Below are 42,686 nucleotides of genomic sequence, written 5' to 3'. Positions count from 1 at the left end.
ATGCGCAAGTTGCTGCATCTTGCCTACGGCGTCCTCAAATCAAACACGCCCTTCGATCCTCAAAAGGCCATTGCCTGTTAGACGGGAAGACGGTATCTACAGTAGCCTTCGGATAGCGCACCGGCCTTGTGGGAGGGACTTCAGTCCCGACGCGCTGGGCGTCGGGAGGTGCTGCTCAATGCGCGTCGTCGCGGATCGCCCGTGCGCGGCGGCGCCTACTCGCCGCGCAGATGTCCCATCGAGCGCGGGGCGGTGCGGCCCAGCGGCAGCTTGAGCTTGCCGATCGCGTGCATGCGCGCTTCGGCGATGCGGTCGGCGGCCTGTTGCGGCGGGATGTTGTCGCGCTCGGACAGGTCGAAGATCTTGCCGAGGTTGTGGTACAGGCTGCGGATCAGGCGCATCGCGCGTTCGCGGTTGTAGCCGTCGATCTCCAGCGACACGTTCATCACGCCGCCGGCGTTGACCGCGTAGTCGGGCGCGTAGAGGATGCCGCGCCGATGCAGTTCCTCGCCGACCGCGGCGTTGGCCAACTGGTTGTTGGCGGTGCCGCAAATGATCTTCGCCTTCAGCCGCGGCAGCGTCGCTTCGTCGATCGCGCTTTCCAGCGCGCACGGCGCCAGCACGTCGGCGGCCACGTCGTAGATCTCGTCCGGCTTGACCGCCTCGGCCCCGTACTCGGCGACCGCGCGCTCGACCAGCGCCTGGTCCAGGTCGGTGACGTACAGCTTGGCGCCGCGTTCCTTCAGCAGCTTCACCAGTTCCATGCCGATGTGGCCCAGGCCCTGCACGGCGATGCTGGCCTTGCCGATCTCCTCGTGGCCGAGCTTGCGCTGCAGCGAGGCCATCAGCGCCTGCAGTGCGCCATAGGCGGTGAACGGCGCCGGGTCGCCGGACCCGCCGTGTACCTGGTGCACGCCGGTGACGTACTCGGTCTCCAGGTAGATCTGCTCCATGTCGTTGACGTCGGTGCCCACGTCCTCGGCGGTGATGTAGCGCCCGCCCAGCGAATCCACGTAGCGGCCGAACGCGCGGAACAGCGCTTCGGACTTGTCGGCCTTCGGGTCGCCGATGATCACCGCCTTGCCGCCGCCGATGTTGAGCCCGGCCAGCGCGTTCTTGTAGGTCATCGTACGGCTGAGCCGCAGCGCGTCGTGCAGCGCGGCCTCGGTGTTGGGGTAGGGGCGCATGCGCACGCCGCCCAATGCGGGGCCGAGCACGGTGTTGTGGATGGCGATGATCGCCTGCAGGCCCACGTCGCGGTTGTGGCAGAAGACGACCTGTTCGTGGCCGGTGGTGGCTAGCGTTTCGAAAAGCATGGGGGGCTCCGCTGGCGTTGCAGGTGTAGGACACCTTGGTTCCAGGAACGTCCTAGTGAGGTGCGTAAAACGAAAAACGCGACGGGTTCCGGAACGGGTCCTGATCGTCGCGATGGGCGCATTTTAAAGCAATTGCCCGTATGCCGTGCAGCGCTCCAGGGGTCGGCGCCGGCCCTTGCCGCACAAGCATCTCGGCGCGATCTGCGACGCTGACGGCGCCACGAACTGACGGCGGCTGCACCGGCTCAGCCGGTGCCGGCCTGCGCCGGGGGCGCGCCCGGTCCGGCGCCGAGCGCGGCAGCGATGCGCCCGCCGTCGGGCACGCCCAGGCCGGTGCAGGCATCCCAGCCGGGGCTTGCGCGGAAGCCGCCGTTGCCGCCGTCGACGATGTCGCGGCAGCTGTCGGCCACCGCGTACAGCCGTGGCGGCAGGAACACGCGGCGGCCACCGTTCAGGCCATAGACGCGCGCCAGCAGCGCCGCCCACAGCGGCGCGGCGGCGCTGGTGCCGCCCATGACCGCCGGGCGTCCGTCGATGTGCACGTAGTAGCCGGTTTCGGCGTCGGCGTTGGCGGCCACGTCCGGCACGCCGCGCATGCTCAGCGGTTGCGCCGCGGTGCGTACGCCGTGCAGCGCCAGGCCGCGCTGCCAGCGCGGCCGCGCGAACACCCGGCTCTGGCCGCCGCCGGTGCCGGACCAGGCCTGCTCGTGCGCCGCCTGCGCGTCGACCTGCAGACGGGTGCCGCCGCAGGCCAGCACGAACGGGCTGGACGCCGGGAAGCACACATTCAGACCGGGCTGGCCGTCGCTGGCGCCGTCGTCGCCGGAGGCGATGCACACGGTGATGCCCATCAGCGCGGCCGCCTGCAGCGCGCGGTTGTAGGCTTCGCGCGACTGCGCCGTCCACAGCGTCTCGGTGAAGCCCCAGCTGATCGCGATCACGTCCGGCGCGTGTTCGCGATCGTGGATGGCGCTGACGATGGCTTCGAGGAAGCCGTTGTCGGTATTGGGCGCGAAGTACACCACCAGCTTGGCGCCCGGCGCGATGGCGCCGGCGATCTGCACGTCCATCTGCACTTCGATGTCGGCCTTGTGCGCCTGCCCGCTGGGCCGGTTGCGCGCGCCGGCCAGCAGCACATCGACGATCTGCGGCATCGGCAGCCCCAGCTCGGCGAAATAGGCAGCCAGCTGGTCGCGCGCATAGCCGCCGCCCAGCGCGATGATGCCGATGCACTGGCCGGCGCCGTCGTGCTCGGGAAAGCCGTACAGCTCGGCCAGCTGCGGCGGCGTGTACTGCGCTACCGGCGCCGCGGCGCCGGGTGGCGCGGCGACGTCCTGCGCCTGTGCGTGCGGCAGCGTGCGCGCCTGCGGCCGATCGTCCAGGCCGAGCACCGCGTTCACCACGTCGTGCAGGGCGGCGGGAACCGACACTGCGCCGGTGCGCCCGCGGTAGCGCAGGTCGTCGTTGCGGTAGTCGCGCAGGTCCACCTGGAACGCGCGGTCGAACTGTTGCACGCTGCCTTCCAGGATCACCACGCCGGCATGCGCCAGGGTCTGCTCCACGCACAGGCCGTGCTGCGCGGCGAAGGCCTCGACCGCGCGCAGGTCGTTGGCGTCGGCGGCGAAGCGCGTGGCGAAGGTGTCGCGCGACAGTGGCGCGGGCAGGTCGTCGCCGGCCGTGTCGAGCAAGCGGGCCGCGGCCGTGTCCAGTGCCGGCTGGCGCAGCGCCAGCAACACGCGCAGGCGCTGCGCGGCCGGGAACTTGCCGGCGTCGACGCAGCCGGGCAAGGGGCTGCGCTCGCTGCCGCAGAGGATCTGGTAGTCCATCGTGCGTTCCTTGCAGGGGGAGGTCGCTGCGAGTATAGGCAGCGCGGTTCTCTGCAGCTGCGACCGGCCGTGAGAGGCCTGCGGCGCTTCAGGTCGGCGCGCACTGCGGGTTCATGCGCGTGATGCGGTATCCGGCGCGGCGCCGGGCGATCTTGTGGCGCTGGCGCCGAGGCGTCGGTCGATGCGGCGTTCAGTGCGCGGCGTGCTCGTCGGCGAACAGCGACTTGGCCGCTTGCGGGCCGAGCAGGCGCTCGCGCAACTGCGCTTGCCGTTGCGGATCGGCGCGGTGCGCAGAGTCCGCGGCCTCGGCCTCGGCCTGCAGATAGGCGGCGTAGCGGTCGAACCAGGCGAGCACCTGCTGCGTCTGTGCGGCGGGCATGGCGGCCGCAAGGTCGCGTTGCAGCTGCTGGCGCTGCATCGCCAGCGGCTGGGCCTCCTGTGCGGTCAGGTAGCGGTCCAGGTGGCGCCGCAAGGCCAGGTCCGGCACCACCTGGCCCTGCTTGTCGAAGCGGAGCGCGGCTTCGGCATGGGCAGCGTCGGGCGCGGTCGGCTTGGCGGGCGCAACGGGCACCGCGGACCTGTCTGCCGCAACCGCACTGGCGGTGTGGCCGATGGCTTCGCCGAGCCCGCGGCGCGACGCCGCGTCGGTGGGCCGTTCGTGCCAGGCAGCGACGCTGGCGATCGCCACCGCGATCACGGTAATGGCGATCACGTAGGTTCCCGGCGGTACCTTCGGCATCGCTACGGCCTCCCGGATGACGGGAGCTGAAGCAGGCCGTGGGCACGCATGCGCGGAATGCACGACGGGCCGCGCGTCCCGGCAGCGGTGCCGCAACGCGGCGGCGCGCTGGCGCCGGTCGCAGAGACCGGCGGCAAGGACGCACGCGCCAGCGAATGCCTGGACATGCGTGCTCTCGAGGACCGGCCGGATGCCGCGGTTCGCGCACTATCGCAAAGCGCGACGCACCCGGTCACGTCGCCGCGCAACATCGTGGCGGCGCCGCCGCTGCCGCACGGTCGTGCGCCGCCATGCCGCGGCCTAGCGATGCATCCAATAGCCATCGCGGAAGCGGTAGCCGGGGCCGCGATGCTCCCAGCGCGGGCCGACGTAGACGTAGCTCGGACGTGCGACCACGTAGCGGCCGGCGACCCAGACGTGGCGGCGGCCGTTCCAGTGCCAGTAGCCGGGCGCCCAGACGTAGCCCGGCCGCACCACCACGCGTTCGAACCGCGGCGGTGGCGGTGCGGTTCGTACCGACAGTTCCACCACCGAACGCGCCTGCGCAGGCGCAGCCAGCAGGCCGCCGACGAGCGCGCTGCCGAGCAGGGAAGCCAACAACAAAGGACGAACCGACATGGGAGTCTCCAGCGATATCGGCGGGATGCCGACGCCAGCGGAAACGCGGCAAGCGCCGCCGCTGTTGACGCATCGCGCGGTCGCATTCATGTGGCGGATAGCTATCGGCCGATGTGGCGCCTGCACGTCGGTCGGCCGCAGGTGCAATCGCATGTTGCAGCGCAACCTGCCCGCGCCGCGCCGCACGCCTAGAATCACCGCATTCTCTTGCCGATTCCCTTTCACGATGAGCATTCCCGCATCCCGCGTCCCGCTGCCGCAAGCGGACACCAGCCCGTTGCGCTTCGTCACCGCCGCCAGCCTGTTCGACGGTCACGACGCGGCGATCAACATCATGCGCCGGCTGATCCAGGCGCAGGGCGCCGAGGTGATCCATCTCGGCCACAACCGCAGCGTCGAGGACGTGGTGCGCGCGGCGTTGCAGGAAGACGCCGATGCGATCGCGCTGTCGTCCTACCAGGGCGGCCACGTCGAATACTTCAAGTACATGGTGGACATGCTGCGCGAACGCGGCGCCGGCCACGTGCGCGTGTTCGGCGGCGGTGGCGGCACCATCACGCCCGAAGAAATCGCCGAGTTGCAGGCCTACGGCGTGGAGCGCATCTACCACCCCAACGACGGCATGAAGATGGGCCTGGTGGAGATGATCGAGGACGTGGTGCAGCGCGCTACGCGCGCGCGGGAAGCGGGACTGGGGACGCGGGACCCGGAACAGGCCGGTGCGTCGTTGCCGAGCATCGACGACGAGATCGGCATCGGCAAAGTGCTCTCGGCGCTCGAGGACGGCGCGTTCTCCGAAGCGGAACTGGCCCTGCTGCGCAAGCAATGGCAATCCGGCCTAGCAGGCACTTCCGAGTCACGGGTCTCGAGTCCCGAGTCCCGCACCAGGCGCCCGGCGCCGGTGCTAGGCCTGACCGGCACTGGTGGCGCCGGCAAGTCCTCGGTCACCGACGAACTGCTCAACCGCTTCCTGGCCGGCTTCCCGCAGATGCGTATCGCGGTGGTGTCGGTGGACCCGAGCCGGCGCCGCACCGGCGGCGCGCTGCTCGGCGACCGCATCCGCATGAACGCCTTGCGTAGCCCGCGCGTGTACATGCGCTCGATGGCCACGAGGCGCCAGCACGCGGCCACCAACCGCGTGCTGAAGGACTGCATCGCGTTCCTGAAAGGCATCGGCTACGACCTGGTGATCGTGGAGACCGCCGGTATCGGCCAGAGCGATTCGGAAATCGTCGACCTGGTCGATTTCCCGGTGTACGTGATGACCAGCGACTACGGCGCGCCGAGCCAGCTGGAGAAGATCGACATGCTCGACTTCGCCGAACTGGTGGTGCTGAACAAGTACGACCGGCGCGGCGCGGAGGATGCGTTGCGCGACGTGCGCAAGCAGTGGCGGCGCAATCGCGTGGCGTTCCAGCTGGAGGACGAGGCGGTGCCGGTGTATCCGACCATCGCCAGCCAGTTCAACGATCCCGGCATCAGCTGGATGTTCGTCAACCTGTGCCGGTTGCTGCGCGACAAGCTGGGCCTGGACGCGGCGGCACAGGCGTCCGCGACGACGGCGGGCGCCGATGCGCTGCGCTGCGACTTCCGGCCGGAGCTGGACACCTCGCTCAAGGAACCGCGCGCCACCGTGCTGATTCCCGGCGCGCGCGTGCGCTACCTGGCCGAGATCGCCGAGCAGGGCCGCGCGCTCAACGCCGGCATCGAGCGCCAGGCCGAGGCCGCCGACCGCGCGCAGTCGTTCTGGCAGTCGCTGCACGAACTGCAGGACCCGCAGCTGCCGAAGCAACTGGAGCTGTACGCGGCGGAGGCGCTGCAGCCGGCTGCCAAGTCTGCCGACAGTGCCGTGATCGCGGCGCACGCGCCGCCGCCGGACAGCGACATTGTGCCTCGCGTGGCCGCAGTCGACGCCACCTTGCTGCTGTTGCGCCAGCGCTACAACGACGCGGTGCAGGCGCTGTCCAGCGAGTCGCTGAAATTGCTGCGCGAGTGGCCGCAGCGGCTGAAGTCGATCACCGACCCGGTCACCGAATACGCAGTGCGCGGCAAGGCCATCCGCGTGGAGAACTACCGGCAGTCGCTGAGCCACCAGCCGATCCCGAAGATCGCCGCGCCGCGCTACAAGAGCTGGGGCGAGCTGCTGACTTTCCTCGGCAAGGAGAACCTGCCCGGCAGCTATCCGTACACCGGCGGCGTGTATCCGTACCGCCGTGCCGGCGAGGACCCGATCCGCATGTTCGCCGGCGAAGGCACGCCGGAGCGCACCAACCGCCGCTTCCACTACCTCAGCGTGGGCCAGCCGGCCGCGCGCCTGTCCACCGCCTTCGACAGCGTCACCCTGTACGGCGAGGACCCGGCGCCGCGCCCGGACATCTACGGCAAGGTCGGCAATTCCGGGGTCAACATTCCGACCCTGGACGACATGAAGAAGCTGTACTCCGGCTTCGACCTGTGCGCGCCGACCACCAGCGTGTCGATGACCATCAACGGCCCGGCGCCGATGATCCTGGCGATGTTCATGAACACCGCCATCGACCAGCAGGTGGAGAAGTACCTCAAGGCCGACGCGCAGCGCTGGGCGCAGGCGCAGCAGACCCTGGACAAATTGTTCGAGGGCAGGGAACGCCCGCGCTATCACGGCGAACTGCCGCCGACCAACGACGGCCTGGGCCTGGCCTTGCTCGGCGTCAGTGGCGACCAGGTGGTCGACGCGCAGACCTATGCGCAGATCAAGGCGGCCACGCTGTCCAGCGTGCGCGGCACGGTGCAGGCCGACATCCTCAAGGAGGACCAGGCGCAGAACACCTGCATCTTCAGCACCGAGTTCGCGCTGCGCATGATGGGCGACATCCAGCAGTACTTCGTCGAGCACAAGGTGCGCAACTTCTACTCGGTCTCGATCTCCGGCTACCACATCGCCGAGGCCGGGGCGAACCCGATCAGCCAGCTCGCCTTCACCCTGAGCAACGGCTTCACCATCGTCGAGTACTACCTGGCGCGCGGCATGCGCATCGACGATTTCGCGCCGAACCTGAGCTTCTTCTTCAGCAACGGCATGGACCCGGAATACACCGTGATCGGCCGCGTGGCGCGGCGCATCTGGGCGCGGGCGATGCGCGAGCGTTACGGCGGCAACGAGCGCAGCCAGATGATGAAGTACCACATCCAGACCTCGGGCCGTTCGCTGCACGCGCAGGAGATCCAGTTCAACGACATCCGCACCACGCTGCAGGCGCTGTACGCGCTGTTCGACAACTGCAACAGCCTGCATACCAACGCCTACGACGAGGCGATCACCACGCCCACCGAAGAGAGCGTGCGCCGCGCGGTGGCGATCCAGATGATCATCAACAAGGAGCTGGGGCTGAACTTCTGCGAGAACCCGTGGCAGGGCAGCTTCATCGTCGAGCAGCTCACCGACCTGGTGGAGGAGGCGGTGTACAAGGAGTTCGAGGCGATCAGCGAGCGCGGCGGCGTGCTCGGCGCGATGGACACCATGTACCAGCGCGGCAAGATCCAGGAAGAGAGCCTGTACTACGAGCACAAGAAGCACGACGGCAGCCTACCGTTGGTCGGGGTCAACACCTTCCTGCCCAAGCAGCACGCCGGCGAAACCGCGACCCAGATCGAGCTGATCCGTTCCACCGAGGAGGAGAAGGGCCAGCAGATCGCCAACGTACGCGACTGGCAGCAGCGCCGCAACGGCATCGTCCCGCCGACGGCGCAGCAGGCCGACGCGGCGGGCGTGCCGGCGCCGGGCGATGCCGCCGGCCTCGGCTACCTGCAACGCACCGCCCGCGCGCGCAGCAACGTCTTCGCCGCGCTGATGGAGGCGGTGAAGACCCACAGCCTGGGGCAGATCAGTCACGCGCTGTACGAGGTGGGCGGGGAGTACCGGCGCAATATGTAGCGCTGCGTGGATCGGTCGCGGCGGCGGTCGTGGCGCTACGGGCGATCACGCAAGGTGTCGCTCGCTCGCTGCGCTCTGGCGGCGCGGTCCCTTGCTTGCGTCTTGCGGCGTTCGCCGTGGTCGGCACATAGTAGGCATCGACGAACGAGGGCGGCGCATGAAGGGATGGGGAGCGTTGTTGTTGCTGCTGGCCTGCGCGGCCGACGCCGGCGCGGCCGAGCCGGCCGCGGACGGCTCCGCCGGACCGCTGTTTGACACGGTCGCGGCGCTGGACCAGCGCCTGTTCGGCGCCTACAACAGCTGCGATATGGCGGCGTTCGAGCAGCTGTTCGTGCCCGATGTGGAGTTCTATCACGACACCGGTGGCGCCAGCTGGGACCGCAAGACGGTGGTGGACAAAACACGCAAGTGGATCTGCGGCAAGGTGCGCCGCGAATTGGTGGACGGCACGCTGCGGGTCTACCCGGTCAAGGACTTCGGTGCGATCGAGGAAGGCGAGCACCGCTTCTGCGAGCTGGCCAGCGGGCGCTGCGAAGGCATCGCCAAGTTCGTGATGGTATGGCGCCAGGACCAGGACGGCTGGAAGCTCACGCGGGTGCTCAGCTACGGGCATCGCGCGGCCGCTTCGCCGGCGCCCTGAGCGTGCGCGGCTGCACTGCGCATGCGCGTGCGGGCAGGCGCAGCACTTCAGGCGTGAATGCACGCGCCATGGTTGAATGACGTGGCGCGCCAGGCCGTGGCTGCGCTTCCTGCCGGGTGGGGGATCTGGCGAGCTTGCGGATGCCGATGATGGTGCCGTCGATTTGGATTGCGGGGGTTGCCGTCGTGCTGCTGCTGGGCATCGGCGGCTGGATGTGGCGCCGTGGACGCCCGCGCGGACCCGTGGTGACCGTCGTTGCGCAAACAGCGGCAGTGTCTGCGCATCGTGCCACCGGCGAAGACGCCGTCACCGATGCGGCGATTGCGGCGGAGTCGGGACAGGGCGTGGCTGCCGCTGCCGCCGAACTGTCCTTGGAGCAGGAATCCGCGCTGTTGCTGCGCCTGTACGCGCTACCGTTCGCCGGCGTGGCTGCGCCCGAACCGAGCGCGGCATCGCGTGCCGCGCAGGCCGAGATCGCCGCAGCGGCCGTCGCGGTACTGGCGCGCATCGACGCGCATCCGCGCTATACGCCGCGCCGCCCACAGCTGTTGCCGCAGCTGACCCGCGCGATCAACGATCCCGATGCCGGCGCCCAGGCCATCGCCGCGATTCTCGGCCAGGATCCGGCGCTGGCCGGCAACCTGTTGCGCATCGCCAACAGTGCCGCGTACCGCCGCCACGCCGGGCCGATCGAGAACCTGGAGCGCGCGGTGGCCTTGCTCGGCACCGAGGGCCTGCGCCAGATCGTGCTGGCCGCGCTGCTGCAGCCGGTCATCGCCGACGACGGCAGCGCGTTCGGCCGCTGCGCGGCGCTGCTGTGGGAGCACACCTTGCTGTCGGCCAAGGCCACGGCGCGCCAAGCCGAGGATACAAGGCGTGAGGATCCCGCAGCGGCGCAGCTGCTGGCGCTGTTGTATGGATTGGGCGCGGTCGCGGTGGTGCAGGTAGTGCGCGATGCGTACGCGAAACAGCCGGGACTCGTACCTGATGCAGGGCTGCTGGCCGAGTTGCTGCAAGACTGGACGGCGCGGGTGGCGCAGGCCATCTCGCACGACTGGGCGCTGTCGGAGCGCATGCAGCAAGCGCTCGACGAACAACACAAGCATGTCGAGCCGCATGCGTTGAGTTCGTTGGGGCGTTCGCTGCGGATCGGGCGCCGCCAGGCGGCGCTGGCGCTGCTGGACGCCGCTCAGGGGTGAGCGCTTGGGCGGCGTCGGTGCGCTTGCCGACGCGCTAGGAATTCTCGGCCATGCCATCGTCGGCCGCGTCGTCCGGCGAGATCCACCAGGCCATGCCATCCTGGCGCAGCGGCGGGCTGGTCTCGCGGAGCTCCACCGCATCGATGCGACGTCCGGCAGCACCGGCCTGCCAGTGCTGCAACCATACGTCCAGCGAACTGCGCTGGGCGGTGGCGACGCCGAAATCGCGATCGGTTTTCCAGGGGGCGGTCGACGCGTCGTGGTGCGGATGCGCAGCTGCGCCGTAACTGCAGCGCAGGCAATAGTTGACCAAGGTTTCGGTCCAGTCTTCGACCAGAGCGATCTCGTCGCCGGCGGGTACGTTGCGGAGCGCGTCGCGGTCTTCCGGGGCGGGGCAATGCGCGAACACCGTGAAGGTCCGGAATGGCGAAGGCTGCAGTCGGGCCAAGGCGTTGAAGACCGGCACCGTGCGGTCGCGAAACGCACGCCGCCCGGTCGCGGCGCCGTCGTGCAGGACGACATCGCCATAGCGGTGACCACTTTCCGGCAGCGGCACATTGAGCAGGCGCGCGCGGACCGGGTCGATGCGCCGAGCGAACAGGGTCTCGCCGTTGGACCATGGATTCAGCCGTACGCTGACCACACCGAAGTCCGCGTCGATCGGCCCATCGCCTTCCGGAATGCCGATGCCGCAGGCCGCCCATTGCGCGCGCGCCTGCGTCCAGTCGCCGATGGCCGTCGCCGCGATGCCTGCATTCCAGTGCGCGGCTTCGTCTGTTGCTTCGGCGAGCGCCAACGCACGCAGGTTGTGCTGCAGCGACACGCTCCAGTCCTGCCGATACTTGTGCACCAAGCCCTGCATGTAGTGGTAGTAGCGTGCATCCGGCGCATGCACGAGCAGGGTGGCGAAGTGGTCCGCAGCCTGTTCCAGCTGTCCTGCAGCGAAACTCGCGTAGGCGCGTTCGTGCACCGTCTGCAGGTCTTCTTCGGATAGAGGCTGAGGCATCGGCACGATCTGGCTGGCCCTGTGGGCATTGGCGCTGATTATGGATGCGCGACGTGACCCTGCCCAGGGCGATGCCGCTTGAGGCGCGGATAGTGCAGAGGAGGGAGGATGGCGTAGTAATGCGTGGAAGCGCTGCTGGTATCCGAGCGCTGCGAAAAGCCCTTCTCGCCGCGGCAGTGCGCGCGGCGAGGAAGGGGCACGACTGATAGGCTCGACGAGTGCGTGATGCGGCCTGTCAGGACACGTGCATGCGGCTCAGCGCAGCGGCACGTCCGCGACCTTGTCCTGGTAGTCGCGCTTGGGGTCGATGCCGAACAGCACCTTGATCCCGGCCACCAGGCTGGAACCGTTGAGCCAGATCTGCGCATGGTCCGGATCCAGGCGCAACAGCGCCAGCTTGGGATCGTCCTTGCCTTCTTCGTACCAGGCATCGATGAAGCCGTTCCACAGGCGTTCGATCACCGCCTGGTCGTTGTCCACGCTGAGCGTGCCGCTGATGCTCGCGAACAGGTCGTGGTCCTTGGCGCTGAACGCGGCGATCACCCGCTGGCTCTGGGTCAGCTTCTGCACCAGCGCATTGTCCTTGGAAGTGAAGAACCAGATCGGGCCGCCGCGGTCGCCTTCGAACTGCGCGGTCATCGGCCGCGCATGGCCGTCCTCGACGCCATCCAGGCCGAGCATGACGGTGCGGTCGGATTTCAATGCCTTCCAGAATTTCTCTTCCAGTTCCTGCGGGCTGGCCATGCGGATCTCCGATAGGGCGTGAATGCCGGCGGTTACTGTGCCGCGCCGCACGCGCGCGACCCGTGACGGAGGCGTGGACAGGGCGTGTAGGTGGAGTCCGCGGCGATAGGTGGCGCCGTGGTGGTAGACAGTGGTCGCGCGCAGCGTCGACTGGGATCGGCGTCGAGGCGTACTGGCCGCGCCAGTGATACCTAGTGGCTGGGGCACGACGGATTCCGAGGCGCCGGCGCAGCACGCCGGGTGCGGTGTCGCGTTCCTGCGTGGCGGCCGTATCCGTCGCCTGCTTCGGCAAAGGACGCACGACGATGAGTGCCAGCTCCGCGACACAGCCCTTCCTGGATCCGCAATTGACGCTGGCGATGGCCCAGGCCAGCATCGCCGCTTATGCAGCCTACGAACGCCAGCCGGTGATGGCGCCTTCCGATTACCGGCTGGTCGCCAGGTGGTCGGGGTGGGACGGCGATCCGTTCGGCGGCAGCGAAGAGCTGTTCGGGCTGCTGTTCCAATCCATCCATGACGCGCGCATCTGCCTGTTCGCGTTCCGCGGGACCGACTCGGATCTGGACATCTACGAAGACCTGGACTTCGTCACCACCGATTTCGTTCCCAGCGGCGGGACGCTGTCGCCGCCGCCGCGCGTGTCGGCGGGGTTCTACGGCATCTACAACGGCAGGGGCGGCGGCATGCGCGCCTCGATGCGCGAACAGTTGTTCGCGCTGTTGACGCATTTCGCGCCGATCGAGGTCTACGTCACCGGCCATAGCCTGGGCGGTGCGTTGAGCCAGCTGTTCTCGCTGGATCTGGCGGTCAGCCAGCCGCGCCGGCGCATGCGCAATATCAACTTCTGCAGCCCGATGGTCGGCGACGCCAGCTGGGGCCGGGCCTACGCGGCGGCGATCCCCGCCGCCGACAGCACGCGTTGCTACAACTACTGGGACTACGCGCCCACGGTGCCGCCGTCGGCGTTCGGCTACGTCGCGGTGGGGCAGGCGTTCCGCACCGCGTACTACGTCCGCGATGCCTGGTTCGCGCATCTGTTGTCGCGGCATTCCATCATCAACATGCAACGAGTGCTGCAGCATGCGTTGTACCTGTCGCCGCAGGCCTGGTCCGGCACGTTCCCGGATTACGTGGACAGCAAACGGTTGATGCTCAGCCAACTGCCACCGGCGGCGCCGCAGCCCGCATGGACCGATGTCGCGCTGGCCGCACGCGCTACCGAGCAGGCCCTGGGATTCCCGGACGAGGCGGCGGCCGCGGCGCCATGAACCGTGCCGCGCCGGACAAAGGCTCTCTGCGCGGCGGTGTTCCCTGCGGCACGGCGCCGCAGCCGGTCCGGCGCCACACCGCGTGCCGCCGGTTCCGATCCCACCTGAGGAGTGCAACCACCATGGCATCGTTCGATCTGTATTGCCCGCAACTGCTGCGCTTCGAGGGCGGCTTCGTCGACGATCCGGCCGATCCGGGCGGCGCCACCAACCGTGGCATCACTCTGGCCACGTTCCAGCGCGATGCGCAGCCAATCCTCGGCGAGGCGCCGACGCTGCAGGCGCTGCAGGCGCTGACCGCGATGCAGGCGGCCGCCATCTACAAACAGGACTATTGGGACAAGCTCGACGCCGACCAGATCGCCTCGCAGCCGCTGGCGGAGATCCTGTTCGACTTCTACGTCAACGCCGGTATCGAGGCGGTCCTGCTGTTGCAGCGGATCTTGCAGCAGCTCGGCGCATCGGGTTTGGCCGTCGACGGGGAGATGGGGTCGGCTACGCTGGCCGCACTGCAGGCGGCCGATCCGGCGAAGGTGTATGCGCTGTACCGACAGGGCCGCATCGATTACTACCAGCGGCTGGCGGCGGAACGCCCGGTGGACGCTCGATTCCTGGCAGGCTGGATTGCGCGTGCGGAGTGGTTTCCGGCCACGTTGCCGTCCGCGTCCGCGGCAGCACCGTCCGGCGACGTCGCCTGAGGCCGGGCAGGTGCGGCGCGATCCGCTGCGGCGCGCACGCTTCACGTGCGGGGCATGCGCCGCTGGCTAGCATCCTGGACCGATGCGGCCGCACGGTGCGGCTGCGGCGAGCGCGCCACCGGCGCCGCGTCGCCATCGGATGCGGGAAGACAGCAGCATGATCAAGTGGGCCATCATCATCGCCATCATCGGACTCATCGCCGGCGCGCTCGGTTTCACCGGCGCAGCGGGCGCGGCCATGGGCATCGCCAAGTTCCTGTTCTGGGCCGGCATCGCCATCGCCCTGGTGCTGTTCCTGCTCGGCACCGTGCTGGCCAAGAAGGTCGGCTAAACGTTCGCATGCTTCGGGCGGCGCGCACGCGCCATCCGGCTTGCCACGGCTCGCCTGGCAAGGCCATGAGGCGCTTGGGCTGGGTTGCCAGATCGGGCCGCTGGCCGGATGTCCATCGGCAGCATTGTCGGTCGGCGCCAAGTGTGCAGCGTAGGCGTCGAGAAACGGAGTGTGGGAATCAGGCGCAGGCATAGCCAGCCGAGCAGGCGGCCAGGGATTTCGGGCATATCGGCAGCGCATCGCGTGCTACGCCAGATCGCCGCATGCCTGTCTATGGAGAGGCCGCCATGTCTGGACGGCCGGTAAAGCGCAAACCGGTGCGCGCTGGCGAACGCCGGCGCGGGGTCGCTGTCGCGGCGGCGCTCAGCTGCCGCTGTCGGGCGTCTTCGCTTCGGCGTCGGCTGCGGCCTTGGCCGCCTCGCGCGCCTCGCGCTTGCGCGCGTCCTTCTCGTCCTGCTGTTTCTTCTTGGCGATTTCGCGCTGACGTTTTTCGAAGGAGTAGTTGGGCTTTGCCAAGTGGATGCCTGCCGTATGTGAGATGGGGCCCCCAGTGTAACCGTTGCGCGCCGGGGCGGTGGCCGGCAGCGGACAGGCCACGCGCGCGGCGTGGCCTGTCCCGGCACGGGAGTACGGCCCTCCCGGGCGCCGCTTACGGACTCAGGTAGGGCTGAATGGTCGAATACACGTCGGACAGGCGCGAGTAGTAGTCCGGATCGCTGGGCGCGCTGCAGTACGAGGTGCCGCCGTACAGGCCGCCGCGCAGCTGGTAGGCCCCGCTGCTGTTGACGGTGAACAGGCCCGAGCCGGAGGAGCCGCCCTCGGTGACGCCGGTGTTCCACACCACCCGGTACAGCGGCGACTTGCCGTCGATCGAGGTCGACAGGCCGGTGACGCTGCCCAGCGAGTACTTCTTGACGTCGCCGGCGGGGTGGTGGATGCCCTCGATCGCGGTGCCGGTGGAACCGATCGCCGAGCTGCTCCAGCCGGCGTAGAACGCGCCGCTGGGCGGGGCGGTCTTCAGTTCCAGCAGCGAGGTGTCGCGGGTGGTGTTGGCATGGCGCAGGTAGGCGCCGCCGCTGAGCGTGGTGTAGGCCGAGCTGACCGTGGAGCCGTTGCAGGTGGTGGCGTCGTAGAACCAGTAGGTCTGCAGGGTGTTGGCCACGGTCTGGGTGCTGATGCAGTGCGCGGCGGTCCAGAACAGGTACTTCTTCGGCGAGTTGCTGTTGTTGAGCAGGGTGCCGGTGCACAGGTAGGAGCCGCTGCTGGTGCTGAACACCATGCGCGCCACCGACTTGGCCGCCGAGGTGAAACCGCTGCTGGGGCTGGCGCGGCAGACGATGTCGCGCTCGCACGAATCGCTCTCGCCGATCATCGGCCGCATCATTTCCTCGCTGGCGACGGGATTGATGTCCATGTGCGAGATCTGCGGGATCTTCAGCGCGAAGCTCTGCGGATACTGGCCGGCCGGCAGTTCGATCTCCACCACCAGGCGCGAACCGGACACCGCCGCCGACCAGCCCGGCGCGCTGCCGGCGAAGTCGGCGCCGCTCTGTTCGAACACGCGGCCGTCGTCGCCGGCGAAGCGCAGCGTGGCCTTGGCCGGGTCGCCCGGCTGTGCACCGCTGCCGCTGAGCTGCAACGCCGCGCGCAGCGCTGCCGCATCGGTCGAGACGATCTCGAAACTGGTCACCTGCGCGCCGCTGGGCAGGCTCTGCCAACGCAGCCGGCGCAGGTTGATCGACGGCGTGGCGACGTCGCGGGAGAAGCCGATCTGCAGCGGTTGGCCGTGCTTGACCTGCTGCCCGCGCAATTGCTTCATCTTCGCGGCCTGGGCGCTGTCCGGAGCGGCCAGTTCGATCAGGCGCGGCGCATGCGCGCTGCCGGTGGCGAGGCTGCGCAGTTCGGCGCCGCCGAGCGCGGCCGCGTCGGGGCGGGCTTCGACCGGTGCGGAGTCCATCTCGGCCGCGGGGGGATTGGCGGCGATGGCGACGGGGGAGAGGCCGGAGATGCCGGCGAGCAGGGCCAGATACAGTGCGTTCTTGCGATTCATGGATCTTCCTTCTGCTAGAAGACGATTGGATCATCCGGCAGGGGACCGGATGCCGTTGCACCTCGTCCAAGGTGCACGGCCGAGGCTACGGGCGCCGGCACGGCGATTGCGTGCGCGCCGTCACGTGCCAGGGGCCGATTTTGTAGACGCTTGTCTTCCTGCCGTGGCCTGCATGCGCCTGGTCCGGCGCCATGCGGCACGCGGCTGCGGCGCAGGCCATGGCGCGATGCTGCCGATCGTCTCGGCGAGCGCGCGGGCGCAACCGTGGCGCCCGCGCACAAAAAAGCCCCTCCCGCCTGCGCGGGAGAGGCCGTGAGCTGCGACGTGGTGCGATGGACGCGCGATCAGGGAGCGCGCCGCGTCGCCGGCACGAACTTGTAGAGCTTGTGCACGCCGGTGCCGAAATTGAAGCGGCTGTAGCCGGCGCCCCAGTACACCGCACCGTCCACCACCGCCGGCGCGCTCGAGACCGAACCGCCGGCACCGAAGTTCCACAGCGTGGCGCCGGTCTCGGCGTCGAGCACCGTCATCTCACCGGACATCGAGCCTGCGTAGACAAGCCCGGGCGAGGAGGCGAGCGGGCCGCGCCCGCCGGCGCCGAAGCTGGTCAGGACCGGATCGATGCCCGGCACCTTCACCTGCCACACGATCCTGCCGGTGGCCGCGTCCAGGGCCGCCCACGAGCCGGCGTTCCAGGTTTCGGTGTTGCCTGGGGCGAGGGTGTAACTGGTGTGGTTGCTGTTGTTGATGGCGACGTAGACGCGCGATTTGAGCGGATCGACCGACGACCCCCACTCGATGCCGCCGGCAGTGCCGCCCGGGCCGACCTGGGTCGACCACACGGTGCGCCCGCTGTCGGCGTCCAGCGCCCAGTACACGCCGCTCTTCTGCCCGGCGCCGACCAGCGCCTGCGGCTTGCCGTTGCGGATCACCGTGAACAGGTTGGCGCCGCCGCCGCTGAAGTCGTAGTCCGGTCCCTGCGGCTCCTGGCAGATGCCGGCGGTCGGCGCGACCAGGCACGACAGCGACCAGGCATCGGCGCCCTGCAGGCGGCGCGTCCACGCGGGCTTGCCGCTGCGCATGTCCAGCGCCAGTACCGAATCCACGTAGTTGTCCGGCGCCAGGCAGGCCAGTTGCGCGCTCTTGTCGCCGTTGGCGTTCTTGACGCAGCTGGCCACGGCCAGCGGCACCGAGTAGTTGTTGCCGGTGGTGGCGTAGACGCGCTGCCGGCGCGGGTCGATCGCCAGCGTGCCCCACACCGAGGCGCCGGTATAGCCTTCCGGCGCGGTCTGGAAGCGCCACAGCAGCTTGCCGGTCTTCAGGTCGAGCGCGGCCACGCTGCCGCGGAAGGAGAACGTGTAGCCCGGGCTCAGCCCGCCCCAGTCGCCCGAAGACACGCCGACGTAGACGCGATCGCCGTACACCACCGGCGAGGCGGTGATGCGCGCCTGCGCATTGGCTTCGACCAGGGTCTTCCACAGCAGCTTGCCGGTGTTCTTGTCCACCGCCACCACCGTGCCGCTGGCCTGGTCGCCGACCAGGATGCTGTTGCGGGCGATCGCCGGGCTGTTGCGCGACAGCGAGTTGGGGTTGCCGGTGTAGTCGGACAGCTTCACCTGCCACACCGCCTTGCCCAGCGTGGTGTCGATGCGATACAGCTGGCCGCCCCAGTCGGGCACGTACAACGCAGTGCCCTGCACGGTCGGCGTGGCGGAGACGTCGCCTTGCGTGGTGAAGGTCCAGGCGGTCTTCAGCCGCGCCGCATTGAACGGCGTGATCTGCCACTCGGCAGGCGCGAAGCGGGTGTTGAGATAGCCGCCGCCGGCGTTTTCCCAGCTGTTGCGCGTGGCGAACGGCGCGCCGCCGCCGCTGCCGAACCATGCGCCGCCATTGCCGCCGCCATACGCGGAATCGGCGCCGGCGTTGCCGCCGGAAGCGCCGCTGGCGCGGTCGTCTTCGCCATTGCCCGGGTAGCTGGAGGGCGCTGCGTTGCCGTTCGAGCTTGGTGCCGGGGGAGCGGTGGCGGACTGTGCCGACGCCGAGGCGCCGAGCATCAATCCGGGAACCAGCGCCAGCCACAGCAAAGAGAGTTTCCGGTGCGCGTAATGCCTGTTCATGCGGTGTCCTTCGGGACTTGGAGTGGGGACCCCCCTTTGCGTCCGGCGCCATGGTAGGAACGGAAAACCGCGTGTGTCATGTACGTACAAAAAAGTTAGGGCATGCGAAAAGCCCGCCTAGATAGCGAAAAACAATCGTGCGCATGGCACTTCGAAGGAACTGCCTGCACCGCCCGGGAAGACGGACCTCGGCGCACGTCCCTGCAACATCCGACGCAGCCGCTTGCCTGGCAACGCTTTGCGTGGTCGAACGCGGGGACGCGGGCGTTTGCGCCAGCGTCCTCGGTACGCCGGTCGGCAGCGCATGAGCAGCGGCTGAATGCCGACGGTGCGGGTGCGCCGGCGTCTCTGCGACAGCGTGACGCGATGCGGCTGCATGTCACCTTGGTGACAGGCTGCGCGCGAGACGCTCGCCGTGCCGGTGCGCGCGGCAGCGCGAGCGCGCCGCGAAGACGCCGGTGCCGACGCCGACGCCGGGGCGTGATCTCTTCTGCCTGGGAGCGGTGGGCGTCGGCGCCGCTCGTCTGCCTCGGCAGGCCGCCCCAGCCGCACCGGTGCTGCCGGACAGGAGCGGCCCGCGCCGCACGGGGGCGCCACCGCCCCGCCAGGCGGCGGCGGGGCGGCCCCCTGCCGCCGTTGTCGGTACGAGGCATATGTACGCATCGAGGCGGAGAATGATTAAGCTGGCGCATTGACGCGGGGACTACGCAATGGGAACGCTTTGCTGGCAGGGCTGCGAGGCGTCGACGACACGCCATGGCGGCACGGGGCACGTGCGTGCGGCGGACGGCCGCGCGCGGCGGGCAGGGCACGGTTGCCGCGGGACGGGGGCGCCATCATGAAACTGGCCGATTTCATCGAGGCGAACATCGAGCCGCTGTGTCGCGACTGGATGGCGTTCGCGCGGACCCGCGGCGAGCAAGGCGAGGCGATGAGCCCCTACCAGCTGCGCGATCATGCCGCGCAATTGCTGGCCGAAATCGTCGCCGACATGCGCGCGCCGATGAGCGCCGCGCAGCGGCGGCTGCGCTCGCAGGATGCCGGGCCGGAGGTGTTCGAGGCCGAAGGTGCGGCGAGCCTGCATGCCCGGCAGCGGGTCAAGCACGGCTTCGGCATGGTCCAGCTGGTGTCCGAATTCCGCGCGCTGCGCGCCAGCGTGATGCGCCTGTGGGGCAACTCCGAGCACACCCCGGGGGTGCAGGATCTGCCGGACATGAGCCGTTTCAACGAGGCGCTGGATCAGATCCTGGCCGATTCGTTGCGCGCCTTCATGGAGAGCATGGAGCAGACCCGGCACTTGTTCATGGGCATCCTGGGCCACGACCTGCGCGGGCCGCTGTCCACGGTGATGAGCTGCGCCGAGTTGATGCTGGGCCAGGGCCCCGAACGGGCGCCGCAGGCGCATGTGTTGATGCGCAGCGCTGCGCAGATGAAGGCGATCCTTGACGACCTGATGGAATTCACCGGGGACAATCTGGGGGTGGCGGTGCCGGTGCGTCCGGAAGCGGCCAGCCTGGAACGGCTGACCCGCGAGGTGGTCGACGAGATGGCCGCCATCTATCCCAAGCCGCCGGTGCAGGTGAGCGCGGCCGGCGACCTGCACGGCAGCTGGGACGCGATGCGGCTGCGCCGGGTAGTGGCGAACCTGCTGACCAATGCGTTGAAGTACGGCAGCCGCGACCAGCCGATCAGCATCGTGGTGAACGGCGAGCGGGCGGACGAGGTCAGCTTGAGCGTGCACAACGAGGGACCGCCGATTCCCGCCGAGATGCTGGACTCGTTGTTCGAGCCGTTGACCACGACCGCGGAGGCGGACGGCGCGCCGCAGGTGGCCGGTGCGAACCTGGGCCTGGGCCTGTACATCGTCGACAGGATCGTGCGCGCACACGGCGGGCGCATCGACGTCAGTTCGTCGCAGCAGGATGGCACCCGGTTCCTGGCGACGTTGCCGCGGCAGGCACGCGCCAGCGGCTGAGCGCATACGGCGCGGGGCTGGCGGGCGTGGCGCGCTCCGCCGCCCCGCGCACGCTGGCGAGGGTGCGGCGTTGCCGTGACCCGTGCCATGCGCGCCGAACCCGCCAATCGCGCGCGGGCGCGAAATTTGGATTAGGGTGGCGCGTTTCCCCAAGCTGGAGGTGGACCGTGAAACCGTCATCGATCGCCACGATGCTGTCGCTGTGCCTGGGCGCCGCGTATCCAGCGCTCGCGCAGAGCGCCGCGCCTGCCGCCGACGCGCTGCAGGGCAAGGTGGATGCGCTGTACACGCGCGCGCCGGACACGCTGCAGCCCAAGGACGTGGCCGAACTGCAACGGCGCCTGCTGGACTGGGCGCAACTGGACCGCTACCGCGCCGACAACGCCGCGTTGGCGCCGCCGGCGACCGGCGAGCGGCGCGTGGTGTTCTACGGCGATTCGATCACCGACATGTGGGGGCGTAGCGAGGGCGCCAGGTTCTTCCCCGGCAAGCCCTACGTCAATCGCGGCATTTCCGGGCAGACCACCGCGCAGATGCTGGTGCGCTTTCGCCAGGACGTCATCGACCTCAAGCCGGCGGCCGTGGTGATCCTGGCCGGCACCAACGACCTGGCCGGCAACACCGGCCTGTCCACCCAGCGCATGATCGAAGACAACCTGCGCTCGATGGCCGAGCTGGCGCAGGCCAACCACATCAAGCTGGTGCTGGCGTCGGTGCTGCCGGTCAGCGATTACCCGTGGCGGCCGGGGCTGCAGCCGGCGGAGAAGATCGGCGCACTCAATGCGTGGATCAAGCAGTACGCGGAAAGCCACGGCGCGGTGTACCTGGACTACCACAGCAAGATGCGCAATCGCCAGGGCGGCCTGGACAAGGCGCTGGCCACCGACGGCGTGCATCCCACCGCGGCCGGTTACGCGCTGATGGCGCCATTGGCGCAGCAGGCGGTGGAGCGCGCGTTGGCGCAGCCGTAGCGCGTTGCGGCACAGGCGCGCTCTACACGCTCGGATGGATCGATCCCGATCCCGATCCAGATCTCGCCGCGCCGCGCCGCTACGGCGCGGTGCCGGCCGGCGGCGAGACCGCGGCCACTTCGCGGCGCAGCCAGGCGCTCACCGCCGCGTCGTCGTCCAGGCGCACGCGCGGCGCATAGGCCTGCATCGCACCGCGCTGGCGCCCTTCCAGGCGCTGCATCGGCAGCAGCAACGTCGCGCGCCCGCTCGGCAGCGGCACGCTTTCCACTTCGGTGTAGAGCGTGTCGGCACCGGTTGGCTGGCCGACCTGCTCCACGCTGGGACCTTCCAGCAGCCGGTCCATGAAATCCAGGCAGGCGCTGATGCAGGCGCCGTCGGTGATGGCGACGATGCGTGCCGGGCCTCCTTGCGGCGGGATGCCGGCGGCTGCGGCCGGAAGCGGGTCGCGATACAGCGCTTTGCCTTCGCGCTGCGCCGCGCGCAGGCCGTCCAGCAAGCGGTCGAAGCCGGGCAGCTCCTGCGGGTAGCGCGCGGCGATGCGCGTGCGGCGCGTCTGCAGGTTCTCGATCACCCCGTCGGAGACCCGCCACAGCGAGGCGCTGGCGCGGCGGCGGTCCAGCGTGGGCAGCGCCTGCTCGCCCCAGATCGCGGCCAGCACCGCATCGCCGGGCGCCGCGGCGCCGCCGCCGTTGCCGCGCAGGTCCAGGACCAGCAGGGCGGGCGTGTGTTGCCGCAGCGCGTCCGCCGCCGCGGCGATCGCGGCCATGGTCGATTCGAAGCCGGGATCGCCGGCATAGAAGGTCGGCAGGGTCAGTTTCCAGGCCGCCGGCGTGAGGCGTTCGAATGCACCTTGCGCGGCGGTGTCGGGCGCGGGCGGGGTCGCGCTCGCGGCGCCGGTATCGGGCGAGGCCAGTTCGATCGCGACATGCGGGTCGCCGAACGAGGCGACATAGGCCTGCATGACCTGGGCATAGCCGACGCGATCGACGACGCCCCGCGCCCGGGCCTGCGCCGCGCTCGCCGCCTGCCGCGCCTGCGCGGCCAGCGCCGGATCCGCGCCGGGGGCCAGGCCGGGATGATCGGCGGCGATGCGCGCGGCCGCGAACTGCAGGTCGGCTTGCGCCAGCGCGGCATCGGTCGGCGCCAAGGCCAGTGCCGCTGCCAGCATCGTTGCGATCATGTCCGTCCCCTTGTGCCCGCGGCGAGTGTCGACCGCCAGCCGCGACGCGCGCAATAGGCCGCAAGACAGGGGGACTTCGCGCCGCCAGGCTCAAGCGTGCGCGACGGCACGGCTGCGCGCACCGTGCGTCGGCGCGTCACCGGTCGCGAACGCCGCCGCTCAGAAACGCTCGCCGCCGGGCAGATAACGCCATTCGCCCGCTGCCAGTTTGCCCAACGGGATGCGGCCCACGCGCAGGCGCCGCAGGCTGATCGCTTCCAGTCCGACCTCGGCGCACATGTGCTGCAGCTGCCCGGGCTGCACGTGCTTGATCGCGAAGCGCAGGCGGTCCTCGTTCTGCCAGCTGACCTTGCACGGCGGCAGGCTGCGCTGCCGGTAGACCAGGCCGTGCGCCAGCCGCAGCATGCCGTAAGGCTTCAGTTCGCCGCGCACTTCGACCACGAATTCCTGTTCGATCGAGGTCGCGTCCTCGGTCAGTCGGCGCAGCACGCGGCCGTCCTGGCTCAGCACCAGCAGGCCGCTGGCGACATCTTCCAGCGGCAGCGGCGCGTTCAGGCGCAGGAAGTGGCGTTTGAGCACGCGCACGTTGGCCATGTCCAACGCGCTGCGCGTGTCCGGCGTGACCAGCGCCAGGGCGGCCTCCAGGCTCAGCCCGGCCGGCTTGTGCAGCAGCAGGGTGGCCGGCTCGACCGCGCCCAGTTGCGCGTCGGCGGCCAGGGTCACCTGCTGCGTGGTCACCGCCGCCTGCGGTTCCTCGACCACCACGCCGTCCACGCTGACCCAGCCGCCTTCGATGTACTGCTGCGCTTCGCTGCGCGAGCACGGCAGCATGGCGGCCACGTATTTGTCGAGGCGGGTGGGAGCGGACATCGAAAACTCGGCGATCAGGGCAGGGCAGTGTACGTGCAGCCGTCGCCGCACGGCCATCGGCGCGATGCGCTCAGGCGTCGGCCGCGCCGGCCAGATCCAGCTGGGTCAGGTACAGGCGCAGGTCGAATTCCAGCTGGTGATAGTCCGGCGCGATGTGCGTGCACAACTGGTAGAACGGCTTGTTGTGCGCGCTTTCCTTCAGGTGCGCCAGCTCGTGCGCCACGATCATCTGCAGGAACGCCGCCGGCGCGTCGCGGAACACGCCGGCGATGCGGATCTCGCGGCTGGCCTTGAGCCGGCTGCCCTGCACGCGCGAGATGCTGGTGTGGGTGCCGAGCGCGTGCTTCACCGCCTGCAGCCGGTTGTCGTAGATCACCTTGTGCAGCGGCTCCGAGTTGCGCATGTGGCGCTCCTTCAGGGCCAGCGTGTACTCGTACAGCTGGCGGTCGTTGCGGACCGGATTGGGTGCGTCGTAGCGCTTGCGCAGCCACTCGCCCAGGCGATCGCGCGCGATCAGCTCGCGGACCTGGTCCTGCACATGGGGCGGATAGCCGAGGAGGTATTTCAGCGCTTGCATGCCGCCACGATAGCGTGCCACGACGGCCGGCACGAGCCGTGGCGGCCGCCGCAGGCACGCGGCCAGGGCTTGGCCGCAGCGGGTAAGATAGCGGCCAACATCTTGGATCGACTGGATTTTCCCGATGCGCAATCCCCTGCAGGAACAACTGCTCAAGGCCGGCCTGGTAAAGAAGAACCAGGTGGCGCAGGTCGCGCGCGAGCAGGCCAAGGCGCGCCACGGCAAGGCGCCGCCGCCGCCCAGCGCCGAGCAGCTGGAAAGCGAGCGACTGCGGCTGGAGCGGGTGGAACGCGACCGCGCGCTGGCCGCCGAGCGCAACGCGCAGGCGCGTGCGCAGGAGCAACGCGCGCAGGCGCGGCAGATCGTCGACAGCAACAAGCTCAAGGCCGATGGCGAGATCGACTACCACTTCACCGATGCCGGCAAGATCCAGCGGCTGCGGGTGGATGCGGCGCTGCGCGCGCAACTGATCAGCGGCGCCGCGGTGATCGCGCGGCTGGACGCCGGCTATGTGCCGATCCCGCGCGCGGTGGTGGAAAAGGTGGCCAGCCGCGATCCTGCGGCGATCGTGCTGGACACCACGCAATCCGCGCCGACCGCCGGCGACGAGGACGACTACTACAGCCGCTTCCAGGTGCCGGACGACCTGATCTGGTAGCTGGCGGCATCGCCGCGCCCGCCATCGCGCGGCGTGCAGCGTGTGCGGAGACGCGCGCCGTGCGGCGTGGTCGATGTCGAAGCGCGCATGCAGGCCTTCGCACAGCGCCGCGCGCAACGCGTTGGCGTCGGGACCGTCGGCAATCACCGGAATCCGGAACGCTGCATCGAGCAGCGCCTGCGCGCATTGCGTCGATGCATTGTCAGAGCCTGCGCGCGCGCCGCGCCTCGCGTCAGACGATGGTCGGGGTGATGCCGCCGTCCACGCGCAGGGCCGCGCCGTTGGTCGCCGCCGACAGCGGGCTGGCCACGTAGGCGACCAGGCTGGCGACCTCTTCGGGTTCGATCATGCGCTGGATCAGCGAGCTGGCGCGTTCCTTGGCGAAATACTCGCGCTCCATGTCCACCGGCGCCATGTCCGGATCGCTGGCGACGCTGCGCATGAAGTCCTCGATGCCGGCCGAGCGCGTGGTGCCCGGCAACACCGCGTTGACGGTGACGCGGGTGCCCTTGGTGGTCGCCGCCAGGCCGCGCGAGATCGCCAGCTGCGCGGTCTTGGTCATGCCGTAGTGGATCATGTTGGGCGGCACCAGCACCGCGCTTTCGCTGGAGATGAAGATGATCCGGCCCCAGTCGCGCGCCAGCATGCCGGGCAGGTAGTGCCGGGCCAGGCGCGCACCGCTGAGCACGTTGACCTCGAAGAAGCGCATCCAGTCCGCGTCGCTGATCGCGCCGAATTCCTTGGATTCGTAGATGCCCAGGTTGTTGACCAGCACATCGACCTGCGGCACCGCGGCGGTGAGCGCCTGTGCGCCCTGCGCGGTCGCCGGGTCGGCCAGCACGCCGCGCACCTTGCCGCCGATCGCGCCGGCGGCGGCGTCCAGATTGGCCTGGGTGCGGCCGCAGATGATCACCTCGGCGCCTTCGGCGGCGAGCGTGCGGGCGATGGCCAGGCCGATGCCGGCGGTCGCGCCGGTGACGAGGACGGTCTTGCCGTCGAGTTGCAGGTCCATGGGGACATCCTTCTGTAAGGGTGAGAGAGAGCGGCGCGGGCTGTGGTGGGCGCAAAGGCTGAAACGCATGCGGCCGGAAGCCCGACATGCATGGCCGCCGCGAACATCGCCGGCGGTTGCCGGCCTGAAGAGGCGGCTCACTGCAGAGGGCATGCACGCCGCTGGGTAGGGGCGACGATAGGCCGCAATGGCGGATTTGATAATCCGCCGCGCCCGCCTATGATCCGTGAAACGAATTCACAGGTTGGCGCAATGGATAATCGGGTTGGCGAGATGCAGGTGTTCCTGCGGGTCGTGGACGCCGGCAGTTTCTCGGCCGCCGCGCGCCTTTTGCGCATGACCCCGTCCACGGTCAGCAAGCTGATCGGCCGCGTCGAGACCCGCCTGGGCGTGCGCCTGCTCGAGCGCTCGACCCGGCGCCTGTCGCTGACCGCCGAAGGCCAGGTCTACTACGAACGCAGCCTGTCGCTGCTCGCCGAACTCGACGACGTGGAGCGCGAGCTCGGGCGTGGCGCGGCCAGCGCCGGCGGCAGCGTGCGGGTCAACGCGTCGGTGGCGTTCGGCATTCTCGGCCTGGAGCCGGTGCTGCCCGCGTTCTGGCAGGCGCATCCGCAGATCGTGGTGGATCTTTCGCTGTCCGACGAGATGGTCGATCTGTATCTGGACCGCACCGACGTCGCGTTCCGCGTCGGCGCCTTGCAGGATTCGAGCATGATGGCGCGGCCGGTCGGCGTGGCGCGCCGCAAGATCGTCGCCGCGCCGGCGTATCTGGCGCGCCACGGCACGCCGCGCAGCATCGACGAGCTGTCCCGGCACAGCTGCCTGGGCTTCAACTTCCGCCGCGCCGCGCCGGTGTGGCCGCTCGCGCACAGCGGCCGCATCGTCGACCGCACGGTGCAGGGCGCGCTGCTGGCCAACAACGGCGAAACGGTGCGGCGCATGGCCGTCGCCGGCATCGGCCTGGCGCGGTTGGGCGACTACCACGTGCGCGACGATCTGGCGGCGGGCCGCCTGGTGGAAGTGCTGCGCGAGGCGGTGCAAGGCGATACCGAGGAGATCCACGCGCTCTACCGCGGCGGTCCGCGACTGCCGCAGCGCGTGCGCGTGTTCCTGGATTTCGTGGTGCCGCGGTTGCAGGGGTTTCTGGCGAGGCGCTGATGGGGCCGGGACTGGGGACTCGGGACTCGCGGTCATGACGACTGACGAGTGGCCAGGTGAGGCGAGCGTTTCTCAGCAGCCGCGAGTTCCGAGGTTTTGCCGAGTCCCGAGTCCCCGTCCCGAGTCCCGAATAACCCAACCGCTGAACGCATCGGCAATGTGAAGCCTTCCTTCATTGCATCGGCCGGCAACGGCCGCATCATCCAGGCAGGCAACACAGCGGAGACGCCGATGGCGACCGGATGGGCAAACGACGGGGCGGTGCAGGACCAGATCGACGCGACCGTGGAAGATGCGATCAAGCGCGCGCGCAGCCAATTGCCGCAGGGACCGAGCCTGGCCCGGTGCGAGGACTGCGATGCGCCGATTCCCGAGGCGCGGCGCAAGGCGGTGCCGGGCGTGCGCCTGTGCGTGGCGTGCCAGGAAGCGCACGACCGCGAGCAGCACGAACACAGCGGCTACAACCGCCGCGGCAGCAAGGACAGCCAACTGCGCTAGGGTATGTGCGGACGGATCGCGTTCGGTTGCCAGCCCTCAAACGCACAGCTGATTTTGCGCACCGCGGCCGGCTGCCGTCCTTTGCGCTTCCGCTGCGTCCGTGCGTCAGCGTGGCGCGATCGCTTGGGCTGGCTGACGCCTCCGAGGCTCAGTCGTCGTTGGCGGCGCTGCTGACCGGCGGCACCGGCCGCGAGTGCAGGGCGATGTTGAGCTGATCGACCACCATCGCCCAGTCGGCATCGTCCAGGCGCTCCTCGCGCAGCAGCTGCGCCTGCGCCGGGGTCCAGAACGGCGCCTCTTCCAGCCGCATAGTGTCCGGCAGCGGCGAGTGGCGGGCGATGAACTGGCGGATCTCGGTTTCACTGTTGGGCAGGCCCAACTGGGCGAACAGTTCGGCAAACGGGTGGACGGGATGTTCCATGGGAGACCTTGTCGGCAGGGGAGGGCGCGTCGCACGTCGACGGGCTGACCGGCAACGATACCGATGCGCCGATCAGTGTCTTGTTAGGACGTGCGCTTGCTAGCCCAGCCCCGGCGGCACCGGGTGGCCGCGCCAGCGCCGCACGCTGCGCTGGAAGAACAGGCTGTTGGGGATCTGCAGCACGCTGTCGCGCTCGTCGCCGCGGTCCTCGTGCAGCGTGGTGTAGATCAGGTTGATGTCGATCACCTGGCCCTTGAGTCCGGGCTTTTCGCCGTTCTCGAGCAGCTCGATGTGGTCGAGCAGGCGGAACGGCCGCGTGGTGAAGATCAGCAGCGTGCAGAAGATGTTCGACAGCACGCTCCAGGCGGCGAAGAACGCCACCGCCGCCACTGCGGCGAAGCCGGTGAACGCGGTCCACAGCACCGTGCCGGACACGCCGAGCCGGTCCAGGATCAGCAGCAACGCCGCGGTGTAGATCACGAAGCCGCTGCCGCGGCGCGCCATCATCACCAACTCCGGCGGCAATGCGTAGTGTGTGCCCAGGCGCCGGATCAGCCGCCGCAGCAGCGTGCGCAGCAGCCATGCGGCGAGCACGATCAGGGCGACCTGCGCGCTCGGCACGATCAGGTCGAGCCAGCGGTGGACCCAGGGCGGCAGCATGGCGTGGAACGAGGACATCGGCGGTTTCGGCGTGGCGGGGGAGGCGCGATGGTCGCAATCGTCGCCGTGTCGGGCAAGTCCGCTGGTGCGGCGAAGCCGATGCCTCGCTACCGCAGCGGCGCCAACGCGTCGGCGGCGCCGTGCAGCGCCTGACTCAGCAGGCCGCCTGTTCCAGCGTGTCCCAACGTTCTGCGGAGATCTGCGGCAGCGCTTCCAGCGCCGGCATCGCGAACAGGAAGCCTTGGTACAGGTCGATGCCCAGGGCGCGCAGCGCGCGGTATTCGGCGGGCGTCTCCACGCCCTCGGCGAGCACCCTGCAGCCCAGTGCCGCGGCCAGGCCGACGATGCTGGCGACGATGTGCCGGCGCGGCGCGCTGGCGTCGATGCCGCGGATCAGCGCCATGTCCAGCTTGAGCAGGTGCGGCTGGAACTCGGCGAGCAGGGTGAGGCCGGAGTGGCCGGCGCCGAAGTCGTCGATTGCGGTCAGGAACCCGCGCTGCGCGTAGTCGCGCAGGATCCGCACCACCTTGGGCAGGTCGCGGATGCGCTCGGACTCGCTCATCTCGAAGATCAGGTCGCCGGTCGGCACGCCGTAGTGCTCGGCCGCGGCCAGGGTCAGGCGGATGCAGGTCGCCGGTTCGTAGACCGCATTAGGGATGAAGTTGATCGACAGGCGGGTGCGCAGCCCCAGCCGCGCGGCGGTGGCGATCGCCTGCACCCGGCAGGTCTGGTCGAAGCGGTACAACTGCTGCGGCTGCACCCGCGCCAGCACCGTGGCCGCGCCGCTGCCGTCCTCGCCGCGCACCAGCGCCTCGTAGGCGTAGATCGTACGGGTGTGCGCATCGACGATCGGCTGGAACGCCATGCGGATGCTGAAGTCGAGCGGTTCGCCATCGCGGCAGTTGCCGCAGGCCGGCTGGCCCAGTTCAGCGGAGAGGGATCGCAGGAGCATGCCGTGCGTCTACCGCTAGGGTGAGGCCCGATTATCGGCCGGCGCCGTGAAGACGGCGCCGACATCGGCTGCGGCGTTGCCGCAGCGCGCCTGCTCAGCCGGCTTCGGCTTCGTCGACTTTCTTCAGCACGCGGGTGGTGCCGAGCACTTCGACGCGGCCGCCGGCCTTGCGGAACGCGGCCATGTCGGCCTCGATACGCTCGCGGCTGAGGCCTTTCTGCGCCTTGTCGCCGGCGCCGCTGCGTGCGGTCTTGGCGGTCGGGGGTGGGGTCTTGCTGGTGGGACGTGCCATGGTGGATCTCCTGGAGTCAGTACATCGTCAGGGGAATGCCGCGCGCCAACTGGTCGTTGTGGATGCGGCGGATGTCGCGGCAATACGGGCCGGCCATCGTGAACTTGCGGCAGATTGCCGGGCGCTGTTCGTAGATCGAACAGCACATGCGCTTGTTGTCGACCGCCACGCACCAGCCGTCTTCGTCGCGGGCCATGACATGCAGGCCTTCGGCGGTGTGCTCGGTGTAGTGCTCGGGCACGTTGTCGCCGGGCATCAGCAGCACGGTCAGGCGGCAGCAGATCGCGTCGCAGCGATCGCAGGCGACGGATTTTTCGGCCGCGGCGCGGGGCGTTGGCGGGTGCGCGCTCAAGTGGCGTCACCGGTGGGCGCGACGTCGCGCCGAAAACGCAGCACGCGGCCGCGGTAGGGCGGCAGATCGTCCGGACCCAGCGGCATTTCGCGCTGTTCGCTGAGCGCATAGCCCTGCGTGGCCAGCGCGCGGGTCAGCGCCGCGCTGTTGCCGCGGCCTGGGTCGGCGATCAGCACTTCCGCGCTGGCCGTGGCGTGCCGCGCCAGCAGGTCGGCGAGCAGCGTCGGATGCTGGTGTTCGTACAGCACGTCGCTGCCGATGATCACGTCGAAACGGCCCAGGTCGGGATTGGGCTGGTCCCAGTCGAGACGGCGGTACGGCACGGCGGGCATGTCGTTGAGTGCGGCGTTGTAGGCAAGGAATACCTCGGTCAGCGGGTGGCGGTCGCTGGCGACGATGTCGGCGCCGCGGCGGCGCAGCACCAGGCTGGCCAGGCCGAGGCCGCAACCGATCTCCAGCACGCGCTTGCCGGCGACGTCGTACAGCGCCATCGCTTCGGCGAGCAGGCGGCCGGCCGGCCAGACGTTGCCGAACAGGCTCCATTGCGCCGAGGAGATGCCGGCGTCTTCGGCCAGCGCGTCGGGATCGGAGAACTGTTGGATATCGAGCAGCGAACGGATGCGATAGTCCTGGCCGCCCAGGTTGAGCGTTTGAATCTGGGTGGCGTAGCCGGACACAGGCGCTCCCGATGGGTCCGGCCCGAAAGCGGGACGGAGGCTGGCGCGAGAAGAGGGGCGAGTCGGGCGACAGAAACGGCCGGACGAGACGCGTGTAGGAACGTGACGCTGAAGCGTGACCGCGCATATTACGCCAGTCGCGCCCCTTGCGTATGAACGGAACCTGCGCTAGCGATTGCGTGCGCGCCGGCCGCGGCGCGCCGCGATCGCCGGCGCGGCGGTGCTGCCGCATCCGCTGCGGCGCCGGCGCAATGCGAGGGTCCGGCCGCGCGTGCGAAGCGCCAGGCCGCGCAGCGCTGCGTGGGGTCCGCTGCGCTCAGTGCTGCGCGGCTGCCAGGGCCAGGCCCTGGACCACGCCGAACGAGGGGTCGCCATGCACCAGGCGCGCCTGCGGGAACGCGGCGGCGACCACCTGCTGGATGTAGCCGGCGCGCGACATGCCGCCGGTCAGGAACACCGCCGCCGGATCGCGGCCGATGTCGCTGCGGACCTGCGCGAGCAGTTCGCCCAGCGCGTCCAGATAGCTGCGCGCGGCGTGGGCCAGTTCGTCGGCGCGGATCCGCACCTGCAGCCCGGCCTCGATGTAGTCCAGCGCCTCGTCGTGTTGCGCGCTGTCGCTGAGGCGGATCTTGCTGCGTTCCACCGCGCGGTACAGGCGCGCGGTGTTGCCGGTGTCCTGCAGCGCCTGCAGGCGCGTGTCGTAGGGGCGCGGCACCTCGTCGTAGCGGTGCTGGCGGAAATCGCGCTGGCGGGTGGTGTCCTGCACCATCGCCGCTTCCACGTAGTGGTGCGCCGGCACGCGGGTGACGCCGCGGCCGAACAGCGGCATGTAGCTGGCCAGGCTCAGCGCCAGGTCGATGTCGGTGCCGCCGCGGGCGATGCCCCAGGCGCGGTGCACGTCCGGCGCGCCGTCGCCGCCGACGCTGGCGTGGGCGATGTCGGTGGTGCCGCCGCCGATGTCCACCACCACCGCGTCGTGGCGCTCGCCGCTGCCGGCGTGGTAGTGCATCGCCGCAGCGGCGGGTTCTTCCAGGAACGCGATGTCGTCGAAGCCGGCGGCGAGCGCGGCGCCGTGCAGGATCTCCAGCGCCTGCGCGTTGCCGGCCTCGCCGATCGAGCTGCGGAACTGCACCGGACGCCCGAGCAGCGCGCTGCGCACCTGCAGGCCGAGTTGCTGCGAGGCGGTCAGGCGGATGTGTTCGAGGATGTGCGTGGCGATGCCGGTGATGGTCTGCCTGGCGCGCGGATGCAGGTTGTAGCCGAGCATCGATTTCGGACTCTGCACCAGGCTGCCTTCGCCTTCGACGAAATACGCGTCCAGCGCCGCGTCGCCGTACACCGCGTTCTGCAGCAGCGCCGCGGAACTGCGCGGCTCGCGCATCTGCGCTTCCATCCATTGCCGGCGCACCACGCGGATCGCGTCGCGGCGCAGTTCGTCGCGGCTGCGTTCGCGGCCGGCGGCGGTCGCATCGCGGCGGCCGGCTTCGATCAGTTCGTCCACCTGCCGTTCCAGCGCCGGGGTCAGCTCGAAATCGGACGGATCGCGCATCACCTCGGGGAAGTACACCGTGGTGCGGAACTGGTGCTGGTCGCCGAAGTCGATCGGCACCACGCGGCCGTCCACGACCGCGGCGGCCGCGGAGTTGCTGGTGCCGAAATCGATGCCGAGTCTCATCGCGCTGCGGGCCGGGCAGGGGGCCGCGCACTGTGCGGCAAGCCGCAGCGCGGCGCAAGCCGGTCGCCGTGCCGGCAGCGGCGGCAGTGCGCCGCGCCGGCAGCGTGCGCGGCGGCGGCACGGTGCCGCAAATGCACGAGGCCCGCGATGGCGGGCCTCGTGTGGATCCAGCGCTCGCTGCGGGCGGTTACAGCGCCGCGCCGGCGTGGCCCTGGTTCTTTTCCTGCTCGGTGGCCTCGCGCACGCCGGCCACTTCCACCGCGAAATGCAGCACCTGTCCGGCCAGCGGATGGTTGCCGTCGATGGTCACCAGTTCCGGGCCGACCTCGGCGACCGTGACCAGCAGCGGACCCTGGTCGGTCTGCGCCTGGAACTGCATGCCGGGCTCCAGGCCCTCGGCATCCGGGAATGAACTGCGCGGCACCTGCTGCTTCAACTGCTCGTGGCGCGGGCCGTAGCCTTCGGCCGGGATCACGTCGACCTGCACGCGCTCGCCGGGGCGCTTGCCGGTCAGCGCCTTTTCCAGCCCGGGCACGATGTTGCCGGCGCCGTGTAGATAGCTCAGCGGATTGTCCGGCGCGGACTGGTCGATCACCTCGCCCGCATCGTCGGTCAGGGTGTAGTGGATGGTGGCGACAAGACCATTGGCGATCTCCATGGGAAACCTCATTCATTGGGAAGAAGTGGGATACGCCGGCACAGTCACAGCGCGATGAGAGGTGCTACCCGGATACCCTAACGAAAAGCGGCGGCGGATCGCAAGTCGGTGCGCCGGCCGCGCGTTCAGGCGGGCGGCGGCGCGCGCAGGGCGCTGCGCCGCGCCTGCCAGGCCGCAGGCGTCTGCGGCTTGACGAACAGCGCCTGCAGTTCCGGGTGCTCGGCGCGCGCGGCGCGTTCGATGCGCTCGATGCAGGCTTCGATCTGGGCGGTGCTGCGCTGGTCCTCGAACTCGGCGCTGAGCGCGGCGACCACCTGCTCCGGCCCCATCTGCACGCTCAGCACGCCGTTGACCGCACGCACGTCCGGATCGGCGCCGGCGATGCGGCGCAACGCATCGCTCAACGGGCGCGCCGCCGGCTCGCCGATCAGCAGGCCCTTGCTCTCGCGCGCCAGCAGGAAGGCGGAGCACGCCAGCACCGCGGCGATGCCGATGGAGGCTCCGGCATCTGCAGCCATTGCGCGGCCAGCAGACCGAGCATCGCGATCAGCAGGCCGATCAGCGCGGCGCTGTCCTCCAGCAGCACGGTGAACAGGCTCGGATCCTTGCTCTCGCGAAACGCCTGCACGTAGCCCATGGCGCCCTTGCGCGCGCGGAACTCGCGCAGCGACACCCACCACGAGCCGCCTTCGAACAGCATCGACAGGCCCAGCACCACGTAGTTGAGCGTGTGGCTGCCGGCCGGTTCCGGATTGCGCAGATGGGCGATGCCTTCGTACAGCGAGACCCCGGCGCCGAGCGCGAACACCAGCAGGGCGACAATGAAACTCCAGAAATACAGTTCGCGCCCGTAGCCGAACGGATGCGTGGCATCTGCAGGTCGCGCGGCGCGGCGCAGGCCGTACAGCAGCAACAGCTCGTTGACCGTGTCGACCAGCGAATGCACGCCTTCGCTGAGCATCGCCGAGCTGCCGGACAGCGCGGCGGCGACGAACTTGGCGATGGCGATGGCGAGATTACCGGCGAGCGCGGCGTAGATCGCAAGGCGGGATCCGGAAGCGGCGGACATGGGCATTCCTGCGCAGAGGCGGCCTGGGCCGCGGCAGCGCGAGGCGGCGCGGAGCGGGCGGCTACAATAGCCGTCCTGCCGTCGTCGCCGTATCAAGGAATTCCATGCCTGCCGCACCCGCCTGTCCGCAATGCACCCTGCAGAACACCTATGTCGACGGAGCGATGTGGATCTGCGCCGACTGCGGTCACGAGTGGCCGACTGCAGCCGACAGCGCTGCCGCCACGGCGACGGTGGTACGCGACAGCAACGGCAACGTGCTGCAGGCCGGCGACACGGTGGTGGTGATCAAGGACCTGAAGGTCAAGGGCTCGTCGATCCCGCTCAAGCAGGGCACGGTGATCCGCGGCATCCGCCTGGTCGAGGACGATGCCGAACACATCGAAGGCCATTCGGACAAGATCAAGGGCCTGGTGCTGAAGACCTGCTTCCTGCGCAAGGCCTGAGCCGCGGCACAAAGTCGCGCGCCGCTATCGTCGCGCGCTGCGTGCGGCGGCGAGCAGCGCGCCGCACGACGATCATTGCGCATGGGCCGCGGGCATCGCGGACGTGGACTGGCGTCGGCCGTGGCGCCAGCGACCGCCGACGCCACGGACAGCACGCGCGCCGGCCGTGCCGGCCCTGCTCAAGCGCCGGCGTTGGCCCAGCCATGCCGGCGCTGCGCGAACGCCCATGCCAGCACCAGCAGCGCCAGCGCCGCCCACGGCAGCGCGGCGGCGCCGGAACCTTGCAGCACCATGCCGCCGAGCACGCCGGCGCCGGCGATCGCCAGGTTCCAGCCGGTGACCACCATCGACTGCGCCAGATCGGCGGCGTCGCCGGCACGGCGCGCGATCGCGGTCTGGAACAGCGTCGCGCAGCCGCCGAACGCCAGGCCCCACACCGCCAGCGCCGCGGCCAGCAGCGCCGGCGAACGCGGCCACAGCGCCATCGCCAGCACGGCGAGCGCGAACAGGCCGATGCTGGCCAGCAGCAGCGGCCGCATCCAGCGATCAATCCACACGCCGACCGCGACGATGCCCAGCACCGAGGCGACGCCGAACAGCAGCAGGTAGCGGTCCAGCGCGGCCGCCGCGGTCGACAGCGCCAGCAGCGGCGCCACATAGGTGTAGAGCAGGTTGTGCGCGAGCACGAACAGCAGCATCACCGCCAGCACCTGGGCGATGCCGCGCAGGCCCAGCACGCGGCGCAGCGGCAGCGCGGCGGTCGCTGCCTGGCCGGCGAAGTCGGGCAGCGCGGCGCGGGCCCAGCCGAGCAGGCCGAGACCCAGCAGCGACATCGCGCCGAACGTCCAGCGCCAGCCCCACTGCTGCCCGAGCAAGGTGCCGGCCGGCACGCCCAGCGCCAGCGCCAGCGGCGTGCCGACCATCGCCACCGCGATCGCGCGGCCCTGCTGCGCCGGCGCCACCATCCGACTCGCATAGCCGGCCAGCAGCGCCCACAGCAGCCCGGCGCTGACCCCGGCGAGCAGGCGCGCGGCCAGGATCAACGGATAGCTGGCGGACACCGCGGTGACCGTGTTGGCCACCACGAAGCCGGCGATGGCGAGCAGCAGCAACGGGCGCCGGCGGTAGCGCCGGGTGGCGGCGGTGAGCGGGATCGCCGCCAGCAGCGAGCCGAGCGCGTAGACGGTGACCAGTTGGCCGACCCAGGCTTCGCCGACGCCCAACCCCGCCGCCATCGACGGCAGCAGGCCGGCCGGCAGCGCTTCGGTGAGGATGGTGACGAAGCCGGCGCAGGCCAGTGCGAGCAGGCCGCTCCAGGGCAGGCGCCGCGTTGCGGGCGGCGCGGTCGCAGCGGCCGCGGCCGGGCACGGCGCGAGGCAGTCGCCGCTCATGCCGGCACCCCGCGCAGGCTGGCGTAGACCGCGTCGCGCAGCTCGACCACGAACGCACCGGACATGCCTTCGTACAGGGTGTTGGTCAGCGCCACCACGCTCAGCTGCCGCGCCGGATCGACGAACCAGGCGTGTCCGTAGGCGCCGCCCCAGCGCCAGCTGCCGGGCGCTTCCGGGGTCGCGGTCGGCGCGGGATCGCGCAGCACCGCGAAGCCCAGGCCGTAGCCCCAGCCGGGCCCATCCGCTGGGCCGAAGTCGCCGGCCTGGGCGCGGCCCATCTCGGCCACCAGCGAGGCCGGCAGCAGCGGCGCGCCGCCGCTGCGCAGCGTCTCCAGCAGGCGCAGCACGTCGTCGGCGGTGCCGACCATGCCGGCGCCGGCGGAGGCGAACGCGTCGCGGTCCAGCGCGCGCGAGGGGTGGAACACGATGCCGGCGCCGTCCGCGAACGGTGCGACGATTTCGCCTTCGCCGAGTCGGTGCGGCGCCGGGTCGCCGTTGACGTAGGGCACGGCCAGGCTGGCCGCGTCCTCGGCATGGAAGGCGGTGGCGTGCATGCCCAGCGGCGCGGTGACCAGTTCGCGCACCAGCGCGGGCAAGGATTGGCCGCTGGCCGCCTGCAGCACCGCGCCGGCGACGTCGATCGACAGCGAATAGCCCCAGCCGGTGCCGGGCGCGTACTGCAGCGGCACCTCGGCGAGACGGCGCAGGTTGTCTTCCAGGCTCAGGCCGCTGTTGTCCATGCCATCGGAGACGCCGGCACGCGCATGCGCGCCGTCCGCCGGTTCGAGGAAGCGGTAGCCGAGCCCGGCGCTGTGGCTGAGCAACTGGCGCAGGCTGATGTCCGGCACCCGGCCATCGGCCAATGTGGGACGGAACCACGGCAGCCAGCGCGCGATCGGCGCATCCAGTGTCAGTCGGCCCTGCGCGACCAGGGCCAACGCAGCCGTCGCCACGACCAGCTTGCTGACCGAGGCCAGCCGGAACCCGGTGTCCTCGCGCATCGGCCGCTGCGCCTCGCGGTCGGCCCAGCCGGCGGCGCGGCGGTAGACGCAGCTGCCGCGGTGGGCGACCAGCACCACGGCGCCGACCAGCCGCTGCTGGCGCAGCGCGGCATCGATCGCGGCATCCAGCGGCGCGGCGTGTTGCGGCGAAAGCGCCGGCGCGTGGGCCGGGGCAGGGGTGGCGACAGCGGGGGACATGGACATCGGCGCAACTCGTGGAGGAGGGAGGTGCAGCGTGGGCGCATGCCGATTGCGGAAAAAGACGGGTAGAGTTCCTGGCTGTGAGGACATGAATGTCCGCAATGGTGGCGATGCGATGGACAGTCTGGGCGGCCTGCGTGGCTTCGTACAGGTGGTGGAGAGCGGCGGTTTCGCCGAGGCCGGGCGGGCGCTGGGCGTGTCCGCGTCGGCGATGGCCAAGAGCGTCGCGCGGCTGGAGCAATCGCTGGGCGTGCGCCTGTTCCATCGCAGCACCCGCAGTCTGACCCTGACCGCCGAGGGCCAGCTGTTCCTGGTGCGCTGCCGGCGCATCCTGGCCGAGGCCGAGGCGGCGCGCGGCGAACTGAGCAGCCTGGCCGGGACGCCGAAAGGGCGGCTGCGGATCAGCCTGCCGATGAACAACAACGTGCTGCTGCCGACGCTGGCCGGGTTCATGTGCGCCTATCCGCAGATCCAGCTCGACCTGGATTTCGACGATCGCCTGGTGGACGTGATCGAGGAAGGCTTCGATGCGGTGCTGCGCGTCGCCGAGCCGGACGATTCGCGGCTGGCCTCGCGGCGGCTGGGCAGCTTCCGACGCTGCCTGGTCGCCTCGCCGGACTACCTGCAGCGCCACGGGACCCCGCAGCTTCCGGCGGACCTGGCCGCGCACCAGTGCCTGCACTACCGGTTCCGCAGCAGCGGGCGCCTGGAAGCGTGGCCGCTGGGTGCGGCGGCGGCCGGCCTGCAACTGCCGGTATCGATGGTCTGCAACAACATCGAGACGCGGCTGAGCCTGGCGCTGCGCGGCTGCGGCATCGCCTTCCTGCCCGAGCACTCGGTGCGCGCGGAACTGGAGGCCGGCAGCTTGCGCACGGTGCTCGACGAACACGTCGATTCCATCGGCACCTTCCACCTGCTGTGGCCATCGGGCCGGCACATGCTGCCGAAACTGCGCGTGTTCATCGATTTTCTCGGCGAGCGTCTGGCCCTTTAGGTCCTGGCGCGGGCCGGCCTGCGGACCGCCCTGGCCGCGGCTATGATGCGGACGGGCGCCGGGGGGCGCCGCCCAACCAGGGAGCAGGGGGACGCATGGAGAAGCAGATTGTCGCGGCCGGCGGTCGCGTGGGGCGCCGCTTGGCCGGGCTGTTGCTGCTGTGCCTGCTGGCGCTGCCGGCGTGGGCGCGGATGCAGGAAGTCAAACCCGGGCAGACGCCGCAGCTGGCCGCGGACGAGGGCCTGGTGCTGGTCGCGGTGGACACCGCTATCGACCTGCAAGGCGTGGAGTTGAACAAGGACGGCAAGCTGTTCGGCGCCGGCACCATGTCCAGGCTCAAGCCGGGCATCAGCTACCGCCTCTACATCGCGCCGGTCGGCGACTACGCCTGGCGCAAGGTGGTGCTGGTACCGCAGTTCGCCTACAACCTGCGCGACAGCGACGAGTTCCGTTTCCGCATCCAGGCCGGGCGCATCACCTATCCGGGCGACCTGCTGTTCCGTCCCACGTCCTTGTTCCGTGCCGACATGGGCATGGTCAACCGGTCGCTGGCGGCGATGGACTGGCTGCAGCAGACCCACCCGGCGCTGTGGTCGGGCTACGAACTGGCCTATTCGGGGCACTATCCCGATCCGTTCCCGCAGTTCTACCGCAAGGCGCTGGCGCAGCATCCGGGCGCCACGCCGGCCGCCAAGGTGGCATTGCGCGCACCGCCGGCGGCGAGCGCGTTGCCGATCGCGCCGGCCACGCTGTTCCGTGACAACCTGGTCAATGCGCTGCGCCTGAATCCGCGCGGCGACCTGCTGGCGCTGCAGCTGCACGAGCGCAAGGACGAATGGCGGATCGAACTGCTGGATCTGCCCAGCAACGAGCAGCGCCTGCTGGCCACCAGCGTCGAGCCGATCAAGCAGCTGCTGTGGGCCGGCAACGACACGCTGCTGTTCAGCGTGCGCGTCCCGAACGGCCCGGACGTGGTGCGCGGCATGCGCGTGGACACCGCCGCCGACGGCACGCGCAAGTGGATGCCGCTGAACCTGCCCAACGGCGGCTACATCGTGGCCGCCTTGCCGCAGACGCCGGACACGGTGCTGTATGCCACCACGCTGCGCAACGGCGACACCGCGGTGCAGCTGATGGACGTGTCCAGCCAGGCGGCGATCGACCGCTGGCGGCCGCGCCACCAGGAGCGGTTGAACATCGGCCTGGAGCGCGACGTGGGCTGGCTGACCGACGGCAACGGGCGGCTGCGCCTGGCGGTGGTGCGGCGCGACGACGACTACGTGCTGATGTACCGCGACGGCATGGGCGCGACCTACCGCGACGTGATGACGCTCAGCGATCTGCGCGATTTCGAGCCGGTGGGCCTGTCCTTCGATGCGGGCGAGATCTACGCGGTGACCGACGAGGGGCGCGGCCAGCGCGACCTGGTGGCCTACGACGTCGCCGCGCGCAAGATCGTGCGCACGCTGTTCAGCCAGCCCGGGGTCGACGTCGTCGACCTGATCCAGGGCCCGCGGCGCGCGCCGATCGGGGTGACCTACTACGAGAGCGGGCGCCTAGTCAGCCACTATTTCGAGAGCGCCGACGAACGCCTCAACCGCGCGCTGAGCGCCGCGCTGCCCGGGCGCAGCGTGCAGATCGCCGCGCGCAATGTGGACGGACGGCAGATGATCCTGTGGGCCGATGCCGCCGACCGCCCGCCGCAGCTGTTTCACCTGGACTTGGACAAGCGCGCCGCGGTGTCGATCGGCGAGGACATGCCGTGGTTGCAGCGCACGGCGTTCGCGCCCAGCGAGGTGATCAAGTTCAAGGGTCGCGATGGGCTGGCGCTGGACGCGTTCCTGACCCTGCCGCCCGGCGGCGGGCGCAAGCCGCTGGTGGTGTTCCCGCATGGCGGCCCGATCGGCGTGGCCGACGCGCTGGGCTTCGATCCGGACACGCAGTTCCTGGCCTCGCTCGGCTACGCGGTGCTGCGGGTCAATTTCCGCGGCTCCGACGGTTACGGCCGCGCGTTCCGCGAAGCCGGGCGCGACGGGTTCGGCACGCTGATCGAGGACGACATCGACGCGGCGATCGAACAGGCGCTGGCGCGCTATCCGCTGGATGCGCAGCGCATGTGCGTGCTCGGCGCCAGCTACGGCGGCTATTCGGCGTTGGTGATGGCGATGCGCTGGCCCGATCGCTTCCGCTGCGCGGTGTCGATCGCCGGAGTCGCCGACCGGATCCTGTTCTATACCGCCAGCGATTCGGGCAGCCATGCGAAAGGCCGCGCCGACCTGGAGCGCTGGCTCGGCGACCCGAACACGCAACAGGAACGGATGGTCAGCACCTCGCCGCTGTACCGCTACGACGCGATCAAGGTGCCGGTGATGCTGGCGCACGGACTGGAAGACCGGCGCGTGGACTACGAGCACACCCGGCGCATGCTGCGGATGCTGGACATGGCCGGCAATCCGCCGGTGGGGCTGAGCTTCGCCGGCGAGGGCCACGGCTTTGCCGATGTCGATCACCGTGCCGCGCTGTGGAGCGGCGTGGCCGGTTTCCTGCAGGCGCATCTGGCCGCGGGCGCATCGCCGCAGGCGGCGACACCCTAACCGGTGAGGCGACGGCGCGATTCGCGCCGCCGCCGCAGGCCGGCTCAGTCCAGCGTCGGGTAGTCGATGTAGCCCTTGGCGCCGCCGCCGTAGAGCGTGTCCGCATCCACCGCGTTGAGCGGCGCGTCGCGGCGCAGCCGTTCCACCAGGTCCGGGTTGGCGATGAACGGGCGTCCGAACGCCACCGCGTCGGCGCGGCCGGAGGCGACGGTCTGCTCGGCTAGGGTCTTGTCGTAGCCGTTGTTGACCAGCCACGGACCGCGGAACTTGGCGCGCAGCGCGGCGTAGTCGAAGGCGATGCCGTCGCGCGGGCCGCCGGTGGTGCCCTCGATCACGTGCACGAAGGCCAGGTCCAGCGCATCCAGGCGCTCGACCGCGCGTTCGAACAGCGGCTGCGGGTCGCTGTCGCGCGCATCGTTGACCGGGGTCACCGGCGACAGGCGCACGCCGGTGCGCTCGGCGCCGATCTCCTGCGCCACCGCCTGAACCACTTCGAACAGCAAGCGGGTCCGGTTCTCGATGCTGCCGCCGTAGGCGTCGTCGCGGTGGTTGCTGCCGTCGCGCAGGAACTGGTCGATCAGGTAGCCGTTGGCGGCGTGCACCTCGACGCCGTCGAAGCCGGCGGCGATGGCGTTGCGTGCGGCGTGGCGGTAGTCCTCGATCAGGCCGGGAATCTCGTCCAGGCGCAGTGCGCGCGGTGCGGAGACATCGCTGAAGCCCTCGGCGGTGTAGGTCTTGGCCTCGGCGCGCAGCGCGCTCGGCGCCACCGGCGCGGCGCCGTCTGGCAGCAGGCTGACGTGGGAGATGCGGCCGACATGCCATAGCTGCAGCACGATCCTGCCGCCGCGGCGGTGCACCTCGGCGGTGATCGGCTGCCACGCGGCGACCTGCGCGTCGCTGTAGATGCCGGGCGTGTCCAGGTAGCCCTGGCCCATCGGGCTGATCTGGGTGGCCTCGGCAACGATCAGCCCTGCCTCGGCGCGTTGCCCGTAATACGCGATGGCCAGCGGCGAGGGGATGCGGCCTTCGCCTTCGGCGCGGTTGCGGGTCAGCGGCGCCATCACGATACGGTTGGCCAGTTCGATCGCGCCCAGGCGCAGCGGCGTGAACAGCGGGGAAGCGGTAGCGGTCATCGGCAGGTGTTCTCGTAGAAATTGGGGGAGGCAAGGGCGACGCAGCGCCGGCGGCGCAGGCGTGCCCTCGATCAGATGGGGACGGCTGCGGCCGATTGCGCACGGGCGCGGTAGGACAGTGCGTTACCGGCAGAGGTCTGGCCGGCGAGGCCGTCGCCGTGTTGAGGCCGCCTGGAAGCGCTGCAACGCGGTGTTGCGCGGGCGTGGGTTCAATCGCGTGCTGCGATGCACAATAATGGGCGGCCCTTTTCGATCAGGCTTCGGGCATGTCCACTCCCGCCACTTCCCCGGCGCCGCTGTCGCGCCGCGGCTATGTGCTGATCCTGTTCGCGCTGGCGATGGGCGGCTTCGCGATCGGCACCAGCGAGTTCTCCACGATGGGCCTGATGCCGTACATCGCGCGCGGGCTGGCGATCGACGAGCCGCAGGTCGGGCACCTGATCAGCGCCTATGCGCTGGGCGTGGTGGTCGGCGCGCCGCTGCTGGCGATCGTCGGCGCGCGCTGGCCGCGGCGCACGCTGCTGCTGGCGCTGATGGGCTTCTACGCGGTCGGCAACCTGGCCAGCGCGCTGGCCCCGGATTACCACAGCATGCTGCTGGTGCGCTTCATCGCCGGCCTGCCGCACGGCGCCTATTTCGGCGTGGCCACGCTGGTCGCCGCGTCGATCAGCCCTGCCGACCAACGCGGCGCGGCGGTGAGCCGGGTGCTGCTCGGGCTGAACCTGGCGGTGCTGATCGGCAATCCGCTGGCGACCTGGCTCGGGCAGGTGGCGCAATGGCGCTACGCCTATGCGTTGGTCGCGGCG

Annotated in this window: 39 protein-coding genes and 1 pseudogene (1 of these 40 only partly in view); 15 read left to right on the top strand and 25 right to left on the bottom strand. The window is 70.1% G+C overall.

From position 1 onward, the window contains the following. Positions 1–215 precede the first annotated feature (215 nt). The 4 genes from VDQ83_RS07450 to VDQ83_RS07435 form a co-directional block, all read right to left on the bottom strand. Complete coding sequence (locus VDQ83_RS07450; protein ID WP_179563706.1) at positions 216–1,316, bottom strand: Glu/Leu/Phe/Val dehydrogenase; 1,101 nt, start codon at positions 1,314–1,316, stop codon at positions 216–218. A 245-nt stretch (positions 1,317–1,561) separates the two neighbouring features. Next, positions 1,562–3,142 (bottom strand): S53 family peptidase, encoded by a 1,581-nt coding sequence (locus tag VDQ83_RS07445; RefSeq protein ID WP_455434412.1) that lies wholly within the window; start codon positions 3,140–3,142, stop codon positions 1,562–1,564. A 190-nt stretch (positions 3,143–3,332) separates the two neighbouring features. Beyond that, entirely contained in the window at positions 3,333–3,881 is a 549-nt protein-coding gene (locus VDQ83_RS07440; RefSeq protein ID WP_455434411.1) for a hypothetical protein, read from the bottom strand. 300 nt (positions 3,882–4,181) lie between these two features. Further along, positions 4,182–4,499, bottom strand: coding sequence for a YXWGXW repeat-containing protein (locus VDQ83_RS07435; protein WP_455434410.1), 318 nt, complete (start codon positions 4,497–4,499; stop codon positions 4,182–4,184). A gap of 226 nt (positions 4,500–4,725) precedes the next feature. Between VDQ83_RS07435 and VDQ83_RS07430 the strand changes: the two genes are divergently transcribed. The 3 genes from VDQ83_RS07430 to VDQ83_RS07420 all read left to right on the top strand — a co-directional run bounded on the left by VDQ83_RS07430 (position 4,726) and on the right by VDQ83_RS07420 (position 10,251). Further along, positions 4,726–8,412, top strand: coding sequence for a methylmalonyl-CoA mutase family protein (locus tag VDQ83_RS07430; RefSeq protein ID WP_455434409.1), 3,687 nt, complete (start codon positions 4,726–4,728; stop codon positions 8,410–8,412). A gap of 157 nt (positions 8,413–8,569) precedes the next feature. Beyond that, positions 8,570–9,052 (top strand): nuclear transport factor 2 family protein, encoded by a 483-nt coding sequence (locus VDQ83_RS07425; protein ID WP_455434408.1) that lies wholly within the window; start codon positions 8,570–8,572, stop codon positions 9,050–9,052. Between the two features lie 272 nt (positions 9,053–9,324). Beyond that, positions 9,325–10,251, top strand: coding sequence for an HDOD domain-containing protein (locus tag VDQ83_RS07420; protein WP_455434407.1), 927 nt, complete (start codon positions 9,325–9,327; stop codon positions 10,249–10,251). 34 nt (positions 10,252–10,285) lie between these two features. Here VDQ83_RS07420 and VDQ83_RS07415 read toward each other — a convergent pair whose 3' ends face one another. Continuing rightward, positions 10,286–11,221, bottom strand: a complete 936-nt coding sequence (locus VDQ83_RS07415) for a hypothetical protein (protein ID WP_455434406.1) — start codon at positions 11,219–11,221, stop codon at positions 10,286–10,288. Positions 11,222–11,512: 291 nt separating this feature from the next. After that, positions 11,513–12,001 carry a pyridoxamine 5'-phosphate oxidase family protein gene (locus tag VDQ83_RS07410; RefSeq protein ID WP_263397738.1) on the bottom strand — a complete coding sequence of 163 codons (489 nt, stop codon included), beginning with the start codon at positions 11,999–12,001 and terminating at the stop codon, positions 11,513–11,515. Between the two features lie 305 nt (positions 12,002–12,306). Here VDQ83_RS07410 and VDQ83_RS07405 point away from each other — a divergent pair, with 305 nt between their 5' ends. The 3 genes from VDQ83_RS07405 (at position 12,307) to VDQ83_RS07395 (ending at position 14,298) form a co-directional block, all read left to right on the top strand. Further along, positions 12,307–13,269, top strand: coding sequence for a lipase family protein (locus VDQ83_RS07405; protein WP_455434405.1), 963 nt, complete (start codon positions 12,307–12,309; stop codon positions 13,267–13,269). Positions 13,270–13,391: 122 nt separating this feature from the next. Further along, on the top strand, positions 13,392–13,967 hold the full coding sequence (locus tag VDQ83_RS07400) for a glycoside hydrolase family 108 protein (RefSeq protein ID WP_455434418.1): 576 nt from the start codon (positions 13,392–13,394) through the stop codon (positions 13,965–13,967). Between the two features lie 157 nt (positions 13,968–14,124). Continuing rightward, positions 14,125–14,298, top strand: coding sequence for a DUF1328 family protein (locus VDQ83_RS07395; protein WP_263398414.1), 174 nt, complete (start codon positions 14,125–14,127; stop codon positions 14,296–14,298). 363 nt (positions 14,299–14,661) lie between these two features. On the opposite strand, the gene VDQ83_RS07390 is transcribed toward VDQ83_RS07395, so the two are convergent. From VDQ83_RS07390 to VDQ83_RS07380, 3 genes are all read right to left on the bottom strand, one after another. Then, on the bottom strand, positions 14,662–14,814 hold the full coding sequence (locus tag VDQ83_RS07390; RefSeq protein ID WP_263397740.1) for a hypothetical protein: 153 nt from the start codon (positions 14,812–14,814) through the stop codon (positions 14,662–14,664). Between the two features lie 133 nt (positions 14,815–14,947). Further along, positions 14,948–16,348, bottom strand: coding sequence for a trypsin-like serine peptidase (locus VDQ83_RS07385; RefSeq protein WP_455434404.1), 1,401 nt, complete (start codon positions 16,346–16,348; stop codon positions 14,948–14,950). Between the two features lie 344 nt (positions 16,349–16,692). Further along, the gene (locus VDQ83_RS07380) at positions 16,693–18,465 is read right to left on the bottom strand and encodes an outer membrane protein assembly factor BamB family protein (protein WP_455434403.1); all 1,773 of its coding nucleotides are present in this window, start codon (positions 18,463–18,465) and stop codon (positions 16,693–16,695) included. An 838-nt stretch (positions 18,466–19,303) separates the two neighbouring features. Here VDQ83_RS07380 and VDQ83_RS07375 point away from each other — a divergent pair. Both VDQ83_RS07375 and VDQ83_RS07370 read left to right on the top strand, forming a co-directional pair. Further along, a complete protein-coding gene (locus VDQ83_RS07375; RefSeq protein WP_455434402.1) occupies positions 19,304–20,440 on the top strand; it encodes a sensor histidine kinase in 1,137 nt (378 codons plus the stop codon). A gap of 191 nt (positions 20,441–20,631) precedes the next feature. Continuing rightward, a complete protein-coding gene (locus VDQ83_RS07370; RefSeq protein ID WP_455434417.1) occupies positions 20,632–21,411 on the top strand; it encodes an SGNH/GDSL hydrolase family protein in 780 nt (259 codons plus the stop codon). Between the two features lie 79 nt (positions 21,412–21,490). Here the strand turns inward: VDQ83_RS07370 and VDQ83_RS07365 are convergent, their stop codons facing one another. The 3 genes from VDQ83_RS07365 to VDQ83_RS07355 all read right to left on the bottom strand — a co-directional run bounded on the left by VDQ83_RS07365 (position 21,491) and on the right by VDQ83_RS07355 (position 24,038). Beyond that, the gene (locus VDQ83_RS07365) at positions 21,491–22,591 is read right to left on the bottom strand and encodes a S41 family peptidase (protein ID WP_455434401.1); all 1,101 of its coding nucleotides are present in this window, start codon (positions 22,589–22,591) and stop codon (positions 21,491–21,493) included. A 159-nt stretch (positions 22,592–22,750) separates the two neighbouring features. Further along, a complete protein-coding gene (locus VDQ83_RS07360) occupies positions 22,751–23,461 on the bottom strand; it encodes an rRNA pseudouridine synthase (RefSeq protein WP_263397746.1) in 711 nt (236 codons plus the stop codon). Between the two features lie 70 nt (positions 23,462–23,531). Next, positions 23,532–24,038, bottom strand: a complete 507-nt coding sequence (locus VDQ83_RS07355) for a YgjP-like metallopeptidase domain-containing protein (RefSeq protein WP_455434400.1) — start codon at positions 24,036–24,038, stop codon at positions 23,532–23,534. Positions 24,039–24,162: 124 nt separating this feature from the next. On the opposite strand from VDQ83_RS07355, the gene VDQ83_RS07350 reads away from it, so the two are divergent. Then, the gene (locus VDQ83_RS07350; protein ID WP_309912736.1) at positions 24,163–24,696 is read left to right on the top strand and encodes a DUF2058 domain-containing protein; all 534 of its coding nucleotides are present in this window, start codon (positions 24,163–24,165) and stop codon (positions 24,694–24,696) included. Positions 24,697–24,928: 232 nt separating this feature from the next. Here VDQ83_RS07350 and VDQ83_RS07345 read toward each other — a convergent pair whose 3' ends face one another. Then, positions 24,929–25,708 (bottom strand): SDR family NAD(P)-dependent oxidoreductase, encoded by a 780-nt coding sequence (locus tag VDQ83_RS07345; protein WP_455434399.1) that lies wholly within the window; start codon positions 25,706–25,708, stop codon positions 24,929–24,931. Between the two features lie 252 nt (positions 25,709–25,960). Between VDQ83_RS07345 and VDQ83_RS07340 the strand changes: the two genes are divergently transcribed. Together VDQ83_RS07340 and VDQ83_RS07335 are read left to right on the top strand one after the other, a co-directional pair. After that, complete coding sequence (locus VDQ83_RS07340) at positions 25,961–26,866, top strand: LysR family transcriptional regulator (protein ID WP_455434398.1); 906 nt, start codon at positions 25,961–25,963, stop codon at positions 26,864–26,866. 231 nt (positions 26,867–27,097) lie between these two features. Continuing rightward, positions 27,098–27,364 carry a DksA/TraR family C4-type zinc finger protein gene (locus VDQ83_RS07335; RefSeq protein ID WP_263397751.1) on the top strand — a complete coding sequence of 89 codons (267 nt, stop codon included), beginning with the start codon at positions 27,098–27,100 and terminating at the stop codon, positions 27,362–27,364. Positions 27,365–27,512: 148 nt separating this feature from the next. Here VDQ83_RS07335 and VDQ83_RS07330 read toward each other — a convergent pair whose 3' ends face one another. The 9 genes and pseudogenes from VDQ83_RS07330 to VDQ83_RS07290 form a co-directional block, all read right to left on the bottom strand. Then, positions 27,513–27,785 carry a DUF2789 domain-containing protein gene (locus VDQ83_RS07330; protein WP_263397752.1) on the bottom strand — a complete coding sequence of 91 codons (273 nt, stop codon included), beginning with the start codon at positions 27,783–27,785 and terminating at the stop codon, positions 27,513–27,515. A 99-nt stretch (positions 27,786–27,884) separates the two neighbouring features. Beyond that, positions 27,885–28,463 carry a mechanosensitive ion channel domain-containing protein gene (locus VDQ83_RS07325; RefSeq protein WP_455434397.1) on the bottom strand — a complete coding sequence of 193 codons (579 nt, stop codon included), beginning with the start codon at positions 28,461–28,463 and terminating at the stop codon, positions 27,885–27,887. Between the two features lie 136 nt (positions 28,464–28,599). Then, complete coding sequence (locus VDQ83_RS07320; protein WP_455434396.1) at positions 28,600–29,397, bottom strand: EAL domain-containing protein; 798 nt, start codon at positions 29,395–29,397, stop codon at positions 28,600–28,602. 94 nt (positions 29,398–29,491) lie between these two features. Next, entirely contained in the window at positions 29,492–29,689 is a 198-nt protein-coding gene (locus tag VDQ83_RS07315) for a hypothetical protein (protein ID WP_179563732.1), read from the bottom strand. A 16-nt stretch (positions 29,690–29,705) separates the two neighbouring features. Next, a complete protein-coding gene (locus VDQ83_RS07310) occupies positions 29,706–30,041 on the bottom strand; it encodes a YkgJ family cysteine cluster protein (RefSeq protein ID WP_455434395.1) in 336 nt (111 codons plus the stop codon). After that, on the bottom strand, positions 30,038–30,718 hold the full coding sequence (locus VDQ83_RS07305) for a class I SAM-dependent methyltransferase (RefSeq protein ID WP_263397756.1): 681 nt from the start codon (positions 30,716–30,718) through the stop codon (positions 30,038–30,040). Before VDQ83_RS07305 ends, VDQ83_RS07310 begins: the two co-directional genes overlap by 4 nt. Before the next feature lie 316 nt (positions 30,719–31,034). Beyond that, positions 31,035–32,393, bottom strand: a complete 1,359-nt coding sequence (locus VDQ83_RS07300) for an Hsp70 family protein (protein ID WP_455434394.1) — start codon at positions 32,391–32,393, stop codon at positions 31,035–31,037. A 187-nt stretch (positions 32,394–32,580) separates the two neighbouring features. Next, entirely contained in the window at positions 32,581–33,051 is a 471-nt protein-coding gene (locus VDQ83_RS07295) for an FKBP-type peptidyl-prolyl cis-trans isomerase (RefSeq protein WP_263397758.1), read from the bottom strand. Positions 33,052–33,176: 125 nt separating this feature from the next. Next, a pseudogene (locus VDQ83_RS07290) lies at positions 33,177–34,126 on the bottom strand (cation diffusion facilitator family transporter). Positions 34,127–34,224: 98 nt separating this feature from the next. On the opposite strand from VDQ83_RS07290, the gene VDQ83_RS07285 reads away from it, so the two are divergent. Next, positions 34,225–34,566: a zinc ribbon domain-containing protein YjdM gene (locus VDQ83_RS07285; protein WP_263397760.1), complete on the top strand. Its 342-nt coding sequence runs from the start codon at positions 34,225–34,227 to the stop codon at positions 34,564–34,566. 179 nt (positions 34,567–34,745) lie between these two features. Here VDQ83_RS07285 and VDQ83_RS07280 read toward each other — a convergent pair whose 3' ends face one another. Further along, on the bottom strand, positions 34,746–35,957 hold the full coding sequence (locus tag VDQ83_RS07280; protein WP_455434393.1) for an MFS transporter: 1,212 nt from the start codon (positions 35,955–35,957) through the stop codon (positions 34,746–34,748). Next, complete coding sequence (locus VDQ83_RS07275; protein WP_455434392.1) at positions 35,954–37,162, bottom strand: serine hydrolase domain-containing protein; 1,209 nt, start codon at positions 37,160–37,162, stop codon at positions 35,954–35,956. The genes VDQ83_RS07280 and VDQ83_RS07275 overlap by 4 nt, the downstream gene beginning before the upstream one ends. 85 nt (positions 37,163–37,247) lie before the next feature. Here VDQ83_RS07275 and VDQ83_RS07270 point away from each other — a divergent pair, with 85 nt between their 5' ends. Beyond that, positions 37,248–38,153 (top strand): LysR family transcriptional regulator, encoded by a 906-nt coding sequence (locus VDQ83_RS07270; protein ID WP_455434391.1) that lies wholly within the window; start codon positions 37,248–37,250, stop codon positions 38,151–38,153. A gap of 95 nt (positions 38,154–38,248) precedes the next feature. Continuing rightward, positions 38,249–40,747 (top strand): alpha/beta hydrolase family protein, encoded by a 2,499-nt coding sequence (locus VDQ83_RS07265; protein ID WP_455434390.1) that lies wholly within the window; start codon positions 38,249–38,251, stop codon positions 40,745–40,747. Positions 40,748–40,791: 44 nt separating this feature from the next. On the opposite strand, the gene VDQ83_RS07260 is transcribed toward VDQ83_RS07265, so the two are convergent. Next, positions 40,792–41,880, bottom strand: a complete 1,089-nt coding sequence (locus VDQ83_RS07260; protein ID WP_455434389.1) for an alkene reductase — start codon at positions 41,878–41,880, stop codon at positions 40,792–40,794. 266 nt (positions 41,881–42,146) lie between these two features. Here VDQ83_RS07260 and VDQ83_RS07255 point away from each other — a divergent pair, with 266 nt between their 5' ends. After that, a protein-coding gene (locus VDQ83_RS07255) for an MFS transporter (protein ID WP_455434388.1) crosses the window boundary here: on the top strand, positions 42,147–42,686 show its 5' end (the start). 666 nt of this gene lie beyond the right edge of the window; the window shows 540 of its 1,206 coding nt (coding positions 1–540); it begins with the start codon at positions 42,147–42,149; the stop codon falls past the right edge of the window.

The sequence above is a fragment of the Xanthomonas sp. WHRI 7945 genome (genome assembly GCF_035026585.1).
Note: the sequence above shows the minus strand (reverse complement) of the source record. Positions and strands in the feature narration are given on the sequence as shown.

What these genes read in the sequence shown, in the direction of transcription:
- VDQ83_RS07380 (WP_455434403.1), bottom strand. Translation starts at nt 18,465, where the DNA reads ATGAACAGGCATTACGCGCACCGGAAACTCTCTTTGCTGTGGCTGGCG.
- VDQ83_RS07350 (WP_309912736.1), top strand. Translation starts at nt 24,163, where the DNA reads ATGCGCAATCCCCTGCAGGAACAACTGCTCAAGGCCGGCCTGGTAAAG.
- VDQ83_RS07440 (WP_455434411.1), bottom strand. Translation starts at nt 3,881, where the DNA reads ATGCCGAAGGTACCGCCGGGAACCTACGTGATCGCCATTACCGTGATC.
- VDQ83_RS07265 (WP_455434390.1), top strand. Translation starts at nt 38,249, where the DNA reads ATGGAGAAGCAGATTGTCGCGGCCGGCGGTCGCGTGGGGCGCCGCTTG.
- VDQ83_RS07295 (WP_263397758.1), bottom strand. Translation starts at nt 33,051, where the DNA reads ATGGAGATCGCCAATGGTCTTGTCGCCACCATCCACTACACCCTGACC.
- VDQ83_RS07315 (WP_179563732.1), bottom strand. Translation starts at nt 29,689, where the DNA reads ATGGCACGTCCCACCAGCAAGACCCCACCCCCGACCGCCAAGACCGCA.
- VDQ83_RS07450 (WP_179563706.1), bottom strand. Translation starts at nt 1,316, where the DNA reads ATGCTTTTCGAAACGCTAGCCACCACCGGCCACGAACAGGTCGTCTTC.
- VDQ83_RS07330 (WP_263397752.1), bottom strand. Translation starts at nt 27,785, where the DNA reads ATGGAACATCCCGTCCACCCGTTTGCCGAACTGTTCGCCCAGTTGGGC.
- VDQ83_RS07430 (WP_455434409.1), top strand. Translation starts at nt 4,726, where the DNA reads ATGAGCATTCCCGCATCCCGCGTCCCGCTGCCGCAAGCGGACACCAGC.
- VDQ83_RS07335 (WP_263397751.1), top strand. Translation starts at nt 27,098, where the DNA reads ATGGCGACCGGATGGGCAAACGACGGGGCGGTGCAGGACCAGATCGAC.
- VDQ83_RS07365 (WP_455434401.1), bottom strand. Translation starts at nt 22,591, where the DNA reads ATGATCGCAACGATGCTGGCAGCGGCACTGGCCTTGGCGCCGACCGAT.
- VDQ83_RS07405 (WP_455434405.1), top strand. Translation starts at nt 12,307, where the DNA reads ATGAGTGCCAGCTCCGCGACACAGCCCTTCCTGGATCCGCAATTGACG.
- VDQ83_RS07260 (WP_455434389.1), bottom strand. Translation starts at nt 41,880, where the DNA reads ATGACCGCTACCGCTTCCCCGCTGTTCACGCCGCTGCGCCTGGGCGCG.
- VDQ83_RS07275 (WP_455434392.1), bottom strand. Translation starts at nt 37,162, where the DNA reads ATGTCCATGTCCCCCGCTGTCGCCACCCCTGCCCCGGCCCACGCGCCG.
- VDQ83_RS07285 (WP_263397760.1), top strand. Translation starts at nt 34,225, where the DNA reads ATGCCTGCCGCACCCGCCTGTCCGCAATGCACCCTGCAGAACACCTAT.
- VDQ83_RS07270 (WP_455434391.1), top strand. Translation starts at nt 37,248, where the DNA reads ATGAATGTCCGCAATGGTGGCGATGCGATGGACAGTCTGGGCGGCCTG.
- VDQ83_RS07370 (WP_455434417.1), top strand. Translation starts at nt 20,632, where the DNA reads ATGCTGTCGCTGTGCCTGGGCGCCGCGTATCCAGCGCTCGCGCAGAGC.
- VDQ83_RS07375 (WP_455434402.1), top strand. Translation starts at nt 19,304, where the DNA reads ATGAAACTGGCCGATTTCATCGAGGCGAACATCGAGCCGCTGTGTCGC.
- VDQ83_RS07400 (WP_455434418.1), top strand. Translation starts at nt 13,392, where the DNA reads ATGGCATCGTTCGATCTGTATTGCCCGCAACTGCTGCGCTTCGAGGGC.
- VDQ83_RS07445 (WP_455434412.1), bottom strand. Translation starts at nt 3,142, where the DNA reads ATGGACTACCAGATCCTCTGCGGCAGCGAGCGCAGCCCCTTGCCCGGC.
- VDQ83_RS07355 (WP_455434400.1), bottom strand. Translation starts at nt 24,038, where the DNA reads ATGCAAGCGCTGAAATACCTCCTCGGCTATCCGCCCCATGTGCAGGAC.
- VDQ83_RS07385 (WP_455434404.1), bottom strand. Translation starts at nt 16,348, where the DNA reads ATGAATCGCAAGAACGCACTGTATCTGGCCCTGCTCGCCGGCATCTCC.
- VDQ83_RS07410 (WP_263397738.1), bottom strand. Translation starts at nt 12,001, where the DNA reads ATGGCCAGCCCGCAGGAACTGGAAGAGAAATTCTGGAAGGCATTGAAA.
- VDQ83_RS07345 (WP_455434399.1), bottom strand. Translation starts at nt 25,708, where the DNA reads ATGGACCTGCAACTCGACGGCAAGACCGTCCTCGTCACCGGCGCGACC.
- VDQ83_RS07325 (WP_455434397.1), bottom strand. Translation starts at nt 28,463, where the DNA reads ATGTCCTCGTTCCACGCCATGCTGCCGCCCTGGGTCCACCGCTGGCTC.
- VDQ83_RS07320 (WP_455434396.1), bottom strand. Translation starts at nt 29,397, where the DNA reads ATGCTCCTGCGATCCCTCTCCGCTGAACTGGGCCAGCCGGCCTGCGGC.
- VDQ83_RS07300 (WP_455434394.1), bottom strand. Translation starts at nt 32,393, where the DNA reads ATGAGACTCGGCATCGATTTCGGCACCAGCAACTCCGCGGCCGCCGCG.
- VDQ83_RS07425 (WP_455434408.1), top strand. Translation starts at nt 8,570, where the DNA reads ATGAAGGGATGGGGAGCGTTGTTGTTGCTGCTGGCCTGCGCGGCCGAC.
- VDQ83_RS07280 (WP_455434393.1), bottom strand. Translation starts at nt 35,957, where the DNA reads ATGAGCGGCGACTGCCTCGCGCCGTGCCCGGCCGCGGCCGCTGCGACC.
- VDQ83_RS07360 (WP_263397746.1), bottom strand. Translation starts at nt 23,461, where the DNA reads ATGTCCGCTCCCACCCGCCTCGACAAATACGTGGCCGCCATGCTGCCG.
- VDQ83_RS07395 (WP_263398414.1), top strand. Translation starts at nt 14,125, where the DNA reads ATGATCAAGTGGGCCATCATCATCGCCATCATCGGACTCATCGCCGGC.
- VDQ83_RS07340 (WP_455434398.1), top strand. Translation starts at nt 25,961, where the DNA reads ATGGATAATCGGGTTGGCGAGATGCAGGTGTTCCTGCGGGTCGTGGAC.
- VDQ83_RS07435 (WP_455434410.1), bottom strand. Translation starts at nt 4,499, where the DNA reads ATGTCGGTTCGTCCTTTGTTGTTGGCTTCCCTGCTCGGCAGCGCGCTC.